We start from the raw sequence: 57,671 nt of genomic DNA, 5'->3' as shown, positions 1-57,671 counted from the left end.
ACGTCTTCAACCTTTGCCTTCAGTCCGCCTCTGATAGCGTTCTGGGCAAGCAGCATACCCATACCAAACTCAGCATTGTCTTCAAACAGGGAGTTGTCCCAAGCGGGTCCCTTGCCTTCTTTGTTTACGGTATAAGGTGTACTCGGTGAGGAGTTACCCCAGATAGAAGAACATCCTGTAGCGTTGGCAATATACATTCTGTCGCCGAACAGCTGTGTAATCAGTTTAGCGTAAGGTGTCTCGCCGCATCCTGCACAGGCTCCGGAGAACTCAAGCAGAGGCTGTTTGAACTGAGATCCCTTAACGGTTGTTTCTTTGAATTTCTCAAGTACTTCGGGCTTCTCGGAAACGGTCTGTCCGTAGTTGAAGATTTCCTGCTGTGCCAGCTGGGTTTCAAGAGGAGACATGCTCAGAGCCTTCTCGCCTCTCATACCAGGACATACGTTAGCGCAGGAACCACATCCTGTACAGTCAAGTACAGATACGGAAACCGCAAATTTCTTTCCGGGCATTCCTGTCATATCAAGAGCCTTCATTCCTTCAGGAGCCTTAGCCAGTTCTTCCTCTGTCATAACAACAGGACGGATTACTGCATGAGGACATACATAGGAACAGAAGTTACACTGGATACACTTTGTAGGATCCCAGGTAGGAACGTTAACCGCAATACCTCTCTTCTCGTAAGCGGAGGATCCGGAAGGTGTGGAACCGTCCACATAATCCTTGAATGCGGATACAGGCAGGGTATTGCCTTCCTGTGCGCTTACCTTGGTCTGGATATTGTTAACGAAATCAACAACGTCTTTTCTGTCGCCGCTTACTACTGCATAATCAAGGCCTTCGTCTTCGCAGTTCTTCCAGCTTTCAGGAACTTCTACCTTAACAACGCCCTTAGCGCCGGCATCGATAGCTGCCCAGTTCTTCATAACAACATCTTCGCCCTTACGTCCGTAGGTAGCCTTTGCAGCAGCCTTCATCAGTTCGTTTGCCTTCTCAGCAGGAATGATTCCGGTCAGTTCAAAGAATGCGGACTGAAGGATTGTGTTGATACGTGTGGGCCCCATGCCTGTTTCAATACCAATCTTAACACCGTCGATGGTGTAGAAGTTGATGTTGTGCTCAGCAATGAATTTCTTCACCTGTCCGGGCAGATGCTTCTCCAGCTCTTCTGCATTCCATGCGCAGTTCAGCAGGAAGGTACCGCCGTCAACCAGCTCCTGAACCATGTTGTACTTACGTACATAGGCAGGATTGTGGCATGCTACGAAGTTAGCCTGACGGATCAGATATGTTGATTTAATCTTCTTATGTCCGAAACGTAAGTGGGACATGGTAACACCGCCGGACTTCTTGGAGTCATAATCAAAGTATGCCTGTGCATACATGTCGGTGTTGTCACCAATGATTTTAATGGAGTTCTTGTTGGCACCTACGGTACCGTCTGCGCCCAGACCCCAGAATTTACAGTTGGTTGTTCCTTCGGGAGTGGTAACCAGCTCAGCGCCCAGCTTCAGAGACAGATTGGTTACATCGTCTTCGATACCAACGGTGAATTTCTTCTTTTCGGTGTTGCCGTAAATTGCAACGATCTGTGCAGGAGTTGTATCCTTGGAACCCAGTCCGTAACGTCCTGTGAATACCGGAACGGAATCGAACTTGGAGCCCTTCAGGGCAGCTACTACATCCAGGTAAAGAGGCTCACCCTGTGCACCGGGCTCTTTGGTTCTGTCCAGTACGGTGATCTGCTTTACTGTTTCGGGAATTGCTCCGATAAGAGCGTCTGCGCAGAAAGGTCTGTAAAGGCGAACCTTAACAACACCAACCTTGGCGCCTGTTGTCTTAATCATATAGTCAATGGTTTCTTCAATGGTATCATTTACGGAACCCATAGCTACGATTACGTGCTCAGCATCCGGAGCGCCGTAGTAGTTGAACAGCTTGTAATCTGTTCCAATCTTCTCATTAACCTTGTCCATGTAGTCCTGAACAATTCCGGGAAGAGCATCATAATAAGGGTTGCTTGCTTCTCTTGCCTGGAAGAAGATATCAGGGTTCTGTGCAGAACCTCTCTGGCAGGGATGGTTGGGATTCAGAGCACGCTTACGGAAAGCGTCAACTGCGTCCATATCCACCATATCCTTCAGATCTTCATAATCCCATGTCTCGATCTTCTGGATCTCATGGGAGGTACGGAATCCGTCGAAGAAGTTGATGAAAGGAATGCTTCCCTTGATAGCAGCCAGATGTGCCACTGCTGTCAGGTCCATAACTTCCTGAACACTGCTTTCGCAGAGCATAGCGCAGCCTGTCTGACGGCATGCATAAACGTCGGAATGATCTCCGAAAATGCTCAGTGCGTGAGAAGCGATAGCTCTTGCGGAAACGTTGAATACACCGGGGAGCTGCTCGCCGGCAATCTTGTAAAGGTTCGGAATCATAAGAAGCAGACCCTGAGATGCCGTATAAGTGGTTGTCAGAGCACCAGCTGCCAGAGATCCGTGTACGGCACCTGCCGCACCTGCTTCGGACTGCATCTCGGTAATATGCACGATCTGTCCGAACATATTCTTTCTGTCTGCGGTTGCCCATTCATCAGTAGCTTCTGCCATAGGTGATGAAGGGGTAATAGGATAGATAGCCGCAACATCGGTAAATGCGTATGACGCATGCGCTGCTGCATGGTTACCATCCATGGTTTTCATTTTCCTTGCCATAAAAACCTTCCTTTCTTATCCTTTATAGATAATTAAATTTTTACAATGCATATGCGGACGTAATCAAACGCATGCATACGCACTTGCCCTTAAGGAACCCCTTGAGGGCTGTTAAAAATTTATCTTATTGATATTCAATATTATACATCTAACATGCTCCGCATGGGTATACTGTTTTTATATGACAGTTATATATTTTTTTATATATTCTATTGCTTTTTTTTACCGGAAACGCTATGCTTAGAGCAGGTTTCCGGCAATTGTACGGAAGCGGATACATTTTGTATACAATGTATAAAATGAAATACAAACGCATATACATGGGAGGCTGTATTATGAATCTCAATGTACTACGATACGTAATAGAAGTTGAAAAAAACCGTTCCATCACCGGAGCAGCCAGGCAGCTGTTCATCAGCCAGCCGAATTTAAGCCGCGACATACGGGAACTGGAGGAGGAAATCGGGTTTTCTATCTTTACCCGCAGCTCCCGGGGCGTTATTCCCACGGAAAAGGGACGGGAATTCCTGGCCCTGGCAAAAAGGGCCGTAAAGCAGTATCAGGCCCTGGAAAATTACTGCACCAGGGAGGAACGGGACAATATCAGCCTGCATATCTGCGTCCCCCGCGCCAGCTACATCACCTGCGCGCTCACCTCTTTTCTCAGCAAAAACGCCAGGGGCAGGCAGCTGTCGGTAAATTATAATGAAACGGGAACGCTGGACGCCATCAGCCATGTGTCCGACCGCAGCGCGTCCATGGCCATCATCCGGTATCCTGACCGGTATGAAAAGACGCTGCTCCCCCTTCTTAAGCTGCGGGAGCTTTCCTATGAAACCCTTTATAAATTTGAGCTGGTTGTCATCATGTCGGAACGTCATCCCCTGGCAAAGACCTCGGTGCTGACCCAGGATCTTCTGTCCCAGGCCGTGGAAATCGTATGCGATGACACTTCCCTGTGCACCTATCTGCATGAATCCCCGGATGCCGACCATAATGAAAACAGCATCCATATCCACGAGCGGGGAAGCCAGTTCGATTTCCTTACCGGTGTGCCGGGTACCTTCATGTTTGTCTCCCCGGTCCCTGATTCCGTCCTGTCCAGATACCACCTGGTTCAGAAAAAATTCCATGGGTCCCCCAGAAAAATGACGGATCTGCTCATCTATCCGGAGGATTACAGGCCTTCGCGGGCGGAATCCGCTTTCCTGGAAATGCTGAAGGAATCTGTGCAGTAGAGGGGGAGGGGAGGGATACAGGTATCAGACCCGGGGGCCCTTGTCCTTCCCGGAGCGGTCGTGCCCAGCCTCCCTCCTTGGCCGGTGCGGCAGGGGTGTTCCGGTACCAGTCTCAAAAATGGGATATTTCTAACTGTCCCGTAAGGCCATAATTCTGCCAACGCAGCCGGAACTCCTCATGCAGCGACTGAAGTCGTCTGCATTCGTCAGACAGGCTGCTAAGGGCGGCAGGATTATGGTCTTTCGGGGCAGTAAGAAATATCACCATTTTTTCCAATGGTTCCGGTACACTCCCTGCCGCACCGGCCAAGGAGGGAGGCTGGGCACGACCGCTCCGGGAAGGACAAGGGCCCCCGGGTCTGATACCTGTATCCTCGGCCACTCGAAATGTTGTGTTTATAATATATTGTATGGAAAGAGGATTTGATGTAAAGCTAAAAAAGTATAATTTAATATAGAGGTAAAAAAATCCCTTAGCAGGTTAGGTATGTATGATGTGGCCCCAATAAAGTCTAACTTATTGGGGGCACATCAGTGGCCTGCGTGGGGATCTTTTAAATTTTTATATTATAATTTTTTACTTATAAAAATTTTTATGACTTTAATTCTTTGATTACTTTAGTTACTTGATTAGTTCAGGTCGAGGAACTGTTCGTAGATTCGGCAGACTTCTTTTGCCTGTTGTTCTTCTGGCATTTCGCAGAAGATTCGGATTAGGGGTTCGGTGCCGGAGAAGCGGCCTACTACCCAGCCGCCGTTTTTGAAGTAGACTTTGCTGCCGTCTAAGTAGGAGACGTGGTCTATTTCGTAGGGGAGGGCGGGGAGTTGTTTTTCTTCCAGGAGGATTTTTTGTACGGCTTCTTTTTTGTCCTGGTTGAATTTGTAGTCTCTTTCTTCCATGTATATCTTGCCGCATTCGGCTTCGATGTCGGCATAGATTTCGGAGAGTTTTTTGCCGGTGACGGCTATCATTTCTACCAGGAGGCAGGCGGCGTAAACGCCGTCTTTTCCGTGGATGTGGCCGCGGACGGTGAGGCCTCCGGAGGATTCGCCGCCGATGACTGCGTTGGTTTCGGTCATTTTGGCGGAGATGTGTTTGAAGCCGACGGGGACTTCATAGCATTTCTCGCCGAATTCCTGCGCTACCTTGTCGAGCATGTGGGTGGTGCAGATGTTGCGGACGACGGGGCCCTGCCAGCCTTTGTATTTTACCAGGTAGTAGTAGAGGAGCACCATGATGTCGTTGGGGTGGAGGAATTTTCCTTTGTCGTCAATGACGCCAAGGCGGTCGGCATCGCCGTCGGTGGCTATGCCGATGTCGCATTTTCCGTCCAGGACGAAATTCTGGAGGGGGCGGAGTGTTGCCGCGGTGGGGGCGGGAAGCTTGCCGCCGAAAAGCGTATCGTGGCGTTCATGGATGGTGTCAACCTCGCATCTGGCCGTAAGCAGTATGGTCTTGATGGAGGTTTCGCTTACGCCGTACATGGGGTCAAGGGCGATTTTGAGCCTGCTGTTGCGGATGGCCTGCATATCAATGTTGTCTATGATATTGTCCAGGTATTCGTTCAGGGGATAGATTTCCTGAATCAGTCCGGCTTCCAGGGCTTTGTCGTATTCCATGGACTTTACTTCCTCGTGTTCGATCCTGGCGATGTATTTTTCGATTTCATCCGTCTGCTGGGCGCTGGCGTCCCTGCCGCCTTCGGTGAAGACTTTGATTCCGTTGTATATCGCCGGGTTGTGGCTTGCGGTAATCATCATGCCGTAGGGCATTTCATGCTTCATCACATAAAACATGACAAGGGGTGTGGGCGCTGATTTATTCACAAGATAGGCAGTTACGCCCTCTGCGGCGAATACCTGGCCGGCCCATTGCATTGCTTCTTTGGCCAGGAAGCGTCTGTCGTAGCCGATGACGATTCCTTTGTCTGCCGCATTTTCTTCTTTCATTTTAAGGCACAGCGCCCTGGCAAGAAGCTGTATATTTGCCTTGGTGAAATCGTCTCCGATCACTGCTCTCCATCCGCCTGTTCCAAACTTAATCATAGGTTTTTCCTCCCTTTTTTACACGCGTCTGTAAAAACGCACTCTCGCCTCAGTTTTATTTTTATCCCATAACCACTCTGATCTGGTGGTGGCTGCCTGCCGGAAGGACCGGTATGCGGGAAACTTTTTTCTCGTCCAGCCAGATTTCCTTCACGCCCTTCATCACGCCGTCCGGGTTATCCACGGAAATTTCCATACGGGCGCCGCGCCATTCACGGGTCATGTAGAATTTCTTCCAGTCTGCCGGTACGCAGGGGTCGATGTCAAAATGGTCAAACTGGGGCTTCATGCCCAGCATATATCTGGTGGCGGAAAAGTAAGCCCATCCGCCGGTGCCTGTCATAAACGGATGTCTTGCCCGTCCGAAGGCGGTATGGTCGCGGCCCATAATGAACTGGCAGTAGGAATAGGGCTCCGCTTCCCTGATTTCAATTTTGTCGTTCTGATAGTAGGGGCAGAGGGCGTCGTAGAACTTCATGGCCCGATCGCCGCGTCCCAGTACGCATTCCGCCGCCCATGCCCAGGGATTGGGGTGGGAAAAAATGGAGCCGTTTTCCTTCAGGCCGGGGTAAACCCTGGTTACAAAGCCGATATCATCATCAGGGACCGTATAGGAGGGGGCATTTAACTGGATGCCGTAAGGGGTGTAGAGGTATTTATCCACGCTGTCCATGGCTTTTTTCCCTTTTTCCGGGCTGGCTGCTCCGGAAAGCACCGCCCAGGAATTGGATTCCAGGTGCACCTTGCCTTCCTTATCCTGATTCGTTCCGATCTTTCTTCCGTTTTTGGTGATGCCGCGGATGAACCATTCCTCATCCCACAGCTCTTTGTTGCATACCTCTTTTACCCGTTCCGCCATCTGCGTATAGGTAGCTACATCCTCTTTTCTTCCCAGGAAGGAGGCAAGATCTATAAAATTACACAGCGCCCAGTAATGGAGGAAGGATACCAGCGCGCTTTCGCCGCCGCCCAGGTTCAGGCAGTCGTTCCAGTCCGCACGGAGCCCCTTGCAGACGCCGGTCGCGCCTACCTGCTTCGCACTGAAATCCAGGATTTTTTTCATATGCTCATAAACGGTTCCTTCCCCGCCGTCCGCATAGGTGAGGATTTCGTCCGCAAAATCAAATTCTCCGGTCTCCCTGATATATTCAACAAGGGAGGACACCAGCCAGAGGGCATCGTCCGAGCAGGCGTCAGCGAGGCCATGCACATAGTCATCCTTATTCGGCGTGGGGATGACTGTGGGGGATTTGAAGGGCTTGACCTCGTTGTCAGGAACAAACCACTCCGGCTGGAAAAGGTGCAGTCCATAACCTTCTGACACCAGACCTCTGCAAAGCTCCTCCAGTCTCTGCCTGCATTTACCGGGATTGGAGTGAGGTATGGTCATGGCATCCTGTGCCGTGTCTCTGTAGCCCAGGCCGGTTCTTCCTCCCACTTCAATGAAGGAAGCGAACCGTGAAAACATCACATTGATTTCCGCCTGATACAGAGTCCATGTATTGATCAAAGTGTTCATACCCTCATTGGGGGTCTGAATCTGGAGTTTGTCAAATTTGCTGTTCCAGTATTTTTGAAGCGCGGCATAGGAAAGATCCACCGTATCCGTGCTGCTGTATTTTTCCCGCATCCTGCGTCCTGCTTCCCGGTTTCCTTCCCCAAGCATGAAAACAAGGCGGATTTCTTCTCCGGGCGCCAGCGTGATGTTCTTCTGCAGGCTGCCGCAATGGTTGTTGCCCAGCTCAAAGGAGCCGCCGCACTGCCCTTTTTCCACTGCAATGGGGTTATCCTCCGTCCGGTAGGGGCCGATGAATTTATCCCGCAGGCAGTCAAAGCCGTCCGGCTCAAAATTCCCGGTAAAATACTGGAAGCCGAACTCTTCATAAAAAAGATCATGTTCTATAATGCCGTCTTCATAGGAAGAACCGGCGCAGTACATGCTCATCTGGAAATTCTGGTTATCTATCATGATATGGTGGAAGGAGAACTCACAATAGGAAAAAACGCTCAGCTCGCGCACTCTGTCGCTGTTGTTTTTAAGCTTCACATCCCACAGCTCCACCGGATCCTCCAACGGGATGGAAAGCTTCTGGCTTGCCGCAATGTCCTTATATTCGCTTTCATATACCGTATAGGACATGCCGTGGCGGCAGCTATACTTCGCTTCCTCCAGGCTCTTGCCCACGGGCTGCCAGGAAATGCTCCAGTAATCCCCGTCCGCATTGTCTCTTATGTACACATAATGTCCGGGACGGTCCATAGGAATGCTGTTTCCCCGGAAGCGGGTGATTCTGTGGTATTCCGGCGTTTTGTAAAACATATAGCCGCCTGCCGTATGATTCACCACCGCACACATATCCTTCAGTCCCAGGTAATTGGTCCAGGAGGTGGGCAGGTCCACTCTGTCAATCACATATTCTCTTTTTTCATTGTCAAAATGTCCGTACTGCATATCTGCTCCCATCTGCGCATCCTTTGCGCGCATGCGGCCTTCGCCGCGCGTATCGTCAGAAGGAAGGGCGCTGCCTGAGCCTCCCCGTTCCCCCGAATGCTTCATCATATTTATTATAACGGCTGGGGCGTCCGGAGGCTATGGTCAGATATGTGAAAATTTGTATATAATTGTTCTCATAAAGCCCGGTTTTGCAGGGGTGTCTGTGCAGATTTAAGGCTGCTCCTGAGCAGGCGGGGATTATGTTTATCATATTTAACACATGCTACAGCATATTTGAAAATTGCCCGGCCTCCGCCCCATACCAGGAAAAAATGGGACGGAGGCCATGAAGGGAAGCAGCCTAAGCATTATTCTGCAAGGAGGAAATCAGGGCGGGCGGATTCATCATATGGAAGGTGTATTCTTTTCCGCCTTCTTCCTTGGAACGGGTAATTACGGTCGCTGTTTTCACAGCCGCATCGTAAAATGCTTCCGGCGTAATATCGGGGTCTACCCCGGCGCAGAGCGCATACACACCGGCTATATAAGGCACGGTCCAGCTCCAGCCGCCGTCGGCATAATATACATAGGTATCTCCCGACATGTCCGCCGTAGTCCTGCCGTCCATGGGAACAAGAATGCTTTTTTCAAACATTTCAGCACTTTCCCATTGCCAGCTTCCCAGCGTATAGGTGTCCGGGGAATCCGGATCCCCCAGCGGATCCAGCTTCCCAAGCCCTGCAAAGGGCGCATCCGTCCCATAAGCCTCAAAGAAATCATAATTCATCTCCGTAGATGTAGTAATCACGAATATACCCTCGTCACTGGCATGGTGAATGGCATCCAGCATTACCTGAAGCTCTGCGTCCACCTCTTCATTCCCCGTAAAATTATAGCCTCTTGAGATAGCGATAACACGGATTTTCCCGTTTTCCGGCAGAGTGCGGTTCACCTCTATTACACGCTCAATAACGCGGGCGTATTCCTTCCAGGCCACGTTCCCATCGTCTTCCCTGTCCCAGCTTTTCACATTATCCATACCCCAGAAATACAGGGTGGCATCCGGCGCCACACCGCAGGTTTTGCCTACGGAAATCGAAGCCAGCGCCGCACCGTGCATGGAACCGGACTGGTTCGGAACCACATGCATTTCTTCATAAAGAGCCAGATTGGAAGCATATTCCGGGTGCCCGGTATAAAGGACCTGATCAATAATTGCTATCCCCACTCCTTTTCCTGTAATTCCCTGTTCATGGAGGGACTCCACGCCCAATCCCGGAGACTTGCCCTTCTCCAGAATCAGCTGCGCCGGAAACTCCTTCTCAAGCTCCTTGGGAAAAACAGTTTCTTCATTATAAGTGATGTTGGGTATACATCCCGCAAGACGGTCTTTCTGTGTCTGTTTCATCTTACTGCCATCATACCAGCGGATATCGGCAAAATTCTCCTCCAACTCTATGTATCGGTTTTTATAGTATTCCATCATATCCGATGCGGCTTCCGCCTGACGGGCGATCCCGGTCCCATCCTTGGTCAAGCTGTCCGTAAAGGCTGGCGCCTCCTTTCCGTGGGAGCCCTCCGCATTTTCTGTGCCGCCACAGGCGGCGCAGAGAGACAGTATACAAATCAGGCAGGTCATTTTTATAAATCGTTTCATGTCTTTCCTCCAATCAGCTTAATCTTGTGATATTCTGCAATATCGGTTTTTATTGTAATATTATGTTATGGCATGGATTCGTTCTACTTAAGTAGAATATATTTCCATACTACTCTAATAGAATAGAAATGTCAACGGATTCCGGCAAATATTCCGGGTAATGTAACATTGCCATAACGGTTTGATTATTTTAATTGCTTTACCTGCTTTTTGGCTCCTGTTTTTCAGTTTTTGCACAGAAAAAGGCTCCGTACATTTCCACAATGCACGGAGCCGGTCGGGTCTTATCTACACTTTTTCTATACTTCTTATCTATACATCTTATTTGTTCATTTTACCTGATCATTTACATCTTCCAAAAGCATCTCTTCCACAATCCGCGCCGCTTCCGCCACGATATGGCTGCAGGGACGGGTGGCATAATACGCAGCGGTCCGCTGGGAAGGCCTGGCACTTTCCGTTACAGACGCCGGCATCCCGAGAAGCTCACGGCAGATAATACTGCCCCTTTTTTCACGAAAAGCATCGCTCATTTTCCGGACGATTTCATAGGAACGCGTTTTGGCTTCTTCATCGGAAGGATCCGTATTCCCCATTTTCAGCCCTGACAGCATCGCCATGGCGGAAACCGTTCCACAAACCTCACGCATACGCCCGACGCCCGCTCCCATAGGGCAGGCCAGCTTAAGCGCCGTCTCCCTGTCCATCCCGAACAGGTCCGCATAAGCGGCAAAGACGGACTGCGCACAGTTAAACCCTGATTCAAACAGCATAACCGCATCCTGCACTCTGCTTTCCATTTCCGTTCCCATCCTTATTTATTCTTACCGCAGCACTTCTTATACTTCTTTCCGCTGCCGCAGGGACAGGGATCATTGGGATAAACCTTTTTATCCTTTACGATAGTTGTGGAAGACTTCTGCTCCTTGTAAAGCGCTTTTCTCGTCTCCTCATCAAAAATATCGTTCCACTCTTCCAGCTCATACAGCCAGTCAGCGCCGGCCGCAACCATATTTTTATAAAGAAGGGCCTTATCGAATCCCAGGTTTACCTCGGTATCCTCTTCCATCTCCTCGATAGGGTTGGATTCCACCAGACTTTCGTCGATTCCGTCCAGGAAGCCGGTCATCGTCATGATATCCACATCATACTTTTCAGCCAGTTCCTTTACAGTTCCCTTAACCACCTCGTCAGGGTTCTTTAAAAGCTGGGCGTAAATCTCTTTTTCCTTTTCAAAATAAGCAGCCCAGAGCCTCTGCAAATCTCCCTTGTTGGCCGTTTCGGAATAAGCCATTGATCTCCACTGTTCTAATAATGCCATTTCTTATCACCTCATCCGTGTATTTTCACCGGTTATATCCGGCTCACTTTATTCAGCACCTTCCAATACGGAACATACTGCTGCAGGATTTACCGCATATTTTCCTTGCTTTCGCTCAGAATAGAAATAGTATATAACAAAATTCCCATAAAGTCCAGCCAGACTTCCCATGCCGCGCGACATATACAGGAAAGTTCCATATGATTTCTTTTAAAAGATAAACAGTGGCTTTGATTGTTATTTTAAAGCCGCCGCCTTTACTTCGCGCCGTTACAGATCTAATGGCAGGCAACGGTTTTACGTGCTATTGCGTCAGTACCTTTTTTCGTTTGCCATGCGCTGTAACGAAGAATAACAAAACCCATACAAGGCAATGTGCTGACAAAACTGTTATGTTTATCCATATATCCTGCATTTTCCCGGTCAGTAAGTCCATTAATCCATAAAAGCTTGCGCTGGACGGCAGCAGATACGATAAGGCATGTGTAATACTGCCCATGGGGACAGCCAGATAAAATAAAACAGGCGGGGCAAGGAACAAAATCATTACAATCTTGATATATACAATGCCTGCCATAAGGCCATTTGAAAAGTGTCCTATAAACAACCCGGCTAACGCGGCAATAAACGCTGACAAGGCAATCATTAACAGCAGCGGCAGAATCCCGCTGACAGTAATTTTCATACAGACGAGGGCTGTTATAATCGCAGATAAAATACCGCCAAAAAATCCTAACGTGATTTTTTGAAACATATACTCCCATTTTGCCATAGGCAAAACTTCGTTGATAAAGGCAATGCCGTCCTCCTTTTCGCTGATTATGCTCATGGCGTTAAAGGTGCAGCCCATGAACATAGCCGTAACCATTGTAATTACTATCAACAGGGATTTAAGACCGTCGTTGTTGTCCTCAGCAGGGATAATAGTTGTTTGAGATAAAGCCATGTTTTCCCTTTCCGCGTAAAGCTGAGGGAGTGTGTTGCCAATCACTGTATTTACTTGCAGCTCGTCGCCTGACAGCAGCGTTTTAATCCCATTCCTGTCTTGCAGTACGCCAATCGCTTGTGTCGCAGGGTCATTGACAGCATTTTCCAAAGATACCATATCGGGGAATACTGTAACGCTGCCGTTTGTCTGCAACCATTCTATTGTGTCACTCGTGAGGTCATTTTCCAAAATGCAAAATGCTGTTTCGCCCAAAGATGAAAGGCTCACCCCAGAAAGCAGACTGATAACAAATCCAACAATAACAGGCAGCAAAAAGGAGAGAATACACATTTTGTCCCGCCGGATATTTTTAAGCTGATACCTTAATCCTTTCATGTTATCCCTCCTTTGCCATTTCACAGACAAGCACACGGCGTACAAGCAGGAACAACGCTATCATTGTCAGTCCGCAAATTGTATAGTAAATGCCATTTGCAGCCGATACACCCCAATACGCATTTTTCATTGCCATAAACAGAGGATACATGGGGTAATACTTTATCCAATCCCAGGCAATCCCCGTCTGTCCCGCAAGAAATACGGGAGTTGTAATGAAAACCGCCAAAACAAGATACAGTAAAGAAAATTGCCTGAAACCGGGCAGCAGCATCGCGCAAAAAAACCCTGCCAATGCCATAAACATGGACAAAATACCCGTTTGTAGTAAAACGTGCGGCAACACGGACAGCCCCACCGGAATGCCTAAATTTATGACAGTCAAAAGTGTTGCAAATACAAGGTCGGACAGCAGAAACAGACCTAACTTCGAGGCGATAAACGCCGTTTTGCCCACAGGCAGCACCCCGTGGACGCGGATAAGCCCCATTTGTTTTTCTTTGAACAGCAGGGAAGCAAGTCCCAAGAAGCCCACCGCCGTTAATTCAAAAAACAGAAATTCACAAGTGATTTCCCTGCGGTTTTTCATTTCCTTGTTATCCTGTCCGATTATCTCTGCCGCAGTATGCAATTTGGGGGACAGCAAAAAGTTTGCATATACGGCACGGTATCTGTCCGTACTGTCTATGCCAGATGAAACCATAATAATTTCCGGCGTTCCATTGGAAGCGTCAATGCCGACGGCATAGCCGTCCCTGCTTTCTGCCTGCAATTTCTCTATACTGTCAACTTCTGTTATTTCAGCGGACGCTGTACTTTGCGTATGGAGCGGATCATAGAGATACACCAGATATATGTTCTGATCCAGGTTTATATAGACAAAATTAATGTAACACGAATACAGAATGAGGGAGCCAAGCGCAAGCAGGAAAAACCTGCCTGATAACATCAGTTTAAAGTCCTTTTTCAGCAAAGCAAGAAACCCTCTCCACATTATGTCAACCCCCTCCCTGTATACTGGATAAACATATCTTCAAGCGTCGGTTCTTTGGAGTGAATACTGATGATCTCGTCATACGGGAACGGAATACCCGCCTTCAGCTCTGGCATTTCAATGACTGCTGTACCGTGCTTTCCCTGATATACATAATTAATTTCGACTTGATGATTGCTGTTTTCTTCTTTTAACTTTTTCGGCGTGTCGATTGCCTTTATTTCACCGTCAGCGATAAAAGCTACCCTGTCACAAAGCAAATCCGCATCCATCATGTTATGAGTAGTCAGGAAAACCGTTGTGCCTTTTTTCCGTTCTTCCTCAATGATACCCCGGAACAGTACCGCGCCCTGCGGGTCAAGTCCGCTTGTCGGTTCATCTAAAAACAAAAGCTGCGGATTGTTCAGTAACGCCCGTGCCATGCTAACACGCTGCCGCATTCCTTTGGAGCAGAAAGATACAGGCTTTTTTAAGAAGTCCTTTTTAAACTCCAACAGCTCCAACAGTTCATTTATGTCGCGCCGGCTGTCTGCTGGATAAAATGAAGCAAAATAGTGCAGATTGTCGAGTGCGCTTAAATTCGTGTAGAGATATGGAAATTCAAACAGCACACCGATTTTCTCCCGAAAGTTCTTTTGCTGAGACCCCAAAGCCTTACCGAAAAGGCGGACATTTCCCCCATATCCTTGTAGAATGCCCGTCAAAATTTTCTGTGTGGTAGACTTTCCGGAACCATTCGGGCCTAAAAATCCGAATATCTCACCGTCAGCTACGGAAAAGGTCAATCCATGCAGGGTTTGTTTTTGTTTCTGGTATGAGAAAGTTAAATTTTCAACCTCAATCATTCTTCATCACCCCATTTGTCTTTTCGCTTATCTTTTTGTTCTTTCTGGCGTTTGCTCCACCAATTCATAAATTTAACTTTGAACGGAAGAGAGATTGCCGCCACCACGATAATAATCAGCCACCAATACCATTCCAATCCTAAAAACATATCCTTTTCCTCCTATCTGTTTTAATAAGGTCAGTCTATGAAAATGCGGTGAAATCGAAGTGTGGCGGCTGTGAAATCGGTGTGAAATAAAAATGCCCTGCTTCATTTAAGAGCAAGGCGTTTCCTCGTTTCGGCTTTATGCAATTATGGAGAAATCAAAATAAAATTCAACACCGTTTGGTTTGTTTTCAACACCATAGTCCGTTTCACACATGGACAGGATTTGAGCGACGATAGAAAGGCCAAGGCCGGAGCTGTTAAAGGTGTTATTTTGTGAGGACTTTCCGCGGTAAAATTTCTCCCAAATCATTGGAATATCCTGCGGCGGTATCTGTTCCCCTTGATTGAAGATTGAAAACCGCAATTTACTTTCCCTCCGGATAACAGATAAATGAATTTCACCGCTATCACAAACATGGTTTTTTGCGTTTTGTATCAAGTTATTAAGGACCTGCTCCATGCGGTATTTATCGGCATAAATAAAGGCTTTTTCGTCCGGCAGTTCATAAGTAAAACGGTAATTTGCATTTGGTGTGTCTATCAGTAAACGTCCGGCCACGGTTTCGGCCAGCTCTATAAAGTCAAAGCGTTCCTCTGACAGCTTTGCGGCCCCCGCTTCCAATGCAGACAAATCAAGCAGGGAAACTATCATAGTATTCATGCGGTCTGTTGCAGATAAGATAACCTCCATGTAATGCTGTTTTTTCTGTTCATCGGTTTCCTCTTTCAGCCCCTCAACATAGGCGCGGATAAGGCCAAGCGGCGTTTTCATTTCATGGGATAAGCTGTCAACCAATTCTTTTCTCTGCGTCAATAGTAAATGCTGCTTTGTCGCTTCTTTTTCAAGCTGCTTATTGGCTGCTTCCAGTTTTTCAAGAGCTTCCCCCAGCTTAGAAAACATTGTATTCAGGTTTTGTGAAAGCTCTCCAAATTCATCCTCCGCGTCTATATTGCAATGCGCTGAAAAATCTAACTTTGCCATTTGCCTCGCCGTGCGGTTGATTTCATCGAGCGGCTTTGAAATAAAATGCCCCAGCATAGCGTCCACGCCGATGATAACCGCCACCAATAGCCCAAACCAAATAACAAAGGCTATGCTTCGATTGGTTGGTAATTCCGATGTGAAAACATAAAAAAAGACGATAATGCCGCCCGCTAATTTTGAAAGCAGCAGCACTTTTTTCCGAACCGTATTCAATCCAAACCACGCATTTATCTTTTTCATCATCATACCTCAAACTTGTAGCCGGAACGTATCAACGTAACGATATGATGCCCCTGCGCACCAAGCTTTTGCCGCAGAGTCTTGATGTGTGTATCCACTGTCCGGGTATTTCCCCCGAAATCATATCCCCAAATACGGTTTAACAGTTGTTCGCGGGAAAACACTTGATTTTTATTCTGCATGAAAAAACGCAATAGCTCAAACTCCTTATAGGTTAAATCAATATCGTCGCCCGCTGCAATAACGCTGTGTGAAGCCGTTGCTAAAGTCAGATCGCCGACAGTTAAGGTTTCCTGGGTATTTTCAGACGAGGAACGGCGTAGTAAGGCATTGACCTTTGCTAACAGCACCTTGGGGCTAAACGGCTTTGTCATATAATCATCGGCGCCGTAATCATAGCCCTTTAACTTGTCATCCTCCCCCTCCTTTGCCGTAAGAAAAATGATAGGGAAATTATACATTTCTCTCGCTATCTTACAGACAGAAAAGCCGTCCAGGTGCGGCATCATAATATCTAAAATCGCCAAATCCACGGGATTGTTTTTCAAAATCGTAACAGCGTCAATGCCATCGTCTGCCGTAATGCAGGAATGGCCGCCACGCTTCATGTACTCCACAATAATATCCTGCATATTTTTTTCATCTTCTGCAATCAAAATAGTAGCCATACAAATTTACTCCTTTCCTCTGAAAGATTCATTTCGTTGCCCGTCAGCGGGTCTTTCCGCGTCTTTTGGTATCAGGCATATATGGCTGATACGCTCAATAACCGGTATTCTGTTATCCTCGGCAGAGCTTCTGGACGCATCGTTCTGAAATACCCCATTTTATCGCAGCTTCCGGGGCAGTTGTATAATCCATATACTAATTGTCATTTCTGTTTTATATCGCCAATTATATACGGACTGTCGAACAAAATCAATAAAACTGATATGAACAATATGCTTTATTACTGTCAATGTTTTAATATGTGTAATCACATCCCCAAACAAAGATGAACGGCAAAATGCAGCAAATTTTGCCCCTACCGAATGGCATGAGTACCTAAAAAAGCGGCGTTCCTTATCTTTCATGGGAAAGTAAGAAACGCCGCCTGTCTGGTGGTGTGTTGTGCTTTTTAAATTATTTGATGATGTGCCACACCATTTCTGACGGTGGTTTAAGGTTATTTTCAAAAGGATTTCGACGGCAAACTTCCATTAATCATGACGGTTTCTGCGTCCGAATAAGCTGAATATCCTCAGGCAGACAGGAAACCACTTTATCCGCCTGCGTTTCAACTTCCAGACAGTTCTGTCGCGCCGAATAGCGGAAGGAAACCGGGCCATAATATGTCGGGATATTTTGTACTTCAAAATCTTCCTTCAGCCAGCTTTCCGGTATCCCGGAACCAATCAGCAGCGTCCCGTCATCTTCACGAATAAGACAGTCCCTTAAAAGAAGGAATACTTCCGCAGCAGTCCATCCATGAGGGGTTACATAATTAATGTCATCCCAGCCTCTTGTCCGCTGCCAAAGCTGCGCCGAATTTTCGTCATTTTCCCCTTCGTGATAGGTATATAGTCCTGGTGCGGTATGGGTGGATAAAAACATTTCAATAGATACCCATGCCCTGTCTTTTCTGCCTGTCAGCAGCTGGTTATGAGCCTGGCCGGCTTCGAAGTACGTCCATAACGGTTCCGGATGGTGCACTCCCCCGGGACATCTTACGTTTTCCCAAAATTCATCAAATTTATCAAGAATTTCCTTATCTGCAACAGAAGCCCAGCCCGCAGGCCAGAAAGCACAGTTTACATCCCTGTCATTCTGCCCGAAAATCTGGGAAGATTTCCTTTTGATTGCAGCTTTCAGCTTTTCGGCCGCAGCCTTCCATTTTTTCGCTTCTTCCCCATACCCGGCTGCTTCGGCACAAAGTGCAGCTCTGCTAAGCCCAAGATAGGCAAAGGAGTTTACCCAGATTATTGGATAATGATTATCCATCCTGCCCTGTATCAGCCCTTCCGCCGCAGGAAGACACATCATATCAAGGTTTGGTTCCAGCATCATCTGCGGAGTAGTGAATTCTGTATGAATCTTTACCGGTTTATCGGTTTCCAGCATACGAAGCAAAAATTCCGCCTTTTTTCTTATGTGGGGATACATATCCTCCAGGTATTCCTGATCCCGTGTCAACAGATAATGTTCTGACAGAATCCATATGATTTCTCCGGGAGCATCTCCCTCCGATCCAAAGCCACCAAATGCATACTTTTGAGCAATTCCCCTGCAGGACGCCTCCGAAAATTCGTGCATTCCTCCTTTGTTCAGCGCATTCACCACATATGCTCCGTCACGAAGCCACCAGAGTGGATAGGAAACAGGAGAAATGCGCGGATCATCATGAACCGTAAACATATACAAATGCACCAGCTGGCAGTAAAATGCATCCGTAAATCTCTTATCCGGCAACTGCAAGCCTATTTTAAGTTTCTTTTTCCAGAAAGTGAGCAGGCGCTCTTTTGTCTCTTCCCAATGGATTTCTTCCGTATAGGAAAGATTCTTTCCAACCATCCAGTGTCCCGCATGCAGCCTGCACATAAAATCATAAATGCCGCTTTCCCCCGGCTTCAGGCAGTATGAATAGACAAGTACACCGCTGGCCCAGCCGGAAGCATCCTCTGTTTCCCATTGTCCGGGAAGCTGTCCTTTTTTCAGATAGCAGGAAATATCTTTTCCAGTTTTTGCATAACTCACCGTTCGGAACTGTTCCGGCTCTTTTCCCATAACAAACACAGGAGCACCGTTTATTTTGACGCAGTGGGTACTGCTTTTCAAGCTGTGAATGGCTCCTCCTGCTGCCCCGAAGGAACGAATAGGGATAAACAAACTGCCCTGTGCCGTTTCCTCGCTGGAATTCGTTAACTCAATCCTGTAATAGTCCCTGATATCACTGATTTGCGTATCTCCCTCTGTAAAAAGACGGGAAGTCACCCGTACCTTCCCGCATTTAAAACAGGACGTCAATACCGGCAGATGACCTGCTTCAAATTTCCATTCCAAATCCGTAAGAGGCATATTTTCCGGGGCATACAGAACCCCATCCTCATATATCCAGGAAGATATGCCATAAGTACCAGGACCAGGGGAAAAAGAATTTCCCGGTTCCACAGGTGTCTTGAAAGCGTCCAGTGTTCCGGGAACGCCCAATATTACATGAGTATCGCTTCGGTTCCATATCCAATCCGGATGCTTTTCTTTCATTTCTGCCATTGACGCATGTTCAAGCATCTTATATTTCATCTCAGACTTCCTCCTATATCACTTCCAAATCATTTACGGTACCTATAAAAGGGTATGGCTGATGCGGTTCACTTTGATACCAATAGGCCACAGAAGCAATATCATCCTGCAAAGGCAGATATCTTCCCTCCGAACGCCAGCCCAATCCCTGTACTGTTACCTTCAGTTCCTCTTCAAAACGGATCGGATCCGGCACATGGAACCGGTACATTCCAAATCTTGTATTTCCCTTCAGGAAGCCATCCGGTTTAATTACCTGGTGAAAGCCCAGAAATGCCGAAGTATAATCCCCATACTGAGAATTATTTCCCTCAAAAGCCCACGCTCCGCCAAAATAATCTTCTGTTCCTGTTCCACAAATCGTAGGGAATTCCTTATCGCCATCCATATAGAACTTCATTTCTCCTTCTCCCCACCAGCCATTGCTATTGGTCTGCCATGCCAGATACGTTCCTACATACTGTCCTTTACCTTTTACCCCATCCAGAATTGTATGCACGTCCATATATTTAAGAGGATTGCTTCTTCTCCACTGGGCATGAAAATACGCAGCATTATCCGGCACTTCGGCCAGAGAATAATCTATCTGGAAAAAGAATTGCGGAATATCCCTGCTTCCGATGTTCTCCACAGTAATCCTGGCCCGTTTTCTGAATGGCATCGGCCAATAGCTGTTCATACCCCCTGCAGTCATTACAGCCACTGGCAGCGCGTTTACAATCGTTCTTTCGCACCAACCGCAGCAATAAAAATCCCCAAGCGGACACTCCACGGACGGCGTTTCTTCCTCATCCCAGGTAATCCGGAGAATAATGCTCCTCCATAATTCAGGCGCACAGGTCATCCACATGTGCTGTATCCATCCAGGTCCATCAATCTCTGCCAGGACAAAGGAGCTTTTTGCTCCCAGAAAAATTGCAGGCGAAACTTTCCAGCCCTGCCCCAGTTCACGCGCACAGGACGCACCCACGCCTTCCAACGCTTTTCCGCCCATTCCTTTTTCCCCTGTAAAATTTTCTGCGCTGATGGAACGCGATTTTGCATCAGACATAAGTGCAATATTTCCCAGTCCCATCCCTATATTGTTTAATTCCATAGTTATATCCTCTCATTTCCATTTAATCAGTTTTCAGCCCTTAATTCCTCCGGCAAATATATCCGGAACTATGTATTTGGAAAGACTTGCATAAATTATCAAAGTAGGTACCGATATAATTAATGCTCCTACCATTATTGTTCCCCATGGTGTCTCAAACATCTGTCCCTGAATTCCTGCCAATGCCACCGGGAAGGTCAGCTTTGATTCCGTACTGAGAACAATAAACGGCCAAAAATAATCATTCCACGTAGTAATAAATCCATTAATATACACTGTTATCATCATCGGCCGAATCAGTGGAAGCGCTACCAGCCAGTAAGAACGAAAGCTTCCCGCACCGTCCATCCTGGATGCCTCCAGTAATTCATCCGGAACGGAATACATGGCCTGACGAAATAAGAATACACCAAATGCCCCGGCCATTGCAGGAAGAATAATAGCCAGATAAGTGTCTGTAAGCCGCAGTCTGGACATTTCCAGAAACTGGGGAATATAACCTGCTGTTGAAGGTATCAGCATGGTTCCCAATACAGCCCCAAATAAAATTTTATCTCCCCGAAACCGAAACTTTGCAAAAGCGTACCCTGCCAGAGAATTAAAGAAAAGCTGCAGCACTGGTATAATAACCGCAAGCAGAAAACTGTTCAGTATATTTCGGACAAAACAGGGAAAGTAAACCGGCAGGCGCTGGAAATTTTCCAGTGTAAAAAGATTGGGAATCAGACTTGGAGGATAGGTGAATATTTCCGAAACCGGCTTGAAAGCCGAAACAAGATTCCAATAGAAAGGAAACAAGGAAATTGCGGCTATTGCTCCCAGCAAAATACCAATAACCCAATTATGTATTTTTCTTTTTTTATTCATCATTTCACCTCCCTGTCTTCCCGAAACAGTTTGAACTGCAGCACGGCAAAAACCGTTGTTATTACAGCTACGATCAATGACATCGCCGCTCCATATCCATATTTCAGATTCGCAAATCCTTCTGAATAAATATAAATTGCAGAGGTCCGGCACGCACCCAAAGGCCCGCCGTTTCCTAAAGCTGCCCCAGCCTTGTTAAACAGCAGAAACGGCTCCTGAAAAATATTCCAGCCTGCAATGGTCCCGGAAAATGCCTGAAAAAGCAGTATCGGAAGCATGGACGGGAGCGTAATATAAAACTGTTTTTGAAAATATCCCGCGCCTTCCAATCTCGCATATTCATACAAAGATTGATCGATTCCCATCATACCGGCCAGCGTATACACCACGTAATACCCCATGCCTCTCCAGATAATAAGTATAATCGTGGAGATTTTTGCCCAGACAGGATCCGTAAGCCATGACACACCATTTATCCCCAAAGCATTTAAAAGGAAATTCAGAATACCGAAATTTTCGTCGAACATCAGCTGGAAGATCAGTATAACCGCTACCAAGTTCGTTACTGTTGGGAGGTAAAAGACACCGGACAGCATACCGCGCAGCCGGGGTGCCATGCTTACCATAAATGATGCGATGATAAACGCAATTACCAGTTGCACAGGAAGTGTACAAACCCAAAATATTGCCGTATTTTTCAAACTGTCCCAAAAGATAGGGTCCTTCAGGGCATCGCAATAATTTTGTAAACCTACAAATGTAAAATCTGAGCCGAACCGCACATCAAATACGGATAGCCACAGAGAATAAAGCTGAGGGAACAGCTGAAATGCAATGTATGTGAGAAAGAAGGGCGCAATAAAAAGATAGGGAACGCGGCTTTTTTTTATGCCGCTGTGTTTTTTTGCTGTACTCATATTTCTTTTCCTCGATTTGAGAGACGGACAGCAGGTGACAGGCCTGCCGTCCCAAAATTAAAATTCCTTATTCCAGTTTCAGCTTTGTTTTGATCTCTTCCTCCGCACTGCTTAAAGCGGTATCTGCGTCCATTTTTCCAAGCCACCACTGCTCATAATATCGCTGCCAGATGGAATCCGCTTCGGAAGAATCCGCAAAGAAGGGAGGAACATAGGTGGAATTGGAAAAAGCCTGTGTAGCCAGTTTCCAATATGCCTGATCCTTGGCAAAAAATTCATGCGGCTGATTTACATATTCATTTTCCAGCGCTGCATTGCTTACCACGGAAACCCCTAATTCTTTCAAACCGATTTCCAGAGAGCCTTTCTCGTCCAGCGTCCATGCTTTGCACCATTCAAAAGCGGCGTCCACATTTTTTGTCTGAGAACTGATAAAGCAGGCGGTGGAGCCGAAATTAGGGTACCTGTCTCCGCCCTCTTCTACCGCAGGAAAAGGTGTAAAATACCATTTGCCCAGAGTATCCGGAGCCTGCTGGATGAGGGTCTGTACAAACCAGGTGCCGTTTCCATAGCAGGCAACTGTTCCGTCCTTCATACTCTGATACCAGGGCGCGCTCCAGTCATCAATGGGCGCGCTGATTTTTGCGTCTCTGATCTCTTGGAGAAGGGAAAGGGCATCTTTGTAGTTCTGGGAATTGATTGCTACCTTATGATCCGAATTCAGTATCTGCGCCCCATATTGCTGGAAAATAGTCATATCCAACGGAACTCCCACCTTATTTTTCGGTGCATTGAACCACATTACCTCGCCGTTGCTTTCTTCCACCACTTTTTTGCCGGCCTCCAGCCATTTATCCCAGGTAGTCAGTTCTTCCGGGTTAATTCCGTATTTTTCCAGAACGTCATATCGGTAGAACATTCCGCCTGCCGGGCTGTTTGCAGGAATTCCCCAAATCTTTCCTTCATAGGTAACCATGTCCCATGCCACCTGAGGAAGACAATCTTTATAGGGCTCCACCAAATCTGTAATATCCCTGATAGCATTTTGAGCTACAAGCCGCGGAATATCTTCATTTCCCAGCTTGAAACCATCCGGCAGTCCATTTCCTGTTGCAGCCGCCACAGTCAATTTGGAGACTTCATCTTCTCTGGCCATAGTCTGGCCATTGACCGTAACCCCAGATGCTTCCTTTACATAATCCTCAATTTTCTTATTAAACTCAGGCAAATCCCATCCCCATACCACTATGGTCTGACCTTCGGCCTTACGGGACATTACACTATTGTTTTCCTGAGAAGAAGCTTCTTCTGAACTGCTGTCCCCGCTCTTTTCTGACTGTACGGTATCTTTCTGCGTTTCGGCAGCTTCGGATATCACAGCAGCATTTTCCTGCGCTCCTCCTGTATCCGCTGATTCCGAACTTTTCCCTGTTGCGCCGCAGCCCACAGTCAAACCGGCTGCCAATATACATGCACATACAATCCCCAACACTTTTCTTAACATATACATACCTCCCGTTAAAATTTAAAAACTGGAAGTACAGGACTTCTTTTCCATAACTTCTATACATATTATGGTAAATATGTTAGAATACTCTCGTAGTTGATTTGTTATGGCATATCCACATCCTGTGCCAGCAGGTGTGGGTATGTTTTTTATAAGACAGTTTATTTTATTACTGCCTTCCTGTCCCTCTTCCGCACTCTGTTCTATAGTAATAAGCCACGATTCCGTGAATCCTACTCCAATTCCTCCCTTCTCTTCACAGATTTCCGAATCGTCAGTACCGGCTCCATACTAATCCTAGATATTTGATTCTTTTGAATTTTACCTTCTATTTTCTTTATCAGCAGCTCGCACGCCGTTTTCCCCATATCCCGGATAGGGGTAGACATTGTAGTCAGAGGCGGATCCAAAACAGCCCCCAAATAAACCCCCTCATAACCGGCAATAGAAAAATCCTCTGGTATCCGGCAGCCCAAACTTTTCATATCCGCCAGAAAAGCCGCCGCCACCACATCGTTGCAGATAAAAAATGCTGTAGGAACTTTATCTGAATGCAGAAGCTCCATAAGCTCAGGATTCTTCTCCTCCACCGTTCTTCCGTCAAGGGAATTATCATAAGGGATTACCATGATTTCCTCAAATCCCTGACTCGTTTCTTCCATAGCTTTCTGATACCCTCTGCATCTATTCTTTACCTCGGAGGAATTTTTCAATCCCTTATCATATATGTAAGCAATTCTTTCATGCCCCTGTTCCAAAAAATAACGTGTCATGTCATATCCGCCTTTTAGATCATCACAGGTCACGTAATCACAATCCATATCCTCAAAATATTTCGTATAAAGAACAAAAGGGATTCCCTGTTCCTTCATCTTCTTATAATTTGTACTGCTCCCGCAATGAAATACGAGATATCCATCTATTCCCATTTCCTGGTATTTACGAATAATTTCCGTTTCCAGCTTCTTATCGCCTTCCGTCAATGCAATCGTCAGGGTATACCCCTTACCCATCGCATAGTCTGTAGCTCCTTTCAGAAACTGGTTATGATAATCATCATGCATATCGCCGCCCACTATCGCAGCAATCGTATACGTCCGCCCGTTTACCAGTCCTTTGGCAATTCGGTTGGGCACGTATCCCAACGTATCCGCAATCTCCTTTATCATATTGGTAGTTTCCCTGCTGATGGAAGGATCATTACGCAACGCAAGGGACACCGTCATTTTGGACACTCCCGCCTTATTAGCGATATCAATCAGTCTGACTCTATTTCCCATTGCCATTCTCCTTTACCGGTAAAATATAAATATAAAAAAATAGCCCATGATCCCACCTATTTATCTGTTTTTCATCCACTGAACATAATCAGCTTCTTTCTGCTTCCTTTGCATAATATCAAAGGTAAAGCAAATAATAAACAAGTTTCCCGGAATCACTGGCATGTATCCGCAGCATATGATATTTTTATTTTTCTCTGTTGTAGTAATCATAATCTATTTTATCGGTAAAGTCAATACCATACAAATTTAATTTTTTTATTTTCTGTGTATATTATTTCAATGCGGGGACATACTGTTAATATCATCGGAACCCCCTCCTTTGATGATTCATAAACCAGGCGGCTCTGCCGCCGGTTTATGATTACGCAAGATAAATAATTACTTATCCTCCCATTGCGGGGAGGATTCCTCCCCTAGTTCAAAGTCCCTCCTGCAGCAGCAGTGCTGTAGGGGGGACTTTGCTTTTCCGCCGCAAAAATTCACACAGTCTTCCCTTATTATCATCTGTTCTTAACTCCATAGAATACCTCCCCAAAAATTCTTTTCCACTTCCCTATCCCTCAATATTACACTTTGTTCTTTACCATATACCTTTCCCCCACTTCTATGTCCACTCCCGCATACCATTTCTTCATATTTTATAATAAAACCAAAGTACCGCAAGCGCAACACATACAGAAACCAGACATCAAAGAATAATTTGTAACAGTTCAAACAGGACTGCGCATTTACCGCGCAGGCCAGCGCTTCGCGCTGACCATAAGAAAGCGATCCAGGAATGCTGAAATCCATCACAAAAGGCCCTGGCCCTCCACACGAAAACATTGCTCTTTTTGTTGTATTGATATATCATAGGAGTAGAGCGTCCCACACACAGGGACCGCAAACTTGCAAAGTGAGGTATCACCTATGAAGCTTAACACAAAACGGACCATTCTGGTCGGTCTGGCCTTTCTGTCGATCAGCGCCTTCTGGCAGCTCTATGACAGCATCATCCCGCTGATTCTGAAAAACACCTTCCACATCAGCGACACCATTTCCGGCGGAATTATGGCGATTGACAATGTCCTGGCTCTTTTTATGCTTCCGTTTTTCGGAAGCCTGTCCGATAAGGTACATACGAAGCTGGGCAGACGTACGCCCTTTATCCTCTGCGGTACTGCGGCGGCGGTAATTGCCATGCTTTTCCTGCCCTTTGCGGATAATATCGGTTCCCTGGCCCTTTTTGTTGTGGCATTGTGCGTTACGCTGATTGCCATGGGCAGCTACCGTTCCCCTGCCGTTTCCCTGATGCCCGACGTTACGCCCAAGCCGCTGCGCTCCAAGGCGAATGCCATCATCAACCTGATGGGCGCGGTTGGCGGCGTGATTTCCCTGATCCTGATTTCCACGCTGGTACCGAAAACCGGCAAGCCCAATTACCTCCCCATTTTCCTGATCGTTGCACTGGTAATGGTTGCCGCGGTGCTGCTCCTTTTGTGGAAAATAAAAGAAAATCCACTGCGTGAGGAACGTGAGAAAATCGACCGTGATCTGGATATTGCAGAGGGTACGGTGGAAGAAACGCAAACCGCCAATGCCCCCATGCCTCCTGAAGTAAAAAGGAGCCTGATACTCATCCTGATTTCCGTTTCCTTCTGGTTCATGGGCTACAATGCGGTAACTACCGCTTTTTCCAAATATGCGCAGATTTACTGGGGAATCCAGGGCGGCGGCTTTGCCAACTGCCTGCTGGTTGCCACAATTGCAGCCATCTGCTCCTATATCCCTGTGGGAGCCATTGCTTCCCGCATCGGGCGTAAAAAAACGATTCTGGGCGGTATAGTGCTGCTTGCCTCCATGTTTGCCCTGGGCGCGACAGTAAAGGAATACCATGTATGGATCAACGGCCTGTTCGCCCTGGTTGGCGTGGCCTGGGCGGCCATCAATGTCAATTCCTATCCGATGGTGGTTGAAATGAGCAAGGGCAGCGATATCGGTAAATTCACCGGATTTTACTATACCTTTTCCATGGCGGCGCAGATCGTCACCCCTATTCTTTCCGGTTTCCTGCTCCAGCATGTAGGCTATCATACTTTGTTCCCTTATGCCGCGCTTTTCGTTACGGCAGCCTTCTTCACCATGCTTTTTGTAAAGCACGGCGACAGCAAGCCGATTCCGAAAAAAAGCAAGCTGGAAGCATTCGATGTAGATGATTAAAAAGCCATTGATGCAGATGATTAAGGAGATAAATGGAAATGGATAAAAAGAAGAAAACACCAAAGCAGATTGCGGCCCTTGTATGCGTGGGCCTGCTGCTCCTGCTCTATCTGGCAACGCTGGTGGTTGCATGCCTGAACTTTCCGGGTGCCGACCGCCTGTTCCAGGCCTGCCTGGTGGCAACGGTCGGGCTTCCCATCCTTTTGTGGATATATATCTGGCTGTTCGGCAAGATTAAGGAACGCAGGCAGGGTCAGGATAATTCCAACGGAAAATAAATACTGAAAAAAGAAAGCCAGGCTGCTATCCCATACCGCCTGGCTTTCCTTTTTGTTTTCGGGCAGAGCCTTGCCGCTCCGCCCGTTTTTACTGCTTTTTCCTGATACCTGTAAATCTCCTGACGAATCTATTTTACCGCAAATCAGTATATGCTGTCTACACCCAGCTGCAAAAGTTCCTCCTGCGCCTGCTTCAGGCTCCGGAAAAGGATGGTATGTATGCCCAGTCCGGCTGCCGTATCCAGATTGGACTGTATATCATCCAGGAACACGCATTCTTCCGCTTTCAGGCCATACCTGCCAAGCAAAAGCCTGTAAATCGCCGGATCCGGCTTGATAACTCCGTCCCGGTAGGAAAGGATGCCGCCGTCCACATATTCCAGGAAATCCATGGCATCCTCGTTGTCCCGTTTCACCTTATCGGAAAAATTGGAGAGGACAAGCACCTGATACCCTGCGCTTTTCAGCTTCTGAATCCAGGGGATCGCATAATCAGCCCTTGTTACAATGCCGTGAAGGCTGACAAAAATCTGGCGTATCTCCTTTTCCACGGTAGGATCATTGTTTATGAACCCGGCCAGCATTTCGTCATCGCTTAAAAAGCCCCTGTCAAACTCATGCCAGAACGGATTGTCCACCGTTGCCTTTCCCACCCTTTCCTCGGTTTCTGGCGGGAAACCGAAGCTGTGGATAAAATTTTTCCAGCCGAAAACCGTCAGCACGTTGCCTATGTCAAAAATAACCGTACGAATCATTCGCGTCCCTCTCTGCCTTATCTTCCCTGCGTAACAAATCCAGCACCTGCGCGCGGCTGGTTTCATGATAAAACACCTTGTATTACTCCAGCTCCTGCAGCATCCGTTTTTCCTGTTATCTGCAAAGAGCGCTCTGTCTGTAAATAATATCCTCTCTGCCGGGGCCGTTGCTCACCATAGTAATGGGATAGCCGATATGCGCTTCCACGAACTCAATATATTTTCTGCAGTTTTCAGGCAGTTCCTCATATTTCCTGATGCCCCGGATATCGCATTTCCAGCCGGGCAGCGTTTCCAGGACGGGCTTTGCTTTTTCCAGCTTCCAGGTGACCGGGAAGTCCTCCGTCACCGTGCCGTCCACCTCATATCCTGTGCACACCGGAATCTCATCCAGATAGCCCAGCACGTCAAGAACGGTAAAGGCCACGTCCGTAGTTCCCTGGAGACGGCAGCCATATCTGGAGGCCACACAGTCAAACCAGCCCATCCGGCGGGGACGTCCTGTGGTAGCGCCGTATTCTCCGCCGTCGCCGCCCCTGCGCCTGAGCTCCTCCGCTTCCTCCCCGAAAATTTCGGATACAAACGCGCCGGCGCCCACTGCGGAGGAATAAGCCTTGCATACGGTAACCACCTGCCTGATTTCATAGGGCGGAATACCTGCGCCGATAGCGCCGTAGGCGGCCAGCGTGGAGGATGAGGTTACCATGGGGTAAATTCCGTGATCCGGATCCTTCAGTGTTCCCAGTTGTCCCTCCAGGAGGATATTTTTCCCTTCTTTAATGGCTTTGTCCAGATAAGCGGAGGTATCGCATACGAAGGGAGCGATCATGTCCCTGTATTCCTGCAGGGTTGCATACAGCTCCTCCACATCCAGCAGAGGCTTGTGGTAAAGATGCTCCAGAAGCACATTTTTCGTTTCACATACACTGGCCAGTTTTCCTTTCAGGCCTTCCCCATCAAACAGCTCGCATACCTGGAAGCCGATTTTCGCATATTTGTCGGAATAAAAAGGGGCAATGCCCGACTTGGTTGAGCCGAAGGATTTTCCGCCCAGCCTTTCTTCCTCATATTGATCAAAAAGAATATGGTAAGGCATTACAATCTGCGCCCGGTCGGAAACAAGGATATTCGGCATGGGTACGTTTCTGTCCGTAATGGAATGTATTTCATTGATAAATACCGGAATGTTCAACGCAACGCCGTTTCCGATAATGCTCGTCGTATGTCTGTAAAAAACACCGGACGGAAGGGTGTGAAGCGCAAATTTGCCATAGTCATTGACAATCGTGTGTCCTGCGTTCGCACCGCCCTGGAATCGGATGATAATGTCTGCTTCCCTGGCCAGCATGTCCGTGATTTTACCTTTTCCTTCGTCGCCCCAGTTAGCGCCTACCACTGCTTTTACCATTTCTTATTCCTCCTGTTTCAAATCTGCGTCCCCGAAAGGACATCTGCCTGCCGCAGATTGGCAAAAGTGCCGCTCCACAACAAAAAAAGCGGGCTTTTACAAAACCATTTTTGTAAAAAACCCGCTTTCTGCGTCTTTTACTTTATGATTATATATTATTATTAACCATAAGTAAAATCAATATTTATTATGTAAGAAATAAGTACAGCTTATAGATTTACCTTTTTAAATCAGTCATAAAGGTTGGGAGCAACCTTGGGATCGTCCATGTTTTCAGCAGTATACCACTGGCATCCTGTATCAACATCACTTACGGGCTCGCCCTTGATGGCCTTTACACACAGCTCAACGGTTTTGTAGCCAATCTGCAGAGGATCCTGGGTAACAGCGCCTGCCAGCTTGCCTTCTCTGACTGCTGTTTTAATCAGCACGCCGGAGTCAAATGCAACGCCGACCACGTCCTTGCCCAGTTTGCCGATGTTTGCGTCACCGTTAATCAGACCTTCACCTGAGAACTGGTTGGAGCCATAGATGCAGATGGTGTCAGGCTTGTTTAACAGGTTCTGAGCGTCAACGGAAGAAAGGTCTGCACTTACGGATGCGGGAACTGCTACGTCGATGATAACATCTGCGCCGTCAACCTTGTTTGCCCATTTGTCATGGCCTTCTACGGAAACGGTCTTGCCGTCTGCTTCCAGAAGGGATTTCATCTTATCAACGAAGCCTGAGCCACGCTGTACGATGGATTCGGAGTTAGCTTCCTGGTTCATAACGCCGATTCTTACGGTGCCGGTTGCGGATGCAACTTTGTCTTTGATCAGCTTGTAGGTTTCATCAGCAGCCAGTTCGCCTGCTTTGTAGTTATCTGTTGCCGCATTGGCAACGATAGCGCCTTCGGGAGCACCGGGTACGCCAGAGTCAAAGCCGACAATCGGGATGCCTGCTTTCTGGATTTCCTTAATCGTATCCAGGCATGCTTCTGTATCAAGAGCTGCCAGGCCGATTGCGGGCGGATTGTTATTGAATGCGTTGTTCAGCATCTGTACCTGCTGTGCGATATCGGATTCGGTATCGGGTCCCTGGAAATCAATTTCCACGCCGTATTCCGCAGCAGCTTCATTTGCCCCCTGGAGCACTGCCTGCCAGAACTGATGCTGGAAGCCCTTGGATACCAGATAGATCTTTCCCGTAATTTCTGTAGAAGCCTGTGCTGTATCTGCCGCTGCTTCTGAAGAAGCAGGCTCTGCAGGCGCTTCTGATTTTGTCTCCGCGGGCGCCGGTGTGGACGCTGCAGGAGCCGTTGTGGAAGCATTGCTTCCGCAGCCTGCCAGCATGCTTGCTACCATAGCCGCACCCAATGCGATACTGAGTAATTTCTTTTTCATGTAAAACCCTCCTTTAAATTTGAAATACCCCCGGCTCTTCTTCCGCCGGTTTTGTAATCAAAAACCTTCATATCGTTCCTTTTTTGATATGACAGGCATTACAAACATTTTCTGTAACTGTCTGAAAGCTTCCTGTTTCTGCTCAGACTTTTTTCTTTTTCTGTCTGTTCATGACATCCATGAATACTGCGAACACCAGGACTACGCCGGTAACCGCCTGCTGCCAGTTGCTCTGCAGCCCCACAAAGGGAAGACCGGTTTTCAGCACGGACATGATAAACACACCAATCAGGGTACCGGAAATGGTTCCGTAGCCGCCGCTCATGGAAGTGCCGCCGATTACCACGCCTGCGATGGCATCCAGTTCGAAGCCGCCGCCCCCTCCGGGAAGGATGGTGGAATAGATGGAGGCATAGGCCAGGCCTGCCAGGCCTGCCAGCGTGCCGCTGATGATATAGGCAAGCGTTCTCCATTTTGCAATGTTAACGCCGGAAAGCCTTGTTGCTTCACTGTTGCTGCCCAATGCCACGATATAACGGCCGGGCCGGGTCTTATTGAGCAGGATGGACGCCAGGATGGCGATAACAATCAGGAGAATAAAACCGGTGGGAATCAAAATGCCGTTCTGGTTGATTTTGAAGATATTGCGGAACCAGCCTTCCGCCTGGCTGGACTGCGGCCAGGTAACGCTCTGCGCCTTGGTAAAAATGGAACCGAGGCCTTTGGAAAGCATCATGGAACCCAGCGTTGCGATAAAGGGAGGCAGATGCATGTAGGACACCATCAGGCCGTTCAGAAGCCCGAACAGGGCGCCGATGAAGATACACACTAAAAGCCCCAGGGCCACAGGCAGATGATACTTGGTGATCAGCTGTCCGGAAATCAATGCGGAACAGGTGAGCACGGTTCCAATGGAAAGATCGATGCCGTCCGAGGTGATGGCGAAGGTTACGCCGATTGCCATCAGACCGATATAATAAGAGGCATCAAAAATGTTGACCAGCGTTGCATAGGACCGGAATGCCGGATTGATGAACCCGAATACCAGGTACAGGATAATCAGGGCCAGTAAGGCGATCAGCCTCTGCGTCCCGATGGATTTTGTAAATTTCGCAAGGGGATTTTTCTTTACGGCCCCTCCCGTATTCGTTATTTTTGCCATGTTTTTCCTCCCTCTTTACATGCCTACCGTAGCGGCCTGCATGATTACTTCCTGTGAAGCCTTCTCTATCGGAATTTCCGCTGTTTTTCTTCCCTCGCACATAACCAGGACCCTGTCGCTCATGCGCAGGATTTCCGGCAGTTCGGAAGAAATCATGATAATGGACTTGCCTGAGGTGGCCAGTTCGTTCATCAGATGATAAATCTCGCTTTTGGCCCCCACATCGATACCTCTGGTCGGTTCATCGAAAATCAGGATATCACAGTCCCTTACCAGCCACTTGGCGATAACCACTTTCTGCTGGTTCCCGCCGGAAAGGCTGAGCGTGGGCGTGGTGACTGTGGGCGTCTTGGTATTCAGACGCTCCACATAGTCCTGTGCCGTGCTTTCCTCGCCCTTCTTATCTATAAACAAACCCTTCACAAATTTTTCCAGAGAGGCCATTGTGGTGTTTTCCGCAATGGTTTTATCCAGAACCACGCCGTAACGCTTTCTGTCCTCCGACAGGTAACCGATTCCTGCCTTCACTGCGTCCTGCGGGCTGTTGATTTCCACTTTTTTGCCGTTGACGTATATATCGCCGCCCTGCTTCTTATCCGCGCCGAAAATAACCCGGGCGGTCTCCGTCCTTCCCGCTCCCATCAGCCCTGAAAATCCCAGGATTTCTCCCTTTCTCAGTTCAAAGCTGATATCCTGCACCATTTTACCGGCCTGCAGATGTTCCACCTTCAGCACCACCGGCGCATTGTCCGGGACATTGCTTACGGACTTTGGTTCCTCATAAATTGTCCGCCCCACCATCATATTGATGATATCGTCCTTGGTACAGTCCTTGCTTATCAGGGTTCCCACATACTCCCCGTCACGCATGACAGTGACTCTGTCGGTAATGATCTTGATTTCATCCATACGATGGGATATGTAAATAATGCCGATTCCTTTTTCCCTTAAATCCCTGATGATTTTAAACAGCTCATTGATTTCCGAATCCGTCAGCGCCGCCGTAGGCTCATCAAATACCAGAACTTTTACCTCTTTGGAAATTGCCTTGGCGATTTCACACATCTGCTGTTTTCCTACGGTCAGATCACCCATCACCTGGGAAGGATCGATACTGATATTCAGCTTTTCAAACAGCTTCGCCGCCTCCTCATTCATCCGCTTGTCGTCTATGATTTTACCCTTCATATACTCCCGGCCGATGAATATGTTCTGAGCCACGGTCAGCTGCTGCATCATATTCAGCTCCTGATGCACAATAGCGATTCCCGCATCCTGGGCCTCCCGTGGATGCGTGAACTCCACTTCCTTCCCTTCATATATAATCTGTCCGCTGTCCTTGGAATAGATCCCGGTCAGAATTTTCATAAGCGTGGACTTGCCTGCCCCGTTTTCACCCATCAGGGCATGTACCTCGCCCCTGCGGACTTCCAGGCTGACTTTTTTCAGAGCATGAACGCCCGGAAAGGATTTATCGATATCCTTCATCGTCAGAATAACTTCCCCCACTTTTTCACCTTCCATCCCTTCTCATTAATTACTGCTTTCTTTCTCATCACTCAAGCCTATGTTTATAGTATAGTGGCATCTTCCCCAACACTAAATGTGATTTCTTACAAAAAAAGGGTAAAAATTTACTGTTCTGTAAATTTTTACCCTTTTTACACCACAAAAGCCACAAAAAAGTTCAATTTATTTGTTGATTCTTGCAACCGCTTTCACATTTTCCCCCTCTATTCTCCTTTAAAAGGGAAAAGCATTTCCTGGTTTTCGTCCAGGTACATGTTGTCACGGGTTATCAGTACGGAACCGGAGTCGATTTCCCTGGGCACTTTTTCACCGTTCAGCACCTTCACGGCGGTTTCCACCCCCAGATACCCCATTTTGAATGGATTTTGTATCACCATGCCCTGGAAAATTCCAGCCTCCAGCATTTTGATTTCTTCCAGGGAGCTGTCAAAGCCCACAAAACTGATTTCTCCTGCCAGGCCTTTATCCACGATGGCGCGGGCGGCACCGACGGCGGAGTATTCATTCAGCCCCACCACCACATCTACATCCGGATGCTTTTCCAGGACGCCCAGCATAAGCTGATAGGCCTTGTCATAGTTCGAATCACAGAAAACCACATCCGCAATTTTCCCCTGCTCCTCTCCCAACCCTTCCCGCAGGCCTTTTTCCCGTTCGATGGCCGTGGAAGAGTTTTTTACATGGGCGATTACGGCGATTTGGGAATCCGGTTTGAGGATCTCCCGCACATAAGAGCCCTGCAGCTGCCCCGCTTTGATATTGTCTGTGGAAATGATGCATTCTTCCACGTCCTCATTGATTTCCGAGTCAAGAAGGAGCAGGCGTATGCCGCTGTCCACAATCTTGCGGGCCAGCGGAGTGGTTTCCGTATAGCTGGCCGGCGTCAGGACAATAGCGTCCGGATGCTCTGAAATCGCCTGTTCGATCAGAATGTTCTGCATTTCATAATCGTCCTCAGCCTCCGGCGCACGGACGGACAGTTCCACGCCGTATTCCTGCGCCGCCGCTTTTGTCCCATCTATCAGCTGGGTCCAGAAATCGCTGTCGTCAATGATCTTGGAAATAAAAATAATGGAGTACGGCTCTTTTTTGGGTTCCTTGCGCATAAACGCCAGAAGCAAAACCACCGATACCGCCAGCAGAAGAAATATGGCCGACAGAAGTTTTTTCTTATTTATCTTCATTTGTTTCCTGCGCCTCCTCTTCCACAAACGGGATTTTTATCGTGGCTGCCGTTCCCTCGCCGGGGATGCTTTTGTAAAAAATCCCATATTCTATGCCGTAATAAAGCTGGAGCCGCATCTGTACGTTGCAGATTCCTATCCCTGATTTTTCTTCCCCATTCTTTGCATCAAAGATATGATCCAGCACTTCCTGCTCCATCCCCCTGCCGTTATCATATACGGTAAGGTAAATACAGCCATCCCGGTAGGTTCCGGTTATTTTTATCAGACCCTTTCCTTCCTTATATTTGATTCCGTGATAAATGGCATTTTCCACCACTGGCTGCAGCACCAGCTTGATGATCTGCTGGTTCATTATCCCCTCATCCACATCGATTTCGAATTCCATTTTGTCCTGGTAACGCATTTTCTGGATGGTCAGGTAGCTTGCGGCATAATCCACCTCACGCCTGATGGAAACAAGCTCGTCCTCATTGCTGATGCTCTGCCGCAGCAGCCTGGCCAGGGATGAGGTCATAAGCACTACCTCACTGTTCCTGCCGCCCTCCGCCATCCAGATGATGGAATCCAGCGTATTGTACAGAAAATGGGGATTGATCTGCGACTGCAGCGCCTTCAGCTCACTCAGGCGCTTCTGTTCCTGTTCGTAGATGTTCTGCTCCATCAGCTGCTGTATTTTGTATATCATTACATTGAAGGATTTTCCCAGGCCGGCGATTTCGTTATTTCCCTCCGTCTCTACCTGCGTCCCCTCAAAATTGCCGCGCTCTACCTCTTTCATGGAATTTTTCAGCCGTTCCAGAGGACGCGTAATCGCTGAGGAGAATACCACGCACAGCAGCACGGTTACCACCAGAAATCCTGCTGTGATAATAACATACAGCCGCTGTGCCTCGGAGCGCCCCTTCATAAGCTCCGCCATATCCGTTACGCCCACAATGCTCCAGCCGGTTTTCCCCGATATGGAAATGGTATAGAGCTTGCCGCCCGTCCCTTCTTTTTTCAGGAAATAGCCATCCTCGCATTCCAGCACTTCATCCACCATTTCTGTTTTCAGGGAGCTGTAGATAAGCTTCTGCTTGGGATGGTAAATGATTTTGCCATCAGGATCAATAATATAAATATAATCAGATCCGATGTTATTGCGCTCACACAGGTCTTCCAGCGCCTTATAGTTCAAATCGATGAAAAAAACGCCCACCGTTTCCCCCGTATCCGGGTTCTCGATTCCGCGGCTCATGGTAATTACCCATTTATAATTATCCTTAATCACATTCTGCACATGGGAGGAGGTGAGCCAGGTCCCGCCCTTGTCCCTCACCTTGCCGTACCAGTCCACACTGTACAGGGGAATGTTCACATTAAGGACATCGTTTCCATCATTGATGATTCCTTTATCCTCTTCGGAAACCACGGCAATATTGGAAATATCCTTCCGTGTTTCCAGTACCGTGGAAAACTGGGTCACAATCCTCCGGTACAGGTTGGGATCTCCCGCAGATTTTTTATCCAGCAGGTAGTTCTGCACATCGCTGCTGTGAGCCACCATGGAGGATATGTTTTCCATATAATCAATGTAGGAATCAATGTCCCTGGTCACCTGCCCGGTCAGGCGGGTGGTATAATCTATGGAATTATTTAATATCGTCCGTTCCGTATAGTTCAGGGATATAATGTAAAAAAAAGTGAGCGTTGCCACTATCAAAACGGAAAACACCGCCAGCATGTTGGTTCTGATGCTGGAAAAGGGCAGCTTTACCCGGCGGCCCCCCGCTTTCTCCTGCCGTTTCATCACATCCCCCTCTTTTCCCTGGCGTACTCTGTAGGTGATTTTCCCGTAGCCTTTTTAAAGGCGGCGCTGAAATAATGAGGATCTGAAAAACCTACCTTTTCAGCGATTTCATAATTTTTCAGAGCGGTGTTTTCCAGCAGCTCTCTCGCCTTCTGCATCCGTATGCCGGTAAGCGCCTCCATGAAGGTTTCCCCTGTGACGCTTTTAAAAATGGCGCTGAAACGGCTGGTACTGATATTCAGATAAGAGCATATCGAATTCAGTCCCAGTTCGTTTTCCCCATAATGTTTTTCTATGTAATCCATGGCAAGGAGCGCATATTTCTTCCCGCCGTCATTTTTCCCCGTATCCAGCATTTCCGCCGCTTTCCGGTAGTAGCCCTCCATCACGGAAAGCGCCTGTTCCAGGCTTACGGCGCTCATCATCCCTTCCAGCGCCCGTTCTTTTTCCCAGACGATGTCCTGCTCCTCCAGCTGAAAGGAACGCAGAAGCTCCGGAACCGCATCCAGCTGCTGCTGCAGATACATGTGCACCCTTTCCTTCGTCCAGCCGGCTGTGCGGACGCCTTTTTTCATTTTTCCCATGATCCGGGAAACAGCTTGGGTATCGCTGTGCTTGACGGCATCCAGGATTTCTTCCGCCGCCAGCTCCGTTTCCGTCTGTTCCCCTGTATGCTGACGGATATCCTCCATCACAAACAGGGACTCCTCCCCGAAAATATAGCGGCACTGAAGCGCTGCCAGCGCATCTTCATAGGAATGGAACAGATCCTGACGTTCTCTGATACAGCCGCCGATTCCGATATTGGTCTTCATTCCCAGGATTTCCTTCAGCCGTCCGTTGATCTCCTCCGCAATGGCCCGGCTTTCCCGGCAGAACTCCACCGGCTTATTGCTCTCCAGCAGGAGGACCGTGCGGTACTCCTTCCCCTGGAACACCTCTCCCGCGCCGTATTTTTCCACAATTTCCTGTGATACATTGTATACGACAAAGGCGATAAGGGCGCGTTCCTGTTTCTTCTTATCATCCAGGCTGTGCACATCCCTGTAGTCCTCTATCTCTATCACTGCGACCCGGAAAGCATTCCCCCAGAGGGTTATTCCCAATTCCTCCAGCTCCCTGTCATTTTCCTCACGTGTCTTGTCTCCCATGACAAGGCTCATGAGCACATCGGAGCGCACAAGGAGGTGGTTTTTGTGATAGGTGGTGCTCAGCCTGCCGATAAGCTCTTCATTTTTCCTGCGTTCATCTATTTTTTCACCGATTTGGATCAGCACCCCGGACAGCTCCGAAGCGGTGACCGGCTTGAGCAGATATTCGGACACCTGATATTTCAGGGCCTGCTTGGCATATTCGAATTCATCATAACCACTGAAAATGATGATCTTAATCTGCGGATATTCATGATAAAGGAATTCGCTCAGCTGGAGGCCGTCCATATATGGCATACAGATATCAGTCAGAACCACATCCACCTCATGGCCCTGCACATAGTCCCTTGCCTCCCTGCCGTCGGCGCAGACCGCAACCAGCTCATATCCCAGCTTTTCCCACGGAATATTAGCGCTTATTCCTTCTCTTGTTAAAATCTCATCATCCACCACAATCGCTTTTATCATAGTTCCCCCGGTATTCCGTCAGCCTTCCAAGTCCGCCCCATACGGACTTTTTGCCTGTCTTATCTTTATCATACCGGAAAAATATGGAAGTGTCTATGAAATGTTCTTTTTTCATCTTTCCATCTGAATCAAAGACCTCGCGGCAGTCGCCAAATATCCATGCAAGCATGGCTACTTGGCTCGTTGCTCGCAGGAATAAAAGCATTTATTGACTCACAACCACTTTTTTAATCTGCAGTAAACCTTTTCCTCAATCTCTTCTGCTATAGCTCTGGCTTTATAAGGATCAAGCTTTATATCCTCAGCAACAGCCAGCAAATCCTTTATTCCCGGATTTTCCCCATTTCCATTCACTGTTGTTGCATGTTCTCCGCCAATAGAATTACTGTATGTCAAGTCATATGCTGGTGATAGAACCCATTTTTTCTGACTTTCATCATAAAGGAATGAAAAATTTTTGGAATGGTCATCTCTGTTATGCGCAAAAACATTAAAACACATAAGACGATAAAGCTGCTCCAGCTGGCTATAATCATTCGTCAATTTCAAAGTAAGCTGCATCAGAATATTATAATCCAAATTAGGAATTCTATGAGATGTTTCCAGCAATGCGCTGACAGAAACCATATGAATCCTCTTTCCCCCATTTCTGTCAAATCTTTTAGTTGCGAAGTAACCCTGACAAAGCTTACTTGGCATCAACCGGGTCTCCTCCATCCTGATGCCGCATTCTTTTGCGCAAAGAGAATACTCATATTCCTGTACCCCTATGTTTCCCTTATCATAGGAAGACGCAAACTTCACTATCCATTCTTCTCCATCAATAATATAATTTACTTTGGGTCTTGCCCCGCCGGAAGAACCGCCTAATTGAAAAAGCTCATCAAGATTTTCACTATCATTCGATTTCATAATAGCCTCGCAGCCTTTGGCCAGGTCATCCAAAGATACGTCCTTATCATCGGAGACCAGCTTATTTTCAGGGTAATAAGTTAATGCTCCCATACCGGAGGATCCCACTATTGCCAAGCGGTTCAATGCATCTACCTTTACAGGATTCATACCTTCTTTTCGCAGCATCCTGTCCACCAGCAATCTTCCCCAACCATCCGGGAGGCTGTCTGCAAACACGCCAAAGGTTCCTTCAAACGGATCAAATCCTTTGGGAGTAAAAACCCCGGACTGAAGCGGCAGAGAGACCGGGCTGACCGAAAATCCGTTTCGCAGCCAATCCGCATCGTACTCAAAGGCTGTGAGCTTATCTTTTGTAACCGCAAGCGTCCCTACTTTTCGCTTATCCATAAATACAGACAACATTTTATTATCGTTCATTTAAGACCTCCTCAATGGACGCGTAGCCTTTTTTTGTAAACAGCCCGTCAAAGTCGTTTTCATACCCCAATGCAAATGCAATTTTTATGAGCGAAGATAATGATATCTCTCCGGTACGTTCAAAACGTTTTATGGATCCCAAACTCACATCCGAATATTTCGCCAGCTGTACCTGTGTTATTTTTTTCTCCTTTCTCCTTCTGCTCATACGGCCTGCAATATCTTTACTTATTTCTCCTGGTGATCTCAAAAAATCAAAGTTATTCATAGCTAATATTTTAACCTTTTTTGTAGTTTTAATCAATAAAAGATTAAGATATTATTCTTTTTTATTATTGTTCTGTTTCTGTTCACTCCGAAAACCAGTAACTGCATAAATCCAGTAAAAATTGCCTGCAGCAATGGGATTTATGCACTCTTGAATCACTTTCTTACATACTGTGCAGTAAATGCACAGTACTGAGTGAATAATAACATTCATCATCAGCCGCGGGATGTATCTGCAGCCGGTTCCCGATCCTGGAACCGCTTCAGCTGGGCATTCAGCTTTTTGACCTTTTTATCCGCCGCAAGCCAAAGGATGCCCTCCGCAGCCAGGCAGACAGCCAAAACCATTATCATAAAGGGTAAAAGCGTACTGAAATCCGTCCCTCCCAGGAAAAATACGATGCCAACCATTATCGCTTCTATCAAAATAAGCTGTATGATTTTGCGGAGAAGCATCTGCTTCACTGTAAGCTCTTTTCTGCTGTAGAGCACGGCTGAGGGCAGAATCCCCAGAAAACCGTAGAACACCGGGAACAGAAGGGCCTCATAGCCAAACCTGGTATCCGGGGCATAGATCATCCCCATAAAGGCCATCCCCAGGTTTATGCAGGTTACCACGACAAAAAAACTGATAAACACCTGTCCCATAAATTCCTTTTTACTCATTTTGCAGCCTCGCTTTCAACGCATTTACATATTTTCTGGAAATAATGATGTCCTCGCCGTTCGTCAGCCTTGCGGAGAGCCGCCCGTTCAGGCCGGGGCGCAGGTACGAAACCCGCATCAGGTTCACCACCGCCGTTCTGGAGCAACGGAAGAATTCCCCGGAGCAATAGTTTTCTTCAAAGGTATATAGTTTCATTTTAAGCTCGTACACATTTTTTTCCGTATAAATATACAGGCGGTTGTCCACGGCTTCCGCATAATATACGTCCGAAAGCGGTATGCAGTACATTCTGTCCGCGTCATAGCCCTCCAGCTTTTCCTGGCGCAGCTTGACGAAGCGCTCTATTTCCCGTATACTTTCCGTCACCTCATGGCATTGGATCAGGACCTGTTCTTCTTTTTCCCGGCCAATCTGTTCCACCGTTACGCGCATTGCCTGTTCCCGGATCCGCTGCTGACAGGCGCTGCCGCAGTCAGGCGAATCCTTTCCTTTTCTGATTTTTAAATGAGTCTTCCTGTGCAGGCCTTACAGCATCTGTTCCGCCTGCGGTACGGTTATGCGTGGCTGCGACTGCATGCGGGCCTCAAGTGGGCCAGGGATCGGAGGCATACCGGCAGGCTGCCGGAAGACTGCCGGAGGACTGTGCTGTTTCTGGTTTCTAATACGTTTCCTGTAGAGAAAGCGTTCCCTGTCCCTTCAGATAATAATCAAAATAATCCCTGATGATTCCGTTCATCGTGACCAGACATTCCCCCGCATCCCTCGTTCCGGTCCCAAGCAGCGCTGCCAGCGGCGGGGAAAAAAGAGGAAGATCCGTAAAATTCATATGCCCGGCATCGGTAAACTGAATCTCTCTTCCATCCTTTGCCAGTGACAAAATTACATGATTCACATATTGATCGCCGTATTTCTGCCCCTGCTCATAATGTTCGGAGGTATCGATGCATAAAAGGGGAACCGGGTAAGGCTCCGTGTTCATCTGGTATTTTCCGTCCGCAAAGCCGGTTTCCTCGCCCAGCATAGTCCCGTCCAGATCGATGACGGCCCGCACCTGCGGCCGTTCCCGTCCAGCCGTCACCGCAGCCGCGCCCCCAAGGGAATGTCCGAAAAGCCCAATATTGTCAGGATCCGTTATGGAAAAAGGAAGCGGCGCGTCCTCTTCTCCACAAAGCCTTGTTATCTCATCCATTACAAAGTTCAAATCATCTGTCCGCAGCCGAAGCCAGGGTCTGGTCACCCGAAAGTTTTCTTCTTCCGGCATGCCGTCTCCATTTATTCGGGAAATATCGCTCATAAACTGCTTATCCACAATAATCACTTCCCCATCATCCAGCTCTGAAAAAATCGCATGATAGGGGTGCTCCACACTGCATACCACATATCCGTTGGAGGCAAGCTCGGTATAGGCCGAATAATTGCTCATCCTGTACCCGAAGGCACCATGGGAAAACACGATCAGCGGGAAGTTTTCCCCCTCCCCGGAAACAGGATACCAAAACTGCACCGCCACCCGCCTGGACGAACCGTCGGAGCAGAATTCCTCCTCCCTCGCATCATCTATCCAGGTAAAGCTTACCGTCTCGTAAGCGTAGCCGCCGGTTACAGGCAAAGGTATCACAGGCGGGAACAAAAGGGCCGGTATCATGCAGAGGAACAAAAGCAATAGATGAACAGGAAGGGCCGACGGATGGTATTTTGCCGCCTTTCTTATTTTGCCGTCCTTCTTTTTTCCCTCAGGAAAAAGGAAGTAAGCAGATATAAGGCCGCACACAAGATAAATGCCCGGAAACAGCCAGGCTGTATCAAGGGGCAGCCCACCAAATATGACAAGCAGCAGGAAAAACAGGATTTCTGCGGTAATAAAACCCATTTGAACCACCGGTATGCGCTTCCTTTTGCCAAAAAAGATGCCTTCCTTTACCAACTCCGCTATAAACAAAATTGCCAGAAAAAAATAACTCATGCCACTCCTTCATTGCCGCTTTCTGTCCGGCCGACCGACTGATTTTTAATGTCTGCTGTCAGTATAGGGCAGGAAAAGCGTATCCGCAATGCGCAGGGAAGCGGAATGCAGAAATGGAGCGTGAAATGCATATTCATATTTTAAGTTGGAAGGCGCTGCTTTGTAAATTACATAACATCCACTGTTTCTATTGCCAATGTATCCAGATGTTTTAGCAGCATCTCCTTTGTAATGACGCATAGTGCCAGCCAGGAGGCTTTTTTCTTTTCATCTTTCTCGCTTATTATATGGTTTTCATGGTAAAATTTTGAAAAGGCCACTGCTATCTGGTAAGCATTTTCACAGACAATATTGGGGGCTTTCTCATGAAAGGCGTTTATAAAAGCGCTGCCGCTGAGTGCAATTTTTAACAATAATTCTCTTTCACTTTCTGAATAAACTCCCTGCAGTTTTACCTTTCCGCAGTTGATGCCGGTTTTCCTGAGGATTGAATTGATACGGGCAACCGTATATAGAAGATAGACGCCTGTTTTGCCCTCCGATGCCATAAATTTATCCGTATCAAAAACGTAGTCCTTGGAATAGTGGTTAATTAAGTCACCGAATTTCACCGCGGCTATCCCTATTTTCTCCGCTGCGGCTTTTTTGTCCGCCTCCGCTATATTATCTGATGATTTTAATTTTTCATAGGAACAGGCTGTTACCGAATCCAGCAGCTCTGACAGCTGCATTACTCCACCGTCCCTGGTTTTAAACGGCTTGCCGTCTTTTCCGTTTACCGTTCCAAAACACAGATGGGCAAGCTCCGTGCTTTCTGGTATCAGCGCTGCCTTCCGGGCGACACGGAATACCTGGGTAAAGTGTAAATTCTGCCTGAAATCTACGACATACCATATTTTATCCGGTCTGAAATCCTTTTCCCGCTGTATAATCGCTGCAATATCTGTCGTCACGTATCCTTCCGAGCCGTTGGATTTCACAATAATCGCAGGCGGGACCGGAGCTTTGTCATTCTCCTTCGCCACCTCTACAACCTGTGCGCCTTCGCTTTTTACAAGCAGGTTCCGGTCCGTTAACAGCTGTAACAGCTGAGGCACATATTTACTGGAATCACTTTCCCCATACCAGTAATCAAAGGAAACGTCCAGTCTTTGAAAGGTTTTTCTGATTTCCTTTACAGATACCTCAACCATGTTACGCCAGATTTTTGTGTAATGTGTATCTCCTTTTTGAAGCCGGGCTGTTATCGTTCTTGCTTTTTCAAGAAAGACCTCATTTGTTTTACTTTTCCGGCTTGCGGCCGGATAGATTTCATTTAATAAATCCGCTGTAAGCGTGGGCAATGTATCTGCGTATCTTTCCTCCAGCGCTGCAAGGACCAGCCCCATCGGCAGGCCCCAATCCCCCAGATGGACATCCCCAACCGCTTTCCTGCCGGTCGCTGTAATGATTCTTTTTAAGGCTTCCCCGATGATGGCAGAACGCAGGTGGCCGACATGAAGCGGTTTGGCAACATTGGGATTTCCGTAATCAAGCACTATGGTTTCCTCAGCTTCCGCCTGAGGGATCCCCTTAAATTTGTCATGGTACATTTGTTCGACATAGTCCGCAAGGAATTCATCCTGCACGCTTATATTGATAAAACCCGGCCGGACCACTTCTATTTTATGGATATAAATGCAGCCGGTTATCTGATTTGCAACCTCTTGCGCAATCGTCAAAGGTGCTTTCTTATACCTTTTCGCTCCGGCCAGCGCGCCGTTGCATTGAAACTGGCACAGGTCAAGTCTGTCGGAAATGCTGACCTTACCGAGTGATTCATCATAACCGCACTTTGAAAATGCATTCATAAATACTGCTGATAACAGCTCTGTTAATAATTTCATACTTGCTCCCTTCTGCGCAGCAGAGCGTGTTTGGAAACTGCCCCTGCGCTTTCAAATGCTTCTGCAGCCCGCCGGGGCGGCACCGGACTACTTCCGGCATAAATACTGCACAGCTTCAATTATTTAGTTTTCAATTGCAATAAAAAAGCACCGACAGGCTGTGTGTGCCCGACAGTGCTTTGAAAATAAATATAATCCAACTCACTTTCTATAGGCACACAGCAAATTAAGCCTGTACCTATAAAGATACAAGCTTCATCGTCTGCGTCGAATGGAAAGTGAGAATAATTGACTCATAATTCGCTCCTTTGTAAGTTATAATGTCTATTTATAGCATGAATTATCCGGTATTGCAATTACTTTTTTATGTTTTAGTTTTTTATTCACGTTTTGTACCGGAGGCCGGGGTCTTTTTTCGCAGAATATCCAGCGTATGGTGGCTTGCCCCTATCAGATCCTGTCTTTCACAGACCGCCAGATGGTATTTCATATAGATGCCAAATTGTTCATCGTTCATATTGTCTATGACAGGGCGCATATATCCGGTTGCGCCATCAGTGGCTGTCAGGCAGATCCGTTCCGCCTGTACAGATTGGTTCAGTTCCGCAATATCCTCTGTCCGCACCAGTGCAAACAGATCCTCCGGCTGCGCGGTAAAATGGAAATTCTCCGTCAGCTTTCCTTTCTCCAGGCAGTCGTAAATGGTTCCCCGGGCAAACAGTTCTCCCACCACGGTTGGATCATTCATGCAGTAGGCGATATACAGAATCCCGTTTTCACGGGTTACCCGTGCAGCTTCCTCCAGTGCTTTCTTCCTGTCGTCCTGCGTAAAAAGATGATACATCGGCCCGAGAAGAAGGGTTATGTCAAACGTATTCTCCTGATAGCGGGACAAATCCAGGGCATCTCCCTGTACTGCCTGAAGTCTCATGCCATCCTCCGTTTTTGATCGCAGGATATTCAGGTTGTGTTCCAGAAGTTCCACCGCATCTACCCGGAAGCCTTCTTTCGCCAATGCAAGGGAATAGCGCCCGGTTCCGGCTCCCACCTCTAAAATACGCATTCCCTGCTCCAGAAATTTATGGATGTATTTCATTGTCGTCAGATATTCCACCAGGCCGTGCTTTGCAGCAGACAGACGGGCATCTTCCCGGTAACTGCCGTAGTACTGCCTCAGGTAACCATTTTTATCCATATATTATCGCTCCCATTTTGTATGTAATTATAATGGAACTGCGCATGGAAGTCTTTATATATAATGACAATTCTGCACTGCGTTGTCTGTCAGTCAAATAAATCTTTAAGATCTGCCGCCACCGGCTCTACAGCTCTTTTTCCTGCCTGTTTATTTTCTTTCTTACGTTCCGATTTCCATTTCCGTTCCTCATACATATCCCGGCTCCAGACTTTAACCGGGGCTTTCCACATTTCCTTTTTATTCCAAAGAAGGCTCTGCCGCCGCAGAGCCTCTTCTTATCTTATCCTTATCCTGTAAACCGCTATTACACATTAATTTCCGCTTTCACGCCCAGCAGTTCTTTATTTTCCTCAAGCACAGGCCCGATTACATCCTTCAGGAAGCTTTCCACCTGTGCCGGGGCACAGCCAATATATTTGGAAGCGTCCATGGTTTCGGCCAGTTCTTCAGCGGTAGTCATAAACATGGGTTCCTGTGCGATGAGCTCCAGCAGGTTATTGTCTTTACCCTCCGCTTTCACCCGCCTGCCGGCTTCCATGGACAGTTCCCGGATTTTTTCATGCAGCTCCTGGCGGTCGCCGCCTTTTTTCACCGCATCCATCATAATATTTTCCGTTGCCATAAAAGGCAGTTCACTCATAAGCCGTTTTTCAATGACCTTCGGATATACCACCAGGCCGTCCACCACATTCAGGCACAGATCCAGGATGCCGTCCACAGCCAGGAAGCCTTCCGGCACGCTCAGCCGCTTGTTGGCGGAATCATCCAGGGTACGTTCAAACCACTGGGTCGCAGAGGTAATCGCCGGATTGAGCGCATCCGCAATCACATAGCGGGAAAGGGACGCAATCCGTTCACTGCGCATGGGATTTCTCTTATAAGCCATGGCCGAGGAACCGATCTGGTTCTTCTCGAAAGGTTCCTCCACTTCCTTCAGATGCTGGAGAAGCCGGATGTCATTGGACATCTTGGTGGCGCTTGCCGCGATTCCCGCCAGCACGTTGAGCACTCTTGTATCTATTTTACGGGAATAGGTCTGCCCGGATACCGGATAGCAGGCCTGAAAGCCCATTTTTTCCGCAATCATGGGATCAAGCGCATTTACCTTGTCCATATCGCCGTCAAACAGCTCCAGGAAAGAGGCCTGTGTTCCCGTAGTTCCCTTGGAGCCAAGCAGCTTCATAGTGGAAAGCACATAATCCAGATCCTCCAGATCCAGGTAAAATTCCTGCATCCACAGGGTTGCGCGCTTGCCTACCGTTGTGGGCTGGGCCGGCTGGAAATGGGTGAATGCCAGGGTGGGCAGATCCTTATATTTTCCGGCAAAGGAAGCAAGCTCCGCCAGCACGTTCACAAGCTTCTTTTTCACCAGCTTCAGCGCTTCCGTCATCACAATGATATCCGTGTTGTCACCCACATAGCAGGAGGTAGCCCCCAGATGGATAATCCCCTTCGCCTTCGGGCACTGCACGCCGTAAGCATAAACATGGCTCATAACATCATGGCGCACCTCTTTTTCCCTTGCTTTGGCAACCTCATAGTTGATATCCTCCGCATGGGCCTTTAATTCTGCAATCTGCTCCTCCGTAATGGGAAGGCCCAGCTCCTTTTCCGTCTCCGCCAGGGCGATCCACAGCCTTCTCCAGGTGCGGAATTTCATATCCGGGGAAAAAATGTACTGCATTTCCCTGCTCGCATAACGCTCCGAAAGCGGGCTTACATATCTGTCCATATTATCACTCATAAACGGCAACTCCTTTATACTCAGATTGTTCCGTCAGGACAGCCTGTCCTGAAACCTTCTGCTTTTCATTTACTGAACAATTATCCTGCACATACCCTTCCCGCTGCAAAATGCCTGACCTTGCTGCCATGATTTCCCCGGGAAAGAACAGCATAACTGAAACAAGTATATCTCACCGCTTTTCAAAAATCAAGAAAACTTACACGTTCATCACACGCCCGATGAACTCACGGACCCGTGCATTAGGTGAACTGAAAAGCTCCTCCGGCGTTCCTTCCTGACAAATTACGCCCTGCTCCATAAAGATGATCCGGTCGGAAAGCTCCCTGGCAAACTGCATTTCATGAGTTACAATGATCATTGTCATATGCTCCTGCGCCAGCTGCCTGATTACCTTTAACACCTCCCCGGTCAGTTCCGGATCCAGCGCTGAGGTAGGTTCGTCAAAAAACAGGATTTTCGGCTGCAGGGCCAGCGCCCGCGCAATGGAAACACGCTGCTGCTGTCCGCCGGAAAGCTGATAGGGATAAGCATCCTTTTTATCGGACAGGCCCAGCTGGGCCAGCAGCTTTTCGGCGCGTGCCTCCGCTTCCTTCCTGGAAATGCCGTCCACCGTCATGGGCGCATCTATGATATTTTTCAGGACGCTGTAATGCGGGAACAGGTTAAAGCTCTGGAACACCAGTCCAAAATGCTTATGGATCCGCTTTAAATCCGCCCTGGAGGCATACACACACCTGCCATTTTCCTCATGAGCAGCCTTCTCCCCCAGAAAGGAAAGCTCCCCGCCGTCCATTTTTTCCAGCATGGTGGCGCAGCGAAGCAGCGTAGACTTTCCTGAGCCCGAAGGCCCTATGATGGAAACCACCTCCCCTTCCTTTACGGTCAGGGAAATATCCTTGATAACCTCCAGTTCCCCAAAGCTTTTTTTCATATGATTTATTTCAAGAAAATTCCGGCTCATTTTGTTCCTTTTTCTCCTATCCGTGTACTCTGTGTAGAAACGGAGCCCGGAAATACCGGGGAACCGCTTCCCCTGCATTTTCCCAGGCTTCTTTTGCCTTAACCTCTGTAATAATTCAGGCGTTTTTCCACATGCTCCATCACCATGGCAACTACCAGATTGAAAATATAATAAAATACGCCGGCCGCCATCAGCGGAGCTACGGAGGCCTGGGCCGCCGCTATCTGCTTGGCGATGGTAAACATCTCCGTCACGGTAAGCACAAAGGCCAGGGAGGTATCCTTTACCAGCGTTATCATTTCATTTGTCACCGCAGGGAGCACCCGCTTAATCACCTGGGGCAGAATGATTTTTACAAAGGTCTGCGCACGGCTGTAGCCCAGAATTTTAGCCGCCTCATATTGTCCCACCGGCATGGACTCGATTCCGGAACGGTAAATCTCCGCAAAGTACGCCGCATAATTCAGCACAAAGGCCAGGATTACCGCCACCATCCGGTAGCCCTTGGATATTTTCATGCCGAACACATAATAAGGCGCAAAATACACAACAATCAGCTGCAGCATCAGCGGCGTTCCCCTCATTACCGATATGTAAATTTTCGTTATGAAACGAAGCACCCCGATTTTGGACATCCTTCCAAAGGATAAAAACAATCCCAGCGGCAGGGAGAACAACAGGGTCAATACAAAAATCTCCGTTGTAATCAGCATACCCCCTGCGAGCTGCTGCAGCATATTTCCCAATTCCATGGCTTCCTCCACTTATCTTTCTTTCGTTTGCTTCGGGCTTTCCCAAATTCCTTAACCGGAAAAAAGCCGCTGTTGCGGCTTTCCTTCCGAATCTCTATCCGAGAATCATCAATATTTATTCACTGACTTACCGGCGGCTTCAGCCAGCTTCTGTTATTTTCCAAGGCAGATGCTGTCAAGCAGTCCGTAATCTGCGTACTTTTCCGCTATCTGCTTAAAGGTTCCGTCCTCAGCCATCTCCATCAGGGTCGCTTCAACCGTATTTTTCAGCTCCTCATTGCCCTTCTTAAAGCCGATGCCGTACTGCTCTGTGGACAGGTATTCCTTATGAGCCTCGCCGTCCAGAATCACATAGCCGCCGTCTCTGGAGGCAATCTGGTAATTGGCAACGCCGATATCAATGGCCAGGGCATCAATGGCACCCGCTTCCAGATCCATAAATGCCGTATTATAATCCGCATACTGGTTCAGCGCCGCAAAGGTATCGGCCAGCGCCTTTTCATCCCCTTCCAGGGCTGCCAGCGCGGAGGAATCCTTCTGTACTCCCACTGCCTTGCCTGCCAGATCCGCTTTCGTTTCAATTCCCGCGTCCTCAGCCACTACAAATACCTGGCTGTTATCCACATAAGGCACGCTGAAGGTATACTGATCCTCCCTGCCGTTCATTGTAAATCCGTTCCAGATGCAGTCAATCGCTCCGGAATCCAGCTCCATATCCTTGGAATCCCAGTCAATGGGCTGCTTTACCAGCTCCCAGCCCTGACGCTTGCATACCTCAGCCGCCAGATCCAGATCAAATCCCACATACTCACCGCTCTCATCCTTATAACCATAAGGCGGGAATTCCGCATCGAAACCAACAATAAACTGGCGTCCTTCTCCGTCCGCCGCCGCATCCGCACTCTGCGCCTGCGTGCTGCTTTCTTCCTCCTGTACGCTTTCCGCCGCTGTGCTTTCTGCCGCCGCGTTATCCGCTGCCGCACTGCTCTCCTGTGCCGCGCCTTCGGCCTGTCCGCTTCCTGATGTCTGTGTACCGCCGCAGCCGATCAGGCCAAACGCCATCACACCTGCCAACAGAATTGCCGCTGCCTTTTTCATAGTTCTTCCTCCTCATGCAGGAATACTGTCCCACAGCATCCCTTTACTAATTTATCGATTTAGCATACTAAATCATCACTGGCAATATCCTATCATGAGGTGATTTCCTGTGTCAAGACTGAATGTGATTTTTAATGTGATATTTTATTGAAGAAACAACATCCCGGATGGCAGATAGAGCATAATGACTTTTATGCATCAAGCTCTGCAGACAGCAATCAGATTCTGTCAAGCTTCTCCTTGATCTTCCGTTTTATCCTGAAAAATATGCGTGACGAATACTGCTCGTTTTCCACCAGCAATTCGTACGCTTCCATAACACCGGCAGAGTACACAAACCCGAAGATGCCTGCCGCAAATCCAAGGAAAACAAAGGAATGAAAATCCGACCATGCAATATATCCCCTCGCTGTAAAGCCCAGAACCAAAACGCCGATAATAAACAGCACCGTACAGGGAATGGCCACGGCCACATATCTCTTTTTTCGGAAAGCATACTCCTTCGATAATTCCTTCAGGTATTCATAATCAAATAACAATGGTTCCTGCTTTAAAATCTTATATTTTGCTTCCTCTGAAAACATTGCGAATACCACCGAAATAATTCCCGCCACAACGCACAGCGCCATTCCAAGCAGCCGCCATGTTGTCCCTGCCGGAAACATTACATAAGGGATACCGGCCAATGCCCAGAACATAAAGCCTGTTCCTACATACCGGCTGACTTTTTTCTCACTGATAATATATGCCTCCGCCATTTCCCTGCTCACATAATATCCCTTTTCGTCAGCACTCTTTTCTGTTTTTGCATCCTTTAATAAGAAATCTGTTGAAACCTCAAAGATATTAGATAATTGCAAAAGCTTTTCTGTTTCCGGAAATCCCTGATTATTTTCCCATTTACTGACAGCCTGTCTGGTTGTTCCGATTTGTTCTGCCAAAGCCTCCTGAGACAATCCTTTTTCTTTCCTTAGCTTAAAAATCTTTTCACCTAAATTCATTGCATGTATACCTCCTGTGATTTGATAGCAATATGCTGCCAGATCGCGCTGCCATTTTCCATATTTCAGGGAATGCACTTTGTCAATTTCAGGTTGCATCTATGTAATCCGATGAAAAAAAGTTTGCTTTTACTTCTGTATTCACTTTTTCGGAAGCCTTTCCAGCTTATGGAAGCCTCTCATATACCGGCACACATATTTATAGGTTTCCAAAACCGCCCGTCTGCGGGCATCCTTACCCACCTGTCCGCTGGTTTTGTAAAAAAGCTGCGTATTGCAGTATAACAGCTTCATGGGATCCTTCAGGCTGTTTTCTATTGTAAAATCCCCTTTCTCCTGGAACTGCCTGATATAAGGCTCTCCCTGTTCCAGGCATCTGGTAAGGCGCTCATAGCCGTTTTCTTCCTGACCGGACAGCAGCTCCCATACACCGAACAGATACTCGTCGGCTCCCCATGGATGCGGCCTTGCGGCATCGGCCCTGTCGTCCCACAACAGGCATTCCCTGATTGGATCCGGCGGCCCTGCCAGCATCGCCTGAAATAACGCCTGGCGTTCAGGCGCGAAAAAGGCCTCCAGGCAGTCAATCTGTTCCCAGCAGGGGAATACCTCTTCGGCAAGAAAGGTAAGAATCTGGTCAAATTTCCGGTTGATGCCCTCCGTATCTGTCCCGTTCAAATCAAATTGTATGACACCCCATCCGGAGAGCATTTCCTTACGGCGTTCCCCGTGCATGACATCCCCCGGCAGATTGAGGATATGGCTGCGGATGTCGTAGAGCGGGCAGATACAATAATCTATCGCCTCGTACCCGCCTCCCCTGAAATATCCCACAAAATTCAGATAGGAGACGATACCGTTCTGCTCCTTTACAAAGGTTTTGGGGCCTGCTTTTTTCATGCCGTATGCCCTGGCAAGAGGGGCAATTTTTGCCTGCATATTTTCCTTCAGGCGAAGGTGCATGAGGCTTTTGTTTTCCTTCTGGCTATCCTGCGGTAAAATTGGGCTGGCGCTCTGGGGTGGGGCCGGAACCTGATGAGGCAGGGCCGGAATTTGACCGGATGGATCAGGAACCTGCGCAGACGGATCCGGAGCCTGTCCCGGCGGCGTCCCCAGCCTCTTTTGCCAGTCGAAAGCCACCGGCGCCACGGGATGCTTTGCAAGAAAGGCCTCCCAGGCATCCATAACAGGTGAAATCCTCTCATAATAATCCTGCAGGCGTTTCTCCTGCCGCCGTTTGAATTCCTCTTCCGCCTTTATTTTGTAATAGTCAGAGCTGTTTTCCACAGGATATCCCTGCCGGTAAAAATAGTACAGAACTCCTTCCTGGCTGCGGCACATGGAGGCGTAATCCACCGGCCTGCCGGGTTTGATACGCTGGAAATAACCGGGGGAAAGGTGGGATTTCAGCTGCTCCGCATGAGCATCCCACCAGGCTTCCCACAGGGCAGGCTCCACCGCTCCCCGCACGGCCTGAAGAAACATATTTTCCATTTCATTGATAAAATCCATAGTCCATAACCTCCCAACGCCTGTATATGGCGCGGTACCGCATAACCCTTTGCGGCATGATGCCTATTACCCCAGCTGACCGCCGCTTTGAGCATCCTTCACTGCAGGAATGCTGAGAATTTTGCCCAGCTGCCATGCCAGGATTTTTCCTTTTATCCTGCCAAATACAAAAAAATGCACGTCTCTTCGTTTATCATAACCATCCTTCTTCCGGCATCTGAAACCGCAATTGCTCCCGCTACCTCTTCTTCCTTAACGAGGACCGAAAATAAATCCCACTGCATGCAGGGCATAAAAAGGCGGCATAAAACCTCAGGTTCCTTTGAAATCCCACAGAACAACGAATAGAAGCAATCCGATATGTATTAAAAATCTGTATTTAAAACGGCCTTTCTCAAAGATACCTTTCTATCCTGCATTGCTCCACAACACGTTTTCCCAATAAGGTAATGCACTGTTGCGGGCAACGGCTGATACAGCGATAGCACATTGTACACCGCTCGCCTGACTTGGCACTTCCATCCACTAAGGTTATATTTTTCATGGGGCATACCGCCGCACATTGCCCGCAGCCAATACACCTCGAACTGTCTATTTTCAATTTATCCGTATAACGCTTTGTCCGGTTATAAAAATAAAGTCTTTGGCCAAACAGCCCTGCCAGATGGCAAAAAGGGCCGATACCGTCCTGTGTCGGCGTTCCTTTCTGCGTATTACGTGCGGCTTCAGCAGATTTAGGCTTCAACTTTTTTTATCCATAAAACCTATAACAGAAAAAACAAGTCCAATCATCCCAATTATAAGAGTTAGCCACTCCATTCCAGATGAACAGCAACTAAATACAAGGGCAAATAATAATATAGCTATTCCTAATCCAATTTTTTTCATTTCAAAATTCTCCTTTGCACCTTCTAAACTGTCAACTGTAAAAGCATTGTACAGCGTTCCGGCTTTCACAGGGAATGCGCGTCTGGTATCGTCAATATACCTGAGGAGCTCCATTACCGCATTTAGTATACCTGTACTGTTTTCTAATGCTTTGTCAGTCATATGGCGTATATTCCCATATGACTGACAAAGCCTGCCTGCACCCGATTCGTTTCGCAGCACCTGTCTCTCCAACTTATTCTAATCGAGAATAAGTTCGAAATATGGTTCATCCACAAAGCCTGTATCTTCATACTGCCTGAACCCACATTGAACAAGGCCGCATTTCTTTGTCATGTTTAATGAAGCCTGATTGTCAGGGTGAACTGAAGCGTATATATATGTAGCCTTTTTGCCGGCCCTGAGCCATTCAACGTATGCTTTCAAAGCTTCAGTACCATAACCCTGATGCTGGTATTCTCCTGCAAGGTGAATAATGAGCTCAACATGAAGCGGGTCCTCCTCGTCAGGCTCTCCTCCACAAATACCCAAAAGCCTATCATTTTTTATTACTGCAAAAATCGCATTGCCATACGTGTTATACTGCCCCCGGTTGTATTCTATAATCTCAGGAATCTGCTTTCTTGCAATTGCGCCCCCACAGAAACGCATTGTCTCTGTGTTGCCCCAAACTTTGTTGAAAAGCTCATCCAAATCCCCCTGTTCAAGTAACCGAAAGCCTAACCTTTCTGATTCAAATATCATTGTTTTCACCTGTAAATTCAAATCTAAATCAGTCTCTTTAATTTTAATTCAAAAGAATGCCCTTCCTATTCTGAACATTTCAGCCCTGCTCTTTTTTTCCAATGCTATCGGAAAAAATTCACGTATAATTGGATACGTTAAGTTATCAGGCAGAGAATCAAAGAGTCCGATCTTCCCCATTTCACTGTAGTCCGGCAAATCGCCCAAAGTATGAATAACTGCAAAATATACCTGTCCATTCCCTTTATAGTGATAGCCATTCAATTCCGCATCTATGTAATAATCGCAGAGCGGCTCAATATCAAAATTAACCGCCCCGGTTTCTTCAAATAATTCTCTTTTTGCGGCCTCCATGGGTGTCTCGCCATTTTCTATCCAACCGCTGGGGTGCTCCCACGTATTCCGCTGTTTATGCATACAAAACACCCATTTTCCCCTATATATCGCCATAATATCTGCGGAAAAATAATTTCCAAGTGTATTAAAAGGACGGGCATAACACTCCATAAAACACCTCACTGTTTTTGTATTGCTCTCCATCAGAGCTTTTCTGTTTACTGCCGTCTGTCTCTGTACCTTCTTCGGGAAACTGTACAAACAGCTTTTTCTCCACAACCTGTAATTTATATTATTGTGCCAGTTTCTTCAGTCTGTCACCGGTAAGTCTATACACAGTCCAATCAGACATCGGCTCTGCATCAAGTGATAAATAAAAATCTATGCTTGGTTTATTCCAATCGAGGCAGCTCCATTCCAACCGGCCGCACTTACGCTCGACGGCAATTTCCGCAAGTTTTTTTAGAATGGCTTTTCCATATCCTTTTCCTCTGTACTCCGGTAAAACAAATAAATCCTCCAGATACAAGCCTGCCCTGCCTAAAAAGGTAGAAAAATTATGAAAAAATAAAGCAAAGCCGACTTCCTTGCCGTCAACCACCGCAAATATTACTTCTGCTTTTTGCCTGTCAAAAATCCATTCCTCCAGCATAATTTCATCTGCGATTACCTCATCCAGCATCTTTTCATATACAGCCAGTTCTTTTATAAATCTCAATATCAGCGAAACATCTTTTCGCTGCGCATATCTGAACTTTAATCCCACACTCATAATTTTATATTCTCTCCGGCAAAATTCTAATTTATATAATAGATACTATGTAAACAATGCTTGCAGATAGCAGAGAAATCACACTTCCCAACACAATTCCCTTTATGCCGCCTTTAATATGGAATAAATAATTCTTATATTCCTTATCCATATCTTCGGTTCCAGCTATTCTTAATTTTTTACTATGGCAGAATACACCAATATCAAGCACAATTACATCAAAGAGATTGACGGCAAGGAATAAGATAAACACATGTGAAAATGCTGTTTCAAATTTCTTAGCTCCTGAAAAATAGGCGACTGCCGCCAAAAGAGTAATGCACACAAATACAGCAATGAGTTTCTTCAATATATGTCCTTTTTCAGTACTTTTAACAGTATTTTTATATTCTGGCAAAGACTCTACTCTTTTTCTGATTTCTGGAGGATACGACATAATATACTTGATTGGGTTTTTATATTGTGTTGGCAGTATAATCAATGCAAAAATTATACAAGCAATCATACATTCTATTGCTAAAAGCATAGTTATTCTCCTTTACAAATTCAGTTTGTTTCGCTTTATAATCCAGGAGTTATACGTCACTTGTACTTTCGATAAAAAGAGAGAGAAATCAATGCCAAAACCATAGGCACACAAGCATACCCAGCATTAACTTTTCCACCTTTAAAAAGAATATATCCGGCCTCAACAAATGTTAAAATTATAAATATCATGCTTAATATCAAAGCCAGCTTTTTTATCATAATCTTCTCCGCCTATCCCGATTTTATCACTCCATACAAAGATTTACAGCTTGCTCAGGTTAATAAATTCAGAAAGCAGTTCTCTTGTATTCCTCTTCTGATGCCCTGTAATCATATTCTAATACTGTTAAGGGGATTCCAATCGCGCCGGCCTGTCTTTTTTATAAATCAATGCCTATCTCATGCATTGCAATTTTAGTTCCAGCGTTTTTATCAATTGTAAACAACGACAAAACTTCATGTTTTCCATATTTAATTGCGTAATATAGAGCCATTGCCGAATGTTTTCCACTGCTCCAGTTAAAATATGCTTTCTCCATATGTATTCTCTGCCAGACTAAATGTAAAATTGTCAGCCCCGCAAACCTGGGGCTACAACTGCATTGTTCCGGTTTTGTCAATTCATCAAACAGTTTTCCCGTTACAAATATTTATCATATTTCCCTTGGGGAAAAGGACTCTCCAACCCCAAAACCCTTGGCCACAGACCCGTATCATCAATAACAAATCCCATAATCATCCCCATATGAGTATGTAAATGTCTGAACTGCGCTAAAATCAACGTGAATTTGCAATACTCACAATCTACAGGATATTCTGTTTCATTCCTTCCCCTTCTCCCTGTTCAAATTTATCAAGTATGCCTTCGCTATCATGAATGCAAGAAATAACTTTCTATTGACTCTATTCTCTGTAAATATTTTTCCCGAAATCGTAGGCTTCCCTAAGGTGGTTCGTTTTATCAATCTGCGGTTTTCCATTCGTATCTCCGCACCCTCCGGCAAGCAGCATCCCTTTATCACGGAAACCCATATAATTGATAATCGTAAATTTGTAATAGGATACCGCCTGTTCATATGTCCAGAAAAAATCATCAGCTGATGTCATAAGTAACGCGGCATCTTTGACCGGATACCTTTCATACCGCCCTAACGGCGGATTCGGATCTTCCTCAGCAATGCAATAAAATCTCTCAATGAATGCCTTGATTTTGGAGGATAATGTCCAAAATAATAATGGCGATGCAAAGACGATCAAATCTGCCGTCTTAATCTTAGGAACAAGCTCATTAAAACCATCCTTTTGCACGCATGGTTTGCCATAACGGCAAGCGTTGCATCCGATACAGCCTTTCACCTCGGTCTTATTCAAGGAAATCTTTTCAACTGTATGTCCGGCCTCCATTGCGCCTTGAATAAACGCATCTGCTAACTGACTGGTATTACCGTTAAAGCGTCCGCCACCCTGTACCACTAATATTTTTTTCATCACAACCTCCTCCGCAAACTTTAATTTATCAGCTGCATAGACAGGAATTCATTTACTTAGCTTAGATATAAACTCACCCAATACTTTTTCACGGTTATACGATGTCTCATAATAAGACAACCCGTATAAAATGCATTGCTGCTTTAAATAATTACTGATGCTTACAATATCTGCACACTCTCTTTGTTTTTCTTCCTGCGAATGAAAATAGGTATAATCATCCGGTGTGTCATATAGCTGTAATATTCTAAGTCTTTCTTCCGGTGTAGAATCAGATGATAAAAAATAGGCTATATCACATTTTTCATCGTCAATATATGTTA

At 47.1% G+C, this 57,671-nt stretch carries 54 protein-coding genes (2 of these 54 cut by a window edge); 3 read left to right on the top strand and 51 right to left on the bottom strand.

Annotated features, from left to right (window positions below; genetic code table 11):
* On the bottom strand, window positions 1-2,714 hold the 5' portion of the coding sequence (gene nifJ / locus DXC51_RS21190) for a pyruvate:ferredoxin (flavodoxin) oxidoreductase (protein ID WP_021633791.1). Its footprint begins 820 nt before the window's first position; the window shows 2,714 of its 3,534 coding nt (coding positions 1-2,714); it begins with the start codon at window positions 2,712-2,714; its stop codon lies off the left edge, out of view.
* 335 nt (window positions 2,715-3,049) lie between these two features.
* On the opposite strand from nifJ, the gene DXC51_RS21185 reads away from it, so the two are divergent.
* A complete protein-coding gene (locus DXC51_RS21185; RefSeq protein WP_025491282.1) occupies window positions 3,050-3,952 on the top strand; it encodes a LysR family transcriptional regulator in 903 nt (300 codons plus the stop codon).
* 630 nt (window positions 3,953-4,582) lie between these two features.
* Here the strand turns inward: DXC51_RS21185 and DXC51_RS21180 are convergent.
* The 17 genes from DXC51_RS21180 to DXC51_RS21095 all read right to left on the bottom strand — a co-directional run bounded on the left by DXC51_RS21180 (window position 4,583) and on the right by DXC51_RS21095 (window position 24,893).
* Entirely contained in the window at window positions 4,583-5,998 is a 1,416-nt protein-coding gene (locus DXC51_RS21180; RefSeq protein ID WP_021637342.1) for a phosphoglucomutase/phosphomannomutase family protein, read from the bottom strand.
* A 61-nt stretch (window positions 5,999-6,059) separates the two neighbouring features.
* The gene (locus DXC51_RS21175) at window positions 6,060-8,450 is read right to left on the bottom strand and encodes a glycoside hydrolase family 94 protein (RefSeq protein WP_117545367.1); all 2,391 of its coding nucleotides are present in this window, start codon (window positions 8,448-8,450) and stop codon (window positions 6,060-6,062) included.
* 343 nt (window positions 8,451-8,793) lie between these two features.
* Entirely contained in the window at window positions 8,794-10,089 is a 1,296-nt protein-coding gene (locus DXC51_RS21165) for a S8 family serine peptidase (protein WP_117545360.1), read from the bottom strand.
* Between the two features lie 329 nt (window positions 10,090-10,418).
* Window positions 10,419-10,889 (bottom strand): C-GCAxxG-C-C family protein, encoded by a 471-nt coding sequence (locus tag DXC51_RS21160; protein WP_102290348.1) that lies wholly within the window; start codon window positions 10,887-10,889, stop codon window positions 10,419-10,421.
* A gap of 14 nt (window positions 10,890-10,903) precedes the next feature.
* Entirely contained in the window at window positions 10,904-11,410 is a 507-nt protein-coding gene (locus DXC51_RS21155; protein WP_021637336.1) for an SEC-C metal-binding domain-containing protein, read from the bottom strand.
* Between the two features lie 304 nt (window positions 11,411-11,714).
* On the bottom strand, window positions 11,715-12,734 hold the full coding sequence (locus DXC51_RS21150; RefSeq protein ID WP_117545359.1) for an ABC transporter permease: 1,020 nt from the start codon (window positions 12,732-12,734) through the stop codon (window positions 11,715-11,717).
* Between the two features lies 1 nt (window position 12,735).
* Window positions 12,736-13,728, bottom strand: coding sequence for an ABC transporter permease (locus DXC51_RS21145; protein WP_117545358.1), 993 nt, complete (start codon window positions 13,726-13,728; stop codon window positions 12,736-12,738).
* A complete protein-coding gene (locus DXC51_RS21140) occupies window positions 13,728-14,573 on the bottom strand; it encodes an ABC transporter ATP-binding protein (RefSeq protein ID WP_117545357.1) in 846 nt (281 codons plus the stop codon). Before DXC51_RS21140 ends, DXC51_RS21145 begins: the two co-directional genes overlap by 1 nt.
* A complete protein-coding gene (locus DXC51_RS29635) occupies window positions 14,570-14,722 on the bottom strand; it encodes a hypothetical protein (protein ID WP_181970152.1) in 153 nt (50 codons plus the stop codon). The genes DXC51_RS21140 and DXC51_RS29635 overlap by 4 nt, the downstream gene beginning before the upstream one ends.
* 136 nt (window positions 14,723-14,858) lie before the next feature.
* Window positions 14,859-15,953 carry a HAMP domain-containing sensor histidine kinase gene (locus tag DXC51_RS21135; protein ID WP_117545356.1) on the bottom strand — a complete coding sequence of 365 codons (1,095 nt, stop codon included), beginning with the start codon at window positions 15,951-15,953 and terminating at the stop codon, window positions 14,859-14,861.
* Entirely contained in the window at window positions 15,950-16,615 is a 666-nt protein-coding gene (locus tag DXC51_RS21130; protein ID WP_102289654.1) for a response regulator transcription factor, read from the bottom strand. Before DXC51_RS21130 ends, DXC51_RS21135 begins: the two co-directional genes overlap by 4 nt.
* 535 nt (window positions 16,616-17,150) lie before the next feature.
* On the bottom strand, window positions 17,151-19,226 hold the full coding sequence (locus DXC51_RS21120; protein WP_021637328.1) for a hypothetical protein: 2,076 nt from the start codon (window positions 19,224-19,226) through the stop codon (window positions 17,151-17,153).
* Window positions 19,227-19,239: 13 nt separating this feature from the next.
* Window positions 19,240-20,322 (bottom strand): glycoside hydrolase family 172 protein, encoded by a 1,083-nt coding sequence (locus DXC51_RS21115; protein ID WP_021637327.1) that lies wholly within the window; start codon window positions 20,320-20,322, stop codon window positions 19,240-19,242.
* A 33-nt stretch (window positions 20,323-20,355) separates the two neighbouring features.
* Entirely contained in the window at window positions 20,356-21,192 is an 837-nt protein-coding gene (locus tag DXC51_RS21110; protein WP_044916360.1) for a carbohydrate ABC transporter permease, read from the bottom strand.
* Window positions 21,189-22,106: a carbohydrate ABC transporter permease gene (locus DXC51_RS21105; RefSeq protein WP_117545355.1), complete on the bottom strand. Its 918-nt coding sequence runs from the start codon at window positions 22,104-22,106 to the stop codon at window positions 21,189-21,191. The genes DXC51_RS21110 and DXC51_RS21105 overlap by 4 nt, the downstream gene beginning before the upstream one ends.
* A gap of 67 nt (window positions 22,107-22,173) precedes the next feature.
* Window positions 22,174-23,610, bottom strand: a complete 1,437-nt coding sequence (locus DXC51_RS21100; RefSeq protein WP_025491273.1) for an ABC transporter substrate-binding protein — start codon at window positions 23,608-23,610, stop codon at window positions 22,174-22,176.
* 236 nt (window positions 23,611-23,846) lie between these two features.
* The gene (locus DXC51_RS21095; RefSeq protein WP_025491272.1) at window positions 23,847-24,893 is read right to left on the bottom strand and encodes a LacI family DNA-binding transcriptional regulator; all 1,047 of its coding nucleotides are present in this window, start codon (window positions 24,891-24,893) and stop codon (window positions 23,847-23,849) included.
* A 912-nt stretch (window positions 24,894-25,805) separates the two neighbouring features.
* Between DXC51_RS21095 and DXC51_RS21085 the strand changes: the two genes are divergently transcribed.
* Both DXC51_RS21085 and DXC51_RS21080 read left to right on the top strand, forming a co-directional pair.
* The gene (locus DXC51_RS21085; RefSeq protein ID WP_025491271.1) at window positions 25,806-27,095 is read left to right on the top strand and encodes an MFS transporter; all 1,290 of its coding nucleotides are present in this window, start codon (window positions 25,806-25,808) and stop codon (window positions 27,093-27,095) included.
* A 38-nt stretch (window positions 27,096-27,133) separates the two neighbouring features.
* Complete coding sequence (locus tag DXC51_RS21080; RefSeq protein ID WP_025491270.1) at window positions 27,134-27,373, top strand: hypothetical protein; 240 nt, start codon at window positions 27,134-27,136, stop codon at window positions 27,371-27,373.
* A 143-nt stretch (window positions 27,374-27,516) separates the two neighbouring features.
* On the opposite strand, the gene DXC51_RS21075 is transcribed toward DXC51_RS21080, so the two are convergent.
* The 33 genes from DXC51_RS21075 to DXC51_RS20930 all read right to left on the bottom strand — a co-directional run.
* Window positions 27,517-28,128 (bottom strand): HAD family hydrolase, encoded by a 612-nt coding sequence (locus DXC51_RS21075; RefSeq protein WP_025491269.1) that lies wholly within the window; start codon window positions 28,126-28,128, stop codon window positions 27,517-27,519.
* Between the two features lie 115 nt (window positions 28,129-28,243).
* Window positions 28,244-29,536, bottom strand: coding sequence for an adenylosuccinate synthase (locus tag DXC51_RS21070; RefSeq protein ID WP_025491268.1), 1,293 nt, complete (start codon window positions 29,534-29,536; stop codon window positions 28,244-28,246).
* Between the two features lie 230 nt (window positions 29,537-29,766).
* Entirely contained in the window at window positions 29,767-30,921 is a 1,155-nt protein-coding gene (locus tag DXC51_RS21065) for a substrate-binding domain-containing protein (RefSeq protein ID WP_021637315.1), read from the bottom strand.
* Window positions 30,922-31,063: 142 nt separating this feature from the next.
* On the bottom strand, window positions 31,064-32,083 hold the full coding sequence (locus tag DXC51_RS21060) for an ABC transporter permease (RefSeq protein WP_021637314.1): 1,020 nt from the start codon (window positions 32,081-32,083) through the stop codon (window positions 31,064-31,066).
* A 15-nt stretch (window positions 32,084-32,098) separates the two neighbouring features.
* Window positions 32,099-33,592 (bottom strand): sugar ABC transporter ATP-binding protein, encoded by a 1,494-nt coding sequence (locus DXC51_RS21055; RefSeq protein ID WP_035322424.1) that lies wholly within the window; start codon window positions 33,590-33,592, stop codon window positions 32,099-32,101.
* Window positions 33,593-33,816: 224 nt separating this feature from the next.
* Window positions 33,817-34,797, bottom strand: a complete 981-nt coding sequence (locus DXC51_RS21050) for a substrate-binding domain-containing protein (protein WP_025491266.1) — start codon at window positions 34,795-34,797, stop codon at window positions 33,817-33,819.
* A complete protein-coding gene (locus DXC51_RS21045; protein WP_117545353.1) occupies window positions 34,784-36,589 on the bottom strand; it encodes a cache domain-containing sensor histidine kinase in 1,806 nt (601 codons plus the stop codon). Before DXC51_RS21045 ends, DXC51_RS21050 begins: the two co-directional genes overlap by 14 nt.
* Window positions 36,589-38,208, bottom strand: coding sequence for a response regulator (locus DXC51_RS21040; protein ID WP_117545352.1), 1,620 nt, complete (start codon window positions 38,206-38,208; stop codon window positions 36,589-36,591). Before DXC51_RS21040 ends, DXC51_RS21045 begins: the two co-directional genes overlap by 1 nt.
* Entirely contained in the window at window positions 38,183-38,377 is a 195-nt protein-coding gene (locus DXC51_RS21035; RefSeq protein WP_025491264.1) for a hypothetical protein, read from the bottom strand. Before DXC51_RS21035 ends, DXC51_RS21040 begins: the two co-directional genes overlap by 26 nt.
* A 44-nt stretch (window positions 38,378-38,421) precedes the next feature.
* The gene (locus DXC51_RS21030; protein ID WP_021637308.1) at window positions 38,422-39,540 is read right to left on the bottom strand and encodes a type II toxin-antitoxin system HipA family toxin; all 1,119 of its coding nucleotides are present in this window, start codon (window positions 39,538-39,540) and stop codon (window positions 38,422-38,424) included.
* Window positions 39,530-39,748, bottom strand: coding sequence for a helix-turn-helix domain-containing protein (locus tag DXC51_RS21025; RefSeq protein ID WP_243003244.1), 219 nt, complete (start codon window positions 39,746-39,748; stop codon window positions 39,530-39,532). Before DXC51_RS21025 ends, DXC51_RS21030 begins: the two co-directional genes overlap by 11 nt.
* Before the next feature lie 275 nt (window positions 39,749-40,023).
* Window positions 40,024-40,473 carry a DUF3021 family protein gene (locus tag DXC51_RS21020; protein ID WP_117545351.1) on the bottom strand — a complete coding sequence of 150 codons (450 nt, stop codon included), beginning with the start codon at window positions 40,471-40,473 and terminating at the stop codon, window positions 40,024-40,026.
* Window positions 40,466-40,906 (bottom strand): LytTR family DNA-binding domain-containing protein, encoded by a 441-nt coding sequence (locus DXC51_RS21015; RefSeq protein WP_102289661.1) that lies wholly within the window; start codon window positions 40,904-40,906, stop codon window positions 40,466-40,468. The genes DXC51_RS21020 and DXC51_RS21015 overlap by 8 nt, the downstream gene beginning before the upstream one ends.
* A gap of 226 nt (window positions 40,907-41,132) precedes the next feature.
* On the bottom strand, window positions 41,133-42,437 hold the full coding sequence (locus DXC51_RS21010; RefSeq protein WP_117545350.1) for an alpha/beta hydrolase family protein: 1,305 nt from the start codon (window positions 42,435-42,437) through the stop codon (window positions 41,133-41,135).
* A 167-nt stretch (window positions 42,438-42,604) separates the two neighbouring features.
* Entirely contained in the window at window positions 42,605-44,323 is a 1,719-nt protein-coding gene (gene argS / locus DXC51_RS21005; RefSeq protein WP_117545349.1) for an arginine--tRNA ligase, read from the bottom strand.
* 379 nt (window positions 44,324-44,702) lie between these two features.
* A complete protein-coding gene (locus DXC51_RS21000) occupies window positions 44,703-45,518 on the bottom strand; it encodes a class I SAM-dependent methyltransferase (protein ID WP_117545348.1) in 816 nt (271 codons plus the stop codon).
* A 307-nt stretch (window positions 45,519-45,825) separates the two neighbouring features.
* The gene (gene purB, locus DXC51_RS20995) at window positions 45,826-47,265 is read right to left on the bottom strand and encodes an adenylosuccinate lyase (RefSeq protein ID WP_181970151.1); all 1,440 of its coding nucleotides are present in this window, start codon (window positions 47,263-47,265) and stop codon (window positions 45,826-45,828) included.
* Complete coding sequence (locus tag DXC51_RS29630) at window positions 47,258-47,395, bottom strand: hypothetical protein (protein ID WP_162162505.1); 138 nt, start codon at window positions 47,393-47,395, stop codon at window positions 47,258-47,260. Before DXC51_RS29630 ends, purB begins: the two co-directional genes overlap by 8 nt.
* A gap of 69 nt (window positions 47,396-47,464) precedes the next feature.
* Complete coding sequence (locus tag DXC51_RS20990; RefSeq protein ID WP_025491256.1) at window positions 47,465-48,229, bottom strand: amino acid ABC transporter ATP-binding protein; 765 nt, start codon at window positions 48,227-48,229, stop codon at window positions 47,465-47,467.
* 98 nt (window positions 48,230-48,327) lie between these two features.
* Window positions 48,328-48,981, bottom strand: coding sequence for an amino acid ABC transporter permease (locus DXC51_RS20985; RefSeq protein ID WP_102289667.1), 654 nt, complete (start codon window positions 48,979-48,981; stop codon window positions 48,328-48,330).
* Between the two features lie 153 nt (window positions 48,982-49,134).
* On the bottom strand, window positions 49,135-50,079 hold the full coding sequence (locus DXC51_RS20980) for an amino acid ABC transporter substrate-binding protein (RefSeq protein WP_021637293.1): 945 nt from the start codon (window positions 50,077-50,079) through the stop codon (window positions 49,135-49,137).
* Window positions 50,080-50,297: 218 nt separating this feature from the next.
* Window positions 50,298-51,080, bottom strand: a complete 783-nt coding sequence (locus DXC51_RS20975) for a helix-turn-helix domain-containing protein (RefSeq protein ID WP_025491254.1) — start codon at window positions 51,078-51,080, stop codon at window positions 50,298-50,300.
* Between the two features lie 141 nt (window positions 51,081-51,221).
* Window positions 51,222-52,592, bottom strand: coding sequence for a hypothetical protein (locus tag DXC51_RS20970; RefSeq protein ID WP_117545347.1), 1,371 nt, complete (start codon window positions 52,590-52,592; stop codon window positions 51,222-51,224).
* A gap of 394 nt (window positions 52,593-52,986) precedes the next feature.
* Window positions 52,987-53,337 carry a 4Fe-4S dicluster domain-containing protein gene (locus DXC51_RS30655; protein WP_117545346.1) on the bottom strand — a complete coding sequence of 117 codons (351 nt, stop codon included), beginning with the start codon at window positions 53,335-53,337 and terminating at the stop codon, window positions 52,987-52,989.
* Window positions 53,334-53,642, bottom strand: coding sequence for a hypothetical protein (locus tag DXC51_RS20960; RefSeq protein ID WP_117545345.1), 309 nt, complete (start codon window positions 53,640-53,642; stop codon window positions 53,334-53,336). Before DXC51_RS20960 ends, DXC51_RS30655 begins: the two co-directional genes overlap by 4 nt.
* Window positions 53,643-53,720: 78 nt before the next feature.
* Entirely contained in the window at window positions 53,721-54,224 is a 504-nt protein-coding gene (locus DXC51_RS20955; RefSeq protein WP_117545344.1) for a GNAT family N-acetyltransferase, read from the bottom strand.
* A gap of 48 nt (window positions 54,225-54,272) precedes the next feature.
* Window positions 54,273-54,641: an NUDIX domain-containing protein gene (locus DXC51_RS20950; protein ID WP_243003243.1), complete on the bottom strand. Its 369-nt coding sequence runs from the start codon at window positions 54,639-54,641 to the stop codon at window positions 54,273-54,275.
* 211 nt (window positions 54,642-54,852) lie between these two features.
* Complete coding sequence (locus DXC51_RS20945; RefSeq protein ID WP_117545343.1) at window positions 54,853-55,332, bottom strand: GNAT family N-acetyltransferase; 480 nt, start codon at window positions 55,330-55,332, stop codon at window positions 54,853-54,855.
* Between the two features lie 31 nt (window positions 55,333-55,363).
* Complete coding sequence (locus DXC51_RS29625) at window positions 55,364-55,858, bottom strand: hypothetical protein (RefSeq protein ID WP_021637282.1); 495 nt, start codon at window positions 55,856-55,858, stop codon at window positions 55,364-55,366.
* A 56-nt stretch (window positions 55,859-55,914) separates the two neighbouring features.
* Window positions 55,915-56,079 (bottom strand): hypothetical protein, encoded by a 165-nt coding sequence (locus DXC51_RS29620; protein WP_181970153.1) that lies wholly within the window; start codon window positions 56,077-56,079, stop codon window positions 55,915-55,917.
* A 161-nt stretch (window positions 56,080-56,240) separates the two neighbouring features.
* Window positions 56,241-56,399, bottom strand: a complete 159-nt coding sequence (locus tag DXC51_RS29615) for an adenine nucleotide alpha hydrolase family protein (protein ID WP_180998334.1) — start codon at window positions 56,397-56,399, stop codon at window positions 56,241-56,243.
* Window positions 56,400-56,763: 364 nt separating this feature from the next.
* Window positions 56,764-57,348, bottom strand: coding sequence for a flavodoxin family protein (locus DXC51_RS20935; RefSeq protein ID WP_117545342.1), 585 nt, complete (start codon window positions 57,346-57,348; stop codon window positions 56,764-56,766).
* 48 nt (window positions 57,349-57,396) lie between these two features.
* Window positions 57,397-57,671 carry the 3' end of a hypothetical protein gene (locus DXC51_RS20930; protein WP_117545341.1) on the bottom strand. It continues 301 nt past the right edge of the window, so only the last 275 of its 576 coding nucleotides appear in the window; the start codon falls outside the window, past its right edge; the stop codon is at window positions 57,397-57,399.

It is taken from the genome of Eisenbergiella massiliensis (assembly GCF_003435485.1).
This window is presented reverse-complemented; position numbering and strand designations above follow the sequence as displayed.

Coding starts and splice junctions, on each gene's coding strand:
- DXC51_RS21185 (WP_025491282.1), top strand. CDS start 3,050: ATGAATCTCAATGTACTACGATACGTAATAGAAGTTGAAAAAAACCGT.
- DXC51_RS21180 (WP_021637342.1), bottom strand. CDS start 5,998: ATGATTAAGTTTGGAACAGGCGGATGGAGAGCAGTGATCGGAGACGAT.
- DXC51_RS21175 (WP_117545367.1), bottom strand. CDS start 8,450: ATGCAGTACGGACATTTTGACAATGAAAAAAGAGAATATGTGATTGAC.
- DXC51_RS21165 (WP_117545360.1), bottom strand. CDS start 10,089: ATGAAACGATTTATAAAAATGACCTGCCTGATTTGTATACTGTCTCTC.
- DXC51_RS21160 (WP_102290348.1), bottom strand. CDS start 10,889: ATGGAAAGCAGAGTGCAGGATGCGGTTATGCTGTTTGAATCAGGGTTT.
- DXC51_RS21155 (WP_021637336.1), bottom strand. CDS start 11,410: ATGGCATTATTAGAACAGTGGAGATCAATGGCTTATTCCGAAACGGCC.
- DXC51_RS21150 (WP_117545359.1), bottom strand. CDS start 12,734: ATGAAAGGATTAAGGTATCAGCTTAAAAATATCCGGCGGGACAAAATG.
- DXC51_RS21145 (WP_117545358.1), bottom strand. CDS start 13,728: ATGTGGAGAGGGTTTCTTGCTTTGCTGAAAAAGGACTTTAAACTGATG.
- DXC51_RS21140 (WP_117545357.1), bottom strand. CDS start 14,573: ATGATTGAGGTTGAAAATTTAACTTTCTCATACCAGAAACAAAAACAA.
- DXC51_RS29635 (WP_181970152.1), bottom strand. CDS start 14,722: ATGTTTTTAGGATTGGAATGGTATTGGTGGCTGATTATTATCGTGGTG.
- DXC51_RS21135 (WP_117545356.1), bottom strand. CDS start 15,953: ATGATGATGAAAAAGATAAATGCGTGGTTTGGATTGAATACGGTTCGG.
- DXC51_RS21130 (WP_102289654.1), bottom strand. CDS start 16,615: ATGGCTACTATTTTGATTGCAGAAGATGAAAAAAATATGCAGGATATT.
- DXC51_RS21120 (WP_021637328.1), bottom strand. CDS start 19,226: ATGAAATATAAGATGCTTGAACATGCGTCAATGGCAGAAATGAAAGAA.
- DXC51_RS21115 (WP_021637327.1), bottom strand. CDS start 20,322: ATGGAATTAAACAATATAGGGATGGGACTGGGAAATATTGCACTTATG.
- DXC51_RS21110 (WP_044916360.1), bottom strand. CDS start 21,192: ATGATGAATAAAAAAAGAAAAATACATAATTGGGTTATTGGTATTTTG.
- DXC51_RS21105 (WP_117545355.1), bottom strand. CDS start 22,106: ATGAGTACAGCAAAAAAACACAGCGGCATAAAAAAAAGCCGCGTTCCC.
- DXC51_RS21100 (WP_025491273.1), bottom strand. CDS start 23,610: ATGTTAAGAAAAGTGTTGGGGATTGTATGTGCATGTATATTGGCAGCC.
- DXC51_RS21095 (WP_025491272.1), bottom strand. CDS start 24,893: ATGGGAAATAGAGTCAGACTGATTGATATCGCTAATAAGGCGGGAGTG.
- DXC51_RS21085 (WP_025491271.1), top strand. CDS start 25,806: ATGAAGCTTAACACAAAACGGACCATTCTGGTCGGTCTGGCCTTTCTG.
- DXC51_RS21080 (WP_025491270.1), top strand. CDS start 27,134: ATGGATAAAAAGAAGAAAACACCAAAGCAGATTGCGGCCCTTGTATGC.
- DXC51_RS21075 (WP_025491269.1), bottom strand. CDS start 28,128: ATGATTCGTACGGTTATTTTTGACATAGGCAACGTGCTGACGGTTTTC.
- DXC51_RS21070 (WP_025491268.1), bottom strand. CDS start 29,536: ATGGTAAAAGCAGTGGTAGGCGCTAACTGGGGCGACGAAGGAAAAGGT.
- DXC51_RS21065 (WP_021637315.1), bottom strand. CDS start 30,921: ATGAAAAAGAAATTACTCAGTATCGCATTGGGTGCGGCTATGGTAGCA.
- DXC51_RS21060 (WP_021637314.1), bottom strand. CDS start 32,083: ATGGCAAAAATAACGAATACGGGAGGGGCCGTAAAGAAAAATCCCCTT.
- DXC51_RS21050 (WP_025491266.1), bottom strand. CDS start 34,797: ATGAAGATAAATAAGAAAAAACTTCTGTCGGCCATATTTCTTCTGCTG.
- DXC51_RS21045 (WP_117545353.1), bottom strand. CDS start 36,589: ATGAAACGGCAGGAGAAAGCGGGGGGCCGCCGGGTAAAGCTGCCCTTT.
- DXC51_RS21040 (WP_117545352.1), bottom strand. CDS start 38,208: ATGATAAAAGCGATTGTGGTGGATGATGAGATTTTAACAAGAGAAGGA.
- DXC51_RS21035 (WP_025491264.1), bottom strand. CDS start 38,377: ATGCTTGCATGGATATTTGGCGACTGCCGCGAGGTCTTTGATTCAGAT.
- DXC51_RS21030 (WP_021637308.1), bottom strand. CDS start 39,540: ATGAACGATAATAAAATGTTGTCTGTATTTATGGATAAGCGAAAAGTA.
- DXC51_RS21025 (WP_243003244.1), bottom strand. CDS start 39,748: ATGAGCAGAAGGAGAAAGGAGAAAAAAATAACACAGGTACAGCTGGCG.
- DXC51_RS21020 (WP_117545351.1), bottom strand. CDS start 40,473: ATGAGTAAAAAGGAATTTATGGGACAGGTGTTTATCAGTTTTTTTGTC.
- DXC51_RS21015 (WP_102289661.1), bottom strand. CDS start 40,906: ATGCGCGTAACGGTGGAACAGATTGGCCGGGAAAAAGAAGAACAGGTC.
- DXC51_RS21010 (WP_117545350.1), bottom strand. CDS start 42,437: ATGAGTTATTTTTTTCTGGCAATTTTGTTTATAGCGGAGTTGGTAAAG.
- argS (WP_117545349.1), bottom strand. CDS start 44,323: ATGAAATTATTAACAGAGCTGTTATCAGCAGTATTTATGAATGCATTT.
- DXC51_RS21000 (WP_117545348.1), bottom strand. CDS start 45,518: ATGGATAAAAATGGTTACCTGAGGCAGTACTACGGCAGTTACCGGGAA.
- purB (WP_181970151.1), bottom strand. CDS start 47,265: ATGAGTGATAATATGGACAGATATGTAAGCCCGCTTTCGGAGCGTTAT.
- DXC51_RS29630 (WP_162162505.1), bottom strand. CDS start 47,395: ATGGCAGCAAGGTCAGGCATTTTGCAGCGGGAAGGGTATGTGCAGGAT.
- DXC51_RS20990 (WP_025491256.1), bottom strand. CDS start 48,229: ATGAGCCGGAATTTTCTTGAAATAAATCATATGAAAAAAAGCTTTGGG.
- DXC51_RS20985 (WP_102289667.1), bottom strand. CDS start 48,981: ATGGAATTGGGAAATATGCTGCAGCAGCTCGCAGGGGGTATGCTGATT.
- DXC51_RS20980 (WP_021637293.1), bottom strand. CDS start 50,079: ATGAAAAAGGCAGCGGCAATTCTGTTGGCAGGTGTGATGGCGTTTGGC.
- DXC51_RS20975 (WP_025491254.1), bottom strand. CDS start 51,080: ATGAATTTAGGTGAAAAGATTTTTAAGCTAAGGAAAGAAAAAGGATTG.
- DXC51_RS20970 (WP_117545347.1), bottom strand. CDS start 52,592: ATGGATTTTATCAATGAAATGGAAAATATGTTTCTTCAGGCCGTGCGG.
- DXC51_RS20960 (WP_117545345.1), bottom strand. CDS start 53,642: ATGACTGACAAAGCATTAGAAAACAGTACAGGTATACTAAATGCGGTA.
- DXC51_RS20955 (WP_117545344.1), bottom strand. CDS start 54,224: ATGATATTTGAATCAGAAAGGTTAGGCTTTCGGTTACTTGAACAGGGG.
- DXC51_RS20950 (WP_243003243.1), bottom strand. CDS start 54,641: ATGCATAAACAGCGGAATACGTGGGAGCACCCCAGCGGTTGGATAGAA.
- DXC51_RS20945 (WP_117545343.1), bottom strand. CDS start 55,332: ATGAGTGTGGGATTAAAGTTCAGATATGCGCAGCGAAAAGATGTTTCG.
- DXC51_RS29625 (WP_021637282.1), bottom strand. CDS start 55,858: ATGCTTTTAGCAATAGAATGTATGATTGCTTGTATAATTTTTGCATTG.
- DXC51_RS29620 (WP_181970153.1), bottom strand. CDS start 56,079: ATGATAAAAAAGCTGGCTTTGATATTAAGCATGATATTTATAATTTTA.
- DXC51_RS29615 (WP_180998334.1), bottom strand. CDS start 56,399: ATGGAGAAAGCATATTTTAACTGGAGCAGTGGAAAACATTCGGCAATG.
- DXC51_RS20935 (WP_117545342.1), bottom strand. CDS start 57,348: ATGAAAAAAATATTAGTGGTACAGGGTGGCGGACGCTTTAACGGTAAT.